Origin of the sequence: Legionella qingyii (genome assembly GCF_003990155.1) — a bacterium.
Lineage (GTDB): Bacteria > Pseudomonadota > Gammaproteobacteria > Legionellales > Legionellaceae > Legionella > Legionella qingyii.
Genome location: NZ_RZGX01000003.1, coordinates 115,343 through 173,013, shown reverse-complemented (window position 1 = coordinate 173,013; position 57,671 = coordinate 115,343). Strand labels below are relative to the sequence as shown.

The following is a 57,671-nucleotide window of genomic DNA, read 5'->3' as shown; positions in this document are numbered from 1 at the left end:
CTTTTCCCCATTAAGGCTGAAACGACTTGTTCCATCAGGCATCACCCCCTGACCTTGTGTTGCTCGAATTGCCTGACAAAGATTAGTTTTCTGGGAAAGACAATAGTCACACTGACGACATTCTGGTGTATACAAAGGAATTACATGATCACCTGGTTTGAGTGAGGTTACTTCTGGGCCAACATCGACAACAATACCAGCACCTTCATGTCCTAAAATAACTGGGAACATACCTTCAGGATCATCGCCAGATAATGTAAATGAATCTGTATGACAAACCCCTGTGGCCTTAATTTCAACAAGTACTTCTCCTTTTTTGGGGCCTTCCAAATCAACTGTTTCTATCACTAACGGCTTCCCAGCCTCATATGCTATTGCTGCCTTGACTTGCATCAAATCTCCCTTTATAGAAAACTCACCTTCAAAGATCGTAATTACTGAATCTATTGAAAAAATGCTCCCTGAATAAGATAATTTAAATGCAGATGACTACTTTAGCAATGAAAATTCAACATAAACTACACTTTAGTACTCATTTATTTCTTTCTAGTGTTATTTTATACTCATAGGTTAAACTAAAATTAAAAAGATTAAATAAAATTCAATTAATAGGTAACAGAGCATGATCATTCATAGTGAATTTAAGCCGCTTTGGTGGCTTACCAATAATCATGGACAGACTCTGTATCGAACTTTAACTCATCGAACAAATACCTCTATTGACTCTTATGAACGTATGGAGTTACCTGATGGTGATTTTATTGATTTAGCCTGGAAAACTAATGGATTAGGCAACAATACTCCTTTAATTATCCTACTTCACGGATTAGGCGGTAATATCAATTCGGCTTATGTTTCGACTTTATTCGATGCATTCAATAAATCAGGTTATCGAGCAGTATTAATGAATTTTCGTGGCGCAAGTGGTGAACCCAATCGTCTACCACGCGCCTACTACGGAGGCGATACCGCAGATTTGGCTTATTTTCTCAATGTACTGAACGTTAGAGAACACTCAACCAAAAAAGCTGTAGTAGGTATTTCATTAGGCGGCAATATACTCCTCAAATGGTTAGGAGAAATCGGCTCTCAATCTCTAATTGACGCAGCTGTTGCGGTTTCTGTACCCTTTCAATTGGAGACGGTGGTTCAAAAGATAAATAAAGGATTTTCTCGTGTGTATCAAGCCAGTTTGTTAGAAAGATTACGTACTGTATTTTTACAAAAATTGGATGTTATCAATTGCCAATTACCACTTTCCAAACAAAAATTGTATTCAATAAAAACCCTGCATGAATTTGACGAGCAAATAACTGCTCCATTACATGGATTTGCTAATGCAAAAGAGTATTATCAAAAATCCAATTCGAGACAGTACTTATCTCAAATCGCCACACCTACTTTAATTATTCATGCATTGGATGATCCTTTTATGACACCGGACGCCGTTCCAAAAGTTGATGAGTTATCTCCAGATATACTTTTAGAATTGAGCAAGCATGGAGGTCATGTAGGATTTATTGCTGAGAAAAAACAATTTTGGTTGGAGCAACGCATCCCTAATTTCTTAATGGATTATTTGGTAACGCCTTCTAATATACCTCAGTTCGCACAAATTAATTTATAACGACAACCGTAAACTCTAGGTATGCTTGGATTACTTAAAAAGAGAAACCAATGTTTTTTTAAACGAGTTAAGTACGGCTAATTTCCCTATATCCACTATTTGCCGCATCACTTTACCACTCCATTGTTTTCGCTCAGCTCTCCAGCCTATAAAAAACGCGGAAATCAGCAGTATCAGGGGTGTTAGGTGATAGCGAGTTATCGCACTGTCTGTAAAATATTTTTGGTGTTCAATCACCTTGCTTTTCTGAGACTTTAGCGTCTTACTCATTAATTCAATTTGCGCTATTATCTGCTTTCTCGAGTTTTTCATGTTCAACACTCTTTTGCGAAAAATATTCTCTTGTTTTTGGAAAGCTCATACTATTTAAGTTAAAGGAAAGGTACTTAAGTAATCCTAGTAATAATCCTCCATTAAGCAGAAAAACAAGAGAAATAGAGACCAGAAGACGATGAGAAGCCAAAAGAACCCAAGATCCTGTAACCAGGAATACAAGATACCCAATTAAGCACATCGCCGTTAACCAGACTGTAATTAACACAACGAACAACATGCATATATTTAACAACAAAGGAAAAACGCTAAGCCCTGCTAATCTTGCTTCAAGGCGAATTAAAGAGCAAACTGTTTTAACAACAGATATTTTTGCAGAAATAAGAGCTTCTAACTGTTTTAAGGCTTCCATTATTTTTTCAGTAATCGAGATAACAAAAAGCCTATTCCTCCAGCAATTAAAATAGAAGTTAATGGATTTTCCTGTACTTTCTTCACTAAATGATCAGAATACTCCTTGACGCTCTCCTCTACGTCATTGACCTTATGTACCCCTTCCTCGTACAATTGATTCGCCTTTCTTTTCCCTTCGTTTAATAATTGGCTTGCAGCTGCCTCAAGATGGTCTTTAGGAGTATACGTTCTATCTTCACCGGAACTTTTCATGTTAATACCCTCCTTAGTAACAACGTTATATAAGAAAATGTAACCCAAAATAATATACTAAATATAGTTATTGAATTAAATAAATCAATAAATTCACCTCTATTTATTATGGCTTATTTTCCAAACTTTTTAAAAAATTATTTTTTTATCAGAACGTTAATTATTGTTCATGGAGTCATCATATTGAACTCAATCAAAAATAATGTACAATAAGTTTTCATTAATAATACTGATAAATAATAACATGATACCCTTAGCCCTTCTCAGCGATTTAGAGCAGTTAGAAGAAACTGCAAAGATTTATTTATATGGTAAAACCCATTATCTGACCGAACCAAAATCCTTTAACTTTTCGTTACTTAAAAGTGTTCAAATTTCAATTCAAGCATTGCCGTTAAACCAAGAAAAAATTAAATTGATGGAACGTTATCAAAAAGTCTTTACACAAATCGCTACTTTTCATCCTAAAATAATTTACTTGTCCGATTTTAATAATGAAATTAACACGTATAAACCCTTGTGTAAGCAACTAGAGTCGCTAGAACAAGAAGCTTTGATTCTTTTTACAAATTACTTTAACGTCGATAAACCCAATTTTGATTGGGAAGGTTTACGCGATATCCGTAGCCAAATTTATAATGTGAAAAATAGCTCAGATAGAACACAACTCATGCACTTATTTGAGCATGGAATATTAACGATAATTTCACAGGTAAGGCCTAAAACTTATTCTGAATTAACTTTTGAATCTGAATTAGAAGAATTGACTCAAATAAGCTCCTCATATCATACAAAATCTCGTTAGTGAATTTTATAGAACTCATGCGAGTTCTATATTTTCTCATCAAGATATGAATAAGCACGCCAAGAATCACATACACAGGACTTAGGAAAACTCCAAGGTCGAGGCAAAAAATGTTTTTAATGAGGGAGTTTAGAATATACTAAATGACCGAAATAAAAACATTTTTTAACGAAGCGATTGGGGTTTTTCGTAAGTCCTGAATAAGTAAATTATTAGCTTGAGGATCGCGATTAATAAACTATATTTTATTTAAGCTATGATTTATTGAAAACATATGAATAAGGAGAGAAGTATGTTGAATCTTGATACTGAAACAATTGGTGACCTTCTTTATAAAACACGGCAATTTCAGGCCAAGGAAGACGTCAGTTTTCCTGATGTCACCGACGAAATGGATTCACTCTATGTGTTAGCTGATTATCAAGATGATCCAGTTTATCAAGAAATAACAGAATTTATCGATAATTTACGACCCGATCAACAGGCAACCTTAGTTGCATTAATGTATTTAGGTCGTGGAGATTACACTCAGGATGAATGGGATGAGGCCTTAAACTTCGCTCAGGATGAATTGACCGATCATACCGGGGAATATCTGCTATCCAGGCCTATGGTCGCTGATGATATCGAACGGGGCTTGAACTTGCTGGGCATTTCCTACCAGGAATAGTACCCAAAAGGGGTTGGTAATGCGATTTATTCATATCGGTACCTCAGGATGGGTATATAAAGGTTGGAAAGAGATTTTCTACCCTAAATCTCTCGCAGAAAAAGATGAATTAGCCTACTATACCAGTATCTTTAATTCAGTAGAGCTAAATAGCAGTTTTTATCGCATACCTACCCCGAAATCCATTACAAAATGGAAAGAAACAACTCCGAATCAATTTATTTTTTCCTGTAAAGCCAGTCGTTATTTAACGCATATAAAAATGCTTAAAGAAGTTCAGGATAGTACTCTTTATTTGTTGCAAGTACTTGCAGGATTAGAAGAAAAACTAGGACCTATTTTGTTTCAACTCCCACCATATTGGCCTCTTAATCTGGAGCGTCTAGAGCAGTTTATTAAAACCCTACCTGAATCATTTCATTACACATTTGAGTTTAGAAATAAAAGTTGGTTATGTCAGGAAGTTTATGATTTACTCGCCAAAAACAATATTGCGCTTTGTTTTTATGATTATAAGGGATATCAGTGTCCAGAAATTATAACCAGTGATTTTATCTATTTACGGTTACATGGACCGCATCTCGAGCCATATACTGGTCATTATGAAGAAAAAGCGCTTTTAAATTATGCTTGTAAATTTGCCAAATGGCACAAACAAGTTAAAAAAATTTTTTGCTATTTAGATAACGATCAGAAAGTGGTCGCCCCTCATGATGCACAAGTATTAGAACGTTTGGTACGATTGACATTTAACAATCCTGAGCAATAATCATAATTTCAATGAGCGCACTCAAAGAATCGAGTCCAAGCGCAAAGATTGTTTTATGTTCCAATAATCTTCCCAAGGATCTTCCTTTAATTTTTCTAATCGTTGAGGTACTGTTTTAATTGTAAATTCACTATCTCGTTTATCTTTACTCAGCTCGTCCCAATGAATAGGTACAGCAACAGGGGCATGAGACCGCGCTCTCGTAGAATAAGGGCTAATTGCCGTTGCTCCTCGTTGATTTCGCAAAAAATCAACGAATATTCTACCGCCTCGCTTAGCCTTACTCATAGTACTAGTATATTGATTTGGATTAATTCGCGCCATAAACTCGGCAAAAACATGTGTAAAATTTTTTACCTCATCCCAATCATATTCGGGCTCAATAGGCACGACCACATGCAATCCTTTGCCCCCTGTTGTTTTTACAAAAGAGGTTAGTTTAAATTCATTCAAGTGCGTTTTAATTTCAAAAGCTGCTTTAACAATTGCTTCCCAAGTTATTGACGGGCCAGGATCTAAGTCAAATACAATAAAATCCGGTTTTTCTATATGGCCAATTAAACTACCCCAAGGATGAATTTCCAAAACATTCATTTGTACTAAACTTAAAAGTCCTTCTATTGTATTTAAATAAACATAGGGTTCTTTCTTATCTTTAGTTTCTATAGGCACCGACTTTAAAACTTTTGGCGTTGAATCAATATAATGACGTTGAAAAAAACAATCATGCCAGTTTTCAGGACAACGAAGTAATGATAACGGCCTATCCTTGATAAATGGCATCATGTAATCACAAACAGATTCGTAATAATTCAATAAGTCCCTTTTGGTAATACCATCTTCGGGATAAACAACTTTATCAGGATGAGTCATTCTTATTTTAAAGGAATGAGCGTTAACTTTTTTCACATTGACCTGTTCCATATTGTTGCTTTTCTTTTCCAATGCGGCCTGGTGTTCACGAAAAACCTCTTCAGGTTTTTTATCCAACCGCAGCCCTTTGAAACTTGGGTGTCGCAAATGCCCCCCTTCAGTCCAATGAGTAAACTCGATCTCTGCCACCAATTTAGGTTGCACCCAAATCACTCCGTGAGATCCAGGAATATCCTCATTAAACGGTTTCTGTTCCACAATAATTTTTTGTAATAAAGAAAAAATTTCCTTAAGCGATGACTCAGTGAAACCAGTTCCCACATTTCCTGTATAAATCAACTCTCCCTGCTCATTATAAACTCCAAGGTACAAGGCACGGAAATAGTTACGAGAACCTGTAGGTATTGAATATCCTCCAATAATAAATTCTTGTCGCAACAAACATTTGATCTTAAGCCATCTTTTACTACGTCCTGATATATAGGGACTATCTATTTGTTTGGAAATTATCCCTTCAAGTCCAAGTTCGCAAGCGCGATGAAAAAGGAAACGCCCTTCACCGATAATATGATCACTAAAGCGCAGTGTTTTATCTTGCCCTTCCAACACATTTTTTAAAATTGCTTTGCGCTTTAATAAAGATAAAGTTCTTAAATCGAATTGATCGTAATACAAAATATCGAATAGATAATAAACAAAAGGAGCGTTAGGGTTTACTTTAATTGTATTTTGTAATAATTGAAAATTCGATTTTCCCTCTTCATCGAGTAAAACGACCTCTCCATCTAAGATAGCTTGAGGCAAAGTCAATTTTTTAAGTGCGTCTACTATGGGTAATAGATCATTGGTCCAATCTTTGTTATTACGTGATTTTAAGCGGATATGTCCATTATGAATCAACGCCATGATTCGATATCCATCAAATTTTATTTCATGAAGCCAATCTGAACCCTCGGGGGCATTATCTATCAATGTAGCTAACTGAGGAGCAACAAAACCAGGGAACGCACTGACGCTTAAGTGCTCGGAACATTCTGGATCACGCTTATTGTGCTGTTTTATTTTATGTCTTTTTTTTTATGCAACGCGCCAGTTTCACTGTAATGATCCCCAATTTCATCAATGGAAAGATTGGTCAGTACACTATCTGGTTCCTCTTCAGTGATGTCATATTCTTCCAATTTTTGGGCAAATTTGTCTTTAAATTTGATTAAAAACCAATGCTCTTCATTCTTAAAACGCACTAAATCCCAGCGTCCCTTTAACTTTTTAGCCTCTAACTCAAAGCGTAAATGTCCAGAGTTAAAAGCTTGTTCAGGATCTGCATCGAGAGGTTTCCAAGTGCCTTTATCCCACAACATAACACTGCCTGCCCCATATTGGCCCTTAGGTATTAGGCCTTCAAAATAACCATACTCGACAGGATGGTCTTCTACATGCATTGCAAGACGTTTTACTGAAGGGTCCAAACATGGGCCTTTGGGAACTGCCCAACTGAGTAAAACCCCATTTAGTTCAAGGCGAAAATCATAGTGGAGATGGCTGGCCGCATGTTTTTGGATTACAAACAAAAGATCGTTTTCAGAAGAAACATTGCCTCTGGGCTCAGGAGTTTTATTAAAGTTTCGTTTTTTACGATAAGACTCAATACTCATGCAACTCTCCTTTTAGCATGATTACTTTAATTTTAAGTAAAATATTAAGAATTTCCACTCGCTTTGCTTGTTCACTTTGAAATGAGCTATCCCTTTAGTACTTTTTACAAATAGTCTACTCTTTAATAAGAAATGTTATTTAAGGATTAAGAGAATGCCTAAATCAATTTGGAAAGGCGAGATTTCTTTTGGCCTTGTTTCGATACCTGTTTCTTTATATTCGATTGAGGAACATGATGAACTTAAATTTCATTTGCTTGATAAGAAGACGAAGTCCAGGGTGCATTATCAACGAATTAGCGAAAAAACCGGCAAGGAAGTGCCTTGGGATCACGTGGTGAAAGGATTTGAGTTTGATAAAGACCGTTATATCATTGTCGATGAAAAGAAATTTGAAAAAGCCAGCCCTGATTTATTTAAAGCGATTAATATCGAAGAATTTGTTGATTTTCAGGAAATTGATAGCCTTTATTTGATGAAGCCTTATTACCTTATACCAGAAAGCAAAAATAAAAAAGCTTATGTCTTATTGAGAGAATCTTTAAAAAAAACAAATAAAGCAGGCGTTGCCAAAGTTATTATTCGCACAAAAGAGTCTATTTGTTTAATCCTCCCCCATCAGTATGCTCTGCTTTTGTATTTAATTCATTTTAAAGATGAACTACGTGACGAAAACGAAATGGAGGTTCCCAAAGAGGATTTTAAAAATTATAAAATTTCTCAGTCAGAAATAAAAATGGCCGTTACGCTGATTGATGAAATGACTGCCAAATGGCAACCTGAAAAATATCATAATGAATATCGAGAGGCATTGCAGAAATGGCTTGATCAACAAATTGCGAAACAACCCGCAATCAAAGCAGAGGAAGAGCCTGAAATTGCAAAGGAAAATTCTGCAGATGTCGTTGATTTTATTTCTCTTTTAAAAGAAAGTATGAAAAAGAGAAAATCAAATGAAAAAGTAAATAAGAAAAAAAGCTCTTAAATCAAGAAAAAATCAGTTTGTTCTATTTCAACTACATACTTGTCAAATTGTGTCACTTCATGCAAAGATAATTCTTGGAACACTTTGAAAAATATTGACAACCGTCCTCTTTTGAAACTCATGCAGAGGGGAAGTGAGAGAATACGAAACACAGCTGATGTACTTGATGTCACTTAAGGATTCGAGCATCGTCCCGATGAGGCTCTGCAGTAGCGTTTCGAAAGAGGTCTATTTTTTTAGTAGCAATCTAGGAGGGACCTAAGATGACGCGATTATTTAAGATTAGTAAAACCATAGGTACAAGAAAGGTAACCCCTATATTTAAAATCTCTCTATCTCAAGCCATACCTTCAGCCTCAAAAAATACATTAACGTCGCTCCATGCCATAAAAAAAAGTGAAGTGACCACTCCTTCTTTGGCGCAGACATCAAACTCATTCTTTTTTACAAAATTAAAAGCAGAGGAGCATAAGCAGTTTACCTCTAAAAAACGGCATCGCTTCGAATACGAAGACAATTACAGTGCTGCACTCAAATTACCTTATTCAAACCACCAATTAGCCACAAAACATCACGATCAAAATGCACTACTTGCTATGTCGAAGGAACATATTATTGAACATGCAAATCGACGTGTTGACTTGTTTTTTTACACGTTAATTGCTTATTATAAAACCGGTATCTTACCAATATTTGGCCATACAACATTGCAGCATGGCAAAGGACGTACTACCCGCAAAAATATAACCATTTCTGAGGCCTGTCATAGCAGCTTTACTCCCTCATTACTTGATAGAACCATTTATCAAAATAATAAAAATGGAGAAAAGCATAAAAGTTTACTGTCTGACACACACCTTATGGAGAATCTGAACTCAACTGTTGAGTTACCCCCATTTGTTAATGATCTGGATGATCTATTAGAATATGCATGTAGAGAACAATGTTTAACTATTCTTCGTGATGTTTCCCTTGCAGCAATAAATCCAATTGAAGGATTAACTGAGTTTCTGCATATGATGAATAAGGTTTTAAACAATCTTAAACAAGACGCTGAAAATAAAAATCAATCGGCTTTATTACAACATTCACTGATGAAGCATAAACCGATTAACCCTAATCTGATTGAACTTGTAATAACTGGAACACTATCAACAACCTATTCCGAGCAAACAAATACTGCTACAGATGCTTACATTCAACTCTTACTGAGAATGACGCCAGAAGAAAAAGCAGCATGCCAAGATGCGGGTAATAAAGAAAAAATATACATCAAAAAAACTATGGAATTACAAAATGAAATTTTACAAACAAAACACAACAAACATCCATCGCCGCAGTAAAGAAAACCATATTTCTTAATCTCTATCAGTGCTTTTAGATATAAATTCAGTTAGCTAAATTTAATAAAGGCACTGGTAATTGCGTATAACTATCACGAAATGATTATAATATTATTTACGAGAGCTATTTTGTCTCACCACTTGCGAGACAATTTATCTCTTATTTATCATCTGATAACAACTGATGCAATTTTTCTTGTAGCAATTTTTTATCAGAAAGTTGAATTTGGTACTCCGCAATCAATGCAGAAGATAAAGTTCTATTTAAGGAAAATTCGATACTTCTTTATCTTTACTCGCGCTCACAGATTTGATGCAATCCCTTTTGCATCTCCTTAATAGTAGGCTTGGTTATCTCGTGAAATTCATTGATTTATCCATTCTCATCCAATTCATAGGCACCATCTAAAAAGAGCATATGGTGAATATTTTTTAGAGACTAATTGTATCATTTTTTATCAATAATTGAATATCGACACTCATTGATTGTACAGAGCAATCAGTTCCAACAATTTAATTCGCTCAATGTACTTTGTGATTTTATTTTTGCATAAATTAAAAATATTTGCTCAGTTAAGATTTTTTTAATATTTATTGTGTAAAGTTCGCCTTTTGGTGAATGAGAGGTTAATCACATGCAAACGAAACTTGAAGACAATAACGTGTTTAAGGAAATATGTTCTACAGAAAATACTTATAATGCATCATTGAAATTTTTGCATTTATCATTGTTGATCCAATTACAATTCGATGAACACACTTTGCTAAGAAAGTTTTACACTCTTATCGAGCAATTAATTGATGTTTCTGATAAGTTAATTCTAAATGTAGAGAATGGTTTAACAAATATAGACAATCCAGAGGCTCGTGAAGTCTTGAAATTGGAGCGTTTAAGTCTATTGAGTCAGTTTTTTGAACTGTATAAATCATACAGTACGCTATTTGATGAATACGCCCTGGCATGTAAATCGAATCCAGAGCAGTTTAAACAGATTAATTTTTATATGACTCAAAATAGCGGTAATAGATTAGGGTTTGAAAGTCATTTAATTATGCCGATTCAACGGGGCCCAAGATATGAATTACTCATTAAAGAAATTCAAAAACATAATATAGGTGATGAATTTAATAAAATTGAGTTTTCTACATTAAAAGATCTGATCAATGATTGCTTAAGTGATTTCAGAAGTAATAAAAAACCAGAGACCAAGAGCGAATCGAAAGATTGTGAAAAGCGTCCATATCGCTTTGGTGATTACACACGTTATTATCTCTTTGGAAATATAGATTCAACAGCGCTCGGTAAAGATAGTGATTTGTCTCATCTTGAACAAGACAACGAAAGGGTTGAGAAATCAGAAACTTTAAACCGAAAGCACATCGAAGAACACGCTGCTTCTTCTGAGGCGCAAGGTTATAGATTTGGTGATTTAACCCGCAGATTGCTATGGGGAACCAACAATCATTCCCAAGTAGAAAACACCACAGTTGCCCCTGGCCAAGTAGAATCAAATCAAGTTAATACAGAGCAAGAAAAAGATTATGGTTTTGAATTAATTTGATGAATAATTGAATGTGTTGGCAACATAATTACCCCCAAATGGAGTTGGGGTTGGTCACTTTAAACTTCCACATCAATAAATTTAATTTGATATGAGTTTTTTTATTGTCATTACTTTTTTAGCGTCTTTTAAAAGAAGTAATAATTGATTCTCTCTTATCGGAGAAAGTTCAAATCCTAATCGTTTGTAAAAGGTCTCGGCCTTCTCATCTATAGCATGAACTAATAAAGCTCTTACACCGCTTTGTTCTGCAATTTGTAAGGTTTTTAATATTGCATCTTTAAGCATCGCCTTCCCAATACCCTTTCCTTGATATGTATGAAGAACAGCTAATCTTGCTAATATGACAACAGGAATACGATATTTGCCCATTCCCTTTTTTATGCATTCAGATGCCTCATCAACATCTACCTGCCCTACTGTAAGACTATAAAAACCAACCACAAGATTATTATCTCCTAATATGTTATTTTTGGCGCAAGCAACCAATTAAGATTTGATTAAATGGCTTTTCTTAGGTCTAGAAATCAAAGTAATCAGATTTAATGAATTTGAATTTCAAATAACCAATGAAGGTGTAAAGATGTTAGAAAAAAAAGAGAGCACTGACACTGAACAACAAAATAGTAAGATGGATCAACTCCCTGTTGAACTCTTGGTTCACTTATTTAGTTTTTTCAATAATAAGGAAAAAAGAGTAGCTAAGGGTGTTTCTCACTCATTTAATGACGTTATTGAAAAATTTTTCACCCATAAAAATAATATATCTTCTACTTACTATGCCCATAGGGATGGCTATGTTTCTTCATTTATTTTATTACCAGGCCACCGTATTGTTTTTTCGGTTGTACTGGAGAAGACTACATGCTCATCAAGTGCAGGGCTGGTATTTTTTAATTGCGAAGACAATCAGATCAAAGAGGTTTCTTTGATTCAGGACTACGAAAATAATGGAAAACTTGCTCATCTTCATGCTTTACCAAATGGTGATTTGGTTGCGTTGTTAGATCAAGCAAATAAACATGAACCACTTTATATCCTGGTTTTAAATGGAAAAACAGGCGAAGAGAAAAATAGAATTCTATTACCGAAAAAACCTGGCAAAGAATCTCCCAGCTTAGAAGAGCTGCAAGTATTATCTTCAAACGAATGTATTGCTGTATGTTATTCGGGAGACTGTTATTTGATCAATATAGATAAGTCAGTTGCTCAAAAAATAACACTCGAGCATGCCAAAAAGCTGAGTAAACATAAATATAGCTTATTCGAAGGCCGACCCGGGCAGGCATTAAATATTTATGAGTTGCCAGATGGTAATAAGTTATCGATTAGGCAGAGATTACCTCATGATACATTAGGTAGTGGGGGAAACTTATCTATTAGTCTCGCTGAAACTTCAAAAAAACTATTTTCAAATGAAGATGATTTTAAAGATGTTATTTATAAAAAATGAACAAATATACACAAGTAAACATGAATGAGCACCAAGAATACCAATAAATTGATCCATTTCGGCCGAAATACATGTTGAGGGAGGCACTCTACAGCTCCTCCCAAAACCGAACTTTGGTTAATGACTAAAGTTTTCGAACATATTTACTATGGAAATTAGAAATTTCCCGGCTATCTCCCTCGTTCACAAACCCATGGATAGTGAAACACAATAATCTGAAATTTATTACTCTGCCGATACCCCGCGGCATGCCTTCGGGGTCCAGAGTTATAGGGCAGATCTTATTGATGCCACGGACGTTGGAATAGAGTAAACCGGATTTTTAATTTAAGGCTATGGATCATTGCTTTTCTGCATTAGAGAAAACCGAAAACTAAATAAGATGAGTTTCCTCTAGCGAAGCCCGAAGGATTTAACTAGAATGAGGTTTAACTGCTGATAAATATAAACTTTTTGCGCAGGTGTTAATTCATGGATATCCACACTGTTGTTGAAAAACAGAGAGCATTTGCTGCTGGCGGACAGGCTAAAAAGATTGATTTTCGTAAACAGCAACTTCAGAAATTAAAAACCATTCTTAAGCAAAATGAGCAACTTCTCTATGAAGCGCTTTATGCAGATATAAAAAAATCTCAATTTGAAACATACTTAACTGAACTTGCCATGATATATCATGAGCTTGATGAAGCAATTAAACGGGTACATAAATGGGCAAAACCCAGGGCAACCAGAACAGAATTGGTGCTTCAACCGGGAAAAAGCTTTATCTTACCCGAACCTTATGGCACGACTCTAATTATTGGTGCCTGGAATTATCCCTATCAATTAACCTTAATTCCGTTAATCTCAGCTATGGCAGCAGGGAATACCAGCATCATCAAACCAAGTGAGTTGCCACAAAATACTTCAGCAGCCCTGGCAAAAATAATAAATCAAAATTTTGATCCAGCTTATCTGTATGTTGCAGAAGGTGGTACTGAAGTAACTCAGGAGCTCCTTAGTTTTCGTTTTGATAAGCTATTTTTTACTGGCAGCACTGCTGTAGGAAAAATTGTAGCTAAAGCAGCTGCGGAACACTTGACTCCCATCACCCTGGAATTAGGTGGAAAAAGCCCTTGCTTGGTTTTTGCTGATGCAGATCTCAAAATTTCAGCCCAGCGTATTGTCTGGGGTAAATTTTTAAATGCAGGCCAGACCTGTATTGCTCCTGATTATCTTTTAGTTGAACAATCGATTTATCAACCTTTACTGGAAGAGCTTAAAAACCAAATCAACAAAATTATTGGCCCCAATCCTCTTGATAGTGAAAGCTACGTACGGATTATCGATCAAAAGCATGTACAGCGTTTAAAAAAACTCATTGACCCACAAAAAATATACACAGGAGGTCAAGTGATTGAAAAGGAAAAATATATTGAACCAACAATTCTTAAGGATGTAAGTTTTGCAGATGAAATTATGAAGGTAGAAATTTTTGGGCCGATTTTACCTGTTATTCCTTTTACCGATCTGCAATCTGTTTTGCATGAAATAAAAATGCGCCCGCGTCCTTTATCACTTTATATTTTTGGGAAAAATTCAGCCCTGCAAACACGAATCTTGCATGAGGTTTCCTTTGGAGGCGGCTGTATTAATGATGTGATTATGCATATTTGTAACATTCCTCTTCCTTTTGGTGGTGTTGGGGAAAGTGGCATGGGCAATTACCATGGCGAAGCTGGGTTTAACACGTTTAGTCATTTCAAAAGTATATTGAAAAGACCTTTTTGGTTTGAGCTCCCCATTAAATACAAGCCCTATAATCAATTGAAACTAAAAATAATCCGCGCGCTCTTGGGATAAAGCAATATCAATAAACGCTCAAGGCAATGACTTATAAGGATTCATCTGTGCTTATATATTAGAATAAATGTAATTAAATAATTGCATTCCCATATTCTCTTAAGGCAAACAACCTAAGGATTGGGTTTTTCAAATAGTTCGTTATCTGCAAGACGCTGTGCTCGTTTAGCAATTGCTTCTTGTAACTCCAAAAAAAAAGGAGAAGGTCCAGGAGAGTGGCTCAATTCGGTTTCGTGTTTCTTACCCCATGACGCATCCAACTCGGATTGAATGTTTAACTGAATATCCAACATTGAATCTAAAGCATGCGTTTTTTGTTGGTAAGAGATTAAAAACGTTCTGCATACTTTCGCAAAACAAAGATTTTCCTCCAAAATCATTGCAGATGCGCTAAGAAAACCAATTATCCGCTCGTCTTTGTGATTTTTTTGGTGCTGTACGACTAGAAATGAAAATTCTTTTAATAAAGAGTAAATAAGTGAATAATCCCTATCTTCCTTCCCTTCTAACCTATATCCATCCACTAAATTTTGTAATAGTATAATGCATTCTTTACTAACTGGCATTCCTTGCTCCAAGTAAATAAACACTTCTTAATTAAAAACTCTGATAGTTAATTTAGCAAGAAAAAAATTGTAATGCTTTTATAATCATTATCTTGTATGTGGCCGATATAAGGTCTATAACTTTAAGGATAAAAAGAGAACAGCTTATGTCAGAAAAGAAACCTAAAGTGAAAACCAATTATTCCAAGGAGTCATCCACTCCACCTACAGTTGAATCTAATCCTTCTATTCTTGCAAGCATCTTCAAAGGATTACCAGGCAATATTTATTGGAAAGATAAAAATGGAGTTTACTTGGGTTGTAATGACAACATGCTGGAAATGACAGGCATGAAATCCATCATTGGGAAAACAGATTTTGAAATGCCATGGGCCGCATCTGCAGAAACGATTCGTAATAATGATTTAAAAGTTATGGCTCTTAATTCCTCATTAGAGTTGGAGGAGGCTGGAACCATAGCGAATGGACAACAAGTAGTTGTATTAACCAGAAAAACTCCTCTCCGAGATGAAAATGGTAATGTTATTGGTATTGTTGGCGTTTCATTAAACATAACCAAACGTAAAAAACAAGAAGCCGATCTCCGATCAAACCAGGAAAAAACACAATCCACCTTGGAAAATATTCTTGCCCACATGCCAGGCCATGTTTATTGGAAAGACAAAAATGGAGTATATTTAGGCTGTAACAACCGACAGGCTCAGAATTTAGGATTTCAATTTGGTTATGAAATTGTAGGAAAAACTGATTTTGATTTGCCTTGGGGTGAGAATCAAGCTGAATTATTTCGCCAAAATGATCTTCATATCATGCAGACCGGTGAAACTGAAATCATTGAAGAAACAGCCCAAATCGATGGTAAAAAAGCCATTGTTTTAAGTCATAAATCACCAATGCGCAATAAAAAAGGGGAAATTACTGGAGTGTTGGGGATTTCTATTAATATCACCGACAGAAAAAAAATTGAAGCAGAGCTCAATATTGCAAAAGAAAAAGCTGAAGCAGCGAGTCTTGCAAAAACAGAATTTCTTGAAAATATGCGTCACGACATCCGTACCCCCCTTACTGGCATTGTAGGATTTGCAGATCTCATCAAATCTGAAGCTCAAAGCCCTCGAATTAAAGAATATGCAGATAATCTGGTTGCATCAAGCCATGCCCTACTCGATTTTATGGATGATGTGCTTGAAGCCATTCATGTAAGTTCTGGCGAAGTCCCCAAAGTGAGAAAAAAATTCGTCTTGCAAAAGGTGGCTCAGCATATTATTGATCTTAACAAAGCCAAAGCATTTGCAAAGCACTTGGATTTTTCGCTGGATTTTGATCCCAATATACCAAAATACCTCATTGGTGATCCCGTTCGTATCCATCGAATTCTACTTGAATTGATTGCCAATTCGCTGAATTTCACAGACGCTGGTTTTGTGAGATTAACAGCCAAATTAGCAAAACAGGAAAACCGGGAAGTCATCATTAAATTCATTGTAGAAGATAGCGGTATAGGTATTCCCAAGGATAAACAACAGGAAATTTTTCTACAATTTAAACGTTTAACTCCCTCCTACAAAGGAATTTATAAAGGAGCTGGCCTAGGGCTTGCTGTAATCAAACAATTTATTGATGAGTTAGATGGGGAAATATATGTTGAGAGTACAGTTGCAAAAGGAACAATTTTTACCTGTATCATTCCCTTAAAAACAGCACTTCTTGAAGATGAAACAGGAATTGATAAAGATTTTATTGACTCTACTATTCCAAGCTTGGGACAAAAAACCCAAGTCACCGATAAACATCCAGAATCATTGGCAAAACCATTCAAACACCGTATCTTACTTGTTGAAGACAATACTATTGCACAAACCATCGCCAAAGAAATGCTTCATCAATGCGGCTGTCAAGTTGATGTAGCAGCCGATGGACAATCGGCGTTACAGCTCTGGAAGAAAAATAAGTATGATTTGATTTTTATGGATATCGGTTTACCCGATATGGATGGGTATCAAGTAACGCACCACATTCGTGTACAAGAAATCGCCAAAAACCATCATACTCCCATCATTGCGCTCACGGCTCATATAGGTGAAGAAAATAAGCAACGGTGCATTGAATCAGGGATAAATGCAGTACTTAGCAAGCCACTCACTCAAAAAAATTGTTGTGATATTTTGAATTCTTTTATTCCGTCTATAGAAAGAAGCACCTCTCCTGAACATGGGATTTTTGATTTACCAACAAAAGAGGAACAACTTTTTCAGATTGCTGAATTTCCAATACTTGATGTTGAAGAAGGAATTAAAACAACGGGTACAGAAGCCACACTTTGCGGAATGCTCAACCTCATGTTGAGTCACTCTTTTGTTGAAGATGTAATACTGCTAAAAAGGGCGCATGAGCAAGGCGACTGGGAAAAAATCCAAAAACTTGCCCATAAAATAAAGGGTGGTGTCGTATATGTTGGTGCCATTCGTTTAAAAATAGCCTGCCAATACTTTGAGTGTTATTGGAAATCAGGTCAACGCGCTTTATTGGAACAGTTATATCAGCAAATCCTGCGCGTCATTGAGGAAACCACCTCTGAAATTAGAAAATGGATAAAAACAAAAGCAGCTTATTAATCAAACGTGCCCGGGTGCAGCGCAGCAGAACCCAGGATTGAGAAGTTTTATCCATACCCCCAAAATCGAATTCTGCTGCACACAAGGCTACAACAATATGAATGAAGTTCAAAAACTGCCAACTACCGACTCATTTTCTGAAACAACTTCTTGAATCACTTTCAAGTTATCTACTGTTGTTTTCGCAGGATATTTTTTAAATCGAAGTGCAACAGGCCTTAAGTAGTTTGGATAATAAGGCTTTATCAAATACTCGTAAGTAGCAGCCATCGCCTTATTTCTTCCACTGGGATAAACTTCGAAATCATAAGCTTTCTCTGTCCACAGACACATCACAGAGCATTCCTCAATCAAATAATCAAGACAGAGGTTAAATGCTCGTTCATGATCGACATCCGCAGCAGAAAATCGGCTCAAGTATCGAGTTAAAAATTCATCGATGTTGGAATGAATTGCATTACGAAATGATTCATTGGAGTGATATTCCTTTTGCACACGCATATGAGTCTTAATGTAATTTTGACTGTTATACCAATCATCCCAGCGCATAATTTCAAAAGGAATGGTTAATTCATTATAAGCCATTTCATTCCGCTTCAACCATTCCTCCCCTTCTTGTACAGCTAACCGATATAATTCATCTGGTGCTGCATAATTCATGATACCGATAGTATGACGTTGGACACTATCATCAACAAGAATGGTACACTGCTTAAATGAGGCGTTAATTAGTTTAATAACCGCTGCAAATTTTTCACCCTCATGAATTGATTGTCCGACACTAATGGGCATAAGACAAGAAGACCGAGGAAAGAGTTTTCGTTCTTCTACTGGGTTTTCTCTAAAGGAAGCCTTAACAATCCTATTATCAATTAAGCTCATGCTCCTCAACCTCCCTTGAATCGCTTGTTACTATAATTTGCATAAAAATAAACCATATTTTATTTAAAAAAATCATTTTGTCTTCTAATTAGACACCAGCAAGGCATCGATCACATAATAATTACTTAATGTTAATATTGTATAATTTGTGTAATATATGTAAATATAAATCCTAAAAGCGAGTGTAAAATGTCTTATAGAATAGATAATTCCGGTGGCGGTGACTGTGGATTTTATGCTTTTGCAATAGGCTTAATCAACACCATTCAAAACGAATACTCCCTCCACGGAAAAAGCAAGACATATGAACGATGGAATACTGAAGGTCTTCATAACGTTAGTTTGCAAGAAATTCTGGAAGTTGATTTAAATCAGTTATATCACTCACCCAGAACTTATAAAAATCAACTTTTATTCATGTTACAGATGTCGTTAAGAAATATCGCCTTTAATGTGTACAAGAATGAACTGTTTAATAGAATCAAAGGAGAAGAAGTATTACAAGACCATCGAGCTAAAATTGAAGCAACCCCCATATTTGGTAAATTTAGAGAATTGGTAGACTTTTATTTACATAATAAAGGTTCTCTCGCTGAAATAAGACAATTTAATGAATTAGCTTTATCTCCTGAAGTTCTAATCTTAGCAGAAAGAACCGCTCAAACATTACAAGTAAAACTCCAAAAACCATCTGCGGATAGCCCAGAACAAATTGAACTCGAGCATGTAAAAAATGTAGTACTGCATGATGTGATGTCTGCAGGCAAAGAAAATCCTGATTCAGTAATTCTAAAAGGAGTAGAAAAAATTAGGGAACAAGGAAGATGGGCAACACATGATGATTTAAAAGAAATCGCAGCGCATCTTGATGTTAATCTTTATGTCGTAGGTAAAGAAAATGGGGTTACTCTTCCTGATCGCCCCACTATTTGTCTAAATAATGAGGGTAATGCACATTGGACTACCAATGTTGAACAATTAGCACCTAAAGAGGAGCATGTTGCTACACCTCCTGTACCTAAGAAACCCCAAGAACAAATAAAAGAAGAAGAATTTTTCTCTAAAAAAGAAGAACAAGTGATTGTTGCAACGGTAAGTACCCAAGGTGAAGAAGATAAAGTTGATCTTTACCGAAAAAATATAAAAGAACTCATTCAGGCGGCATCGACTCAGGGTTTGTTTTCCCAAGTTAAAAATAAGATTGATGTTGATAAGATTGATACAGCAGAAGCTCTTAAAAATGAATGGGGTGAGCAAATAGAATCCGATGCGGATTTTGCTGCACGCTTACAAGAAGCAGAATTAAGACGTGTTCTAGGCTAAAAGTCACTCTTTTTTACTCATGGATGCTTAATCCTCTACTCTCTATATTTATGATTCAACTTGTCATATTGGTCTATCTTAACTATTTTATAAAAATTACCTATCTTATTAAGGTATTTTCCTGATGAGCAACATTCAACGCTTTATCACAGCCCAACAAGGACAAGATATGTATGTTTCATTCCAGCAAGCTTATACTGAACTCGAAGCTGGAAGCAAACAAAGCCACTGGATATGGCATATCTTTCCTCAGTTGAAACAGCTTGGATTCAGTTCAATTGCGCAACATTTTGGTATTGTTGATTTCAAGGAAGCGTGTGCCTATTTGCAAAATGAAGCGCTTTTCCGCAATTATCATGCAATTGCTCAACTAGTAGAACAACAATTAAAAAAAACGATTTCTGTCTTGACACTCATGCATGGAGAGGTTGATACCAAAAAGCTGGTATCAAGCCTCACCTTATTTCGAGAGGCAGCTTCGTTTCTTTTGCATCAAGGCGATACATCTCAGGACTTTGCAGCACTAGTAAGTTGCTGCGAACAAATTCTTAAAGAAACCACAAAACAAGGTTATGCTCCCTGTGAACTAACGCTTGATTTCGTGCGCAAGCAAAAAAATTAATCCTCATGATCAAGATAAATTAAAAATTTCAAGGCTCATTAGATATCTCTTATCGATTAGTTAACTCTGACGATAAGCATCAATTAATAGGATTCATTTTTCTTTAATCATTCTGGTGTATACTATAAATATTGAATCATAAACAATATTCGAGATATTTCTATGCAAGCGAAGTTAAATGATGAAAAAAAAGCTGCGGAAACGCGATATTATGAACTAGTTGCCGCCTTGGAAGCCATGAATAAAGCACAACAGAATTTATTATTTGACATTCAGCCTAATGAAACTTTATTTAAAAAACTGAATGAGCAGGGTCAAGTTGCTCCTCTTTATGTTGAATTTGTATCCAAAAATTCAGGAGCTAAATTTACGATAGAGAATAAATTTTTCCCCCATAGCTGGGTTGTCACAACACCAGAAAATGCAACCAAAGAAGAATTAGACTATGTAAGGGATCTAACCCTGGAAGCCATTGCACATCCTCAAAATGCACCAGAGGGCTACCAACCTAAACTTTTAGCGTTCTTCCCTGATAACACGCCCCCAGAGCAGATTAGAGAGTTCATTAAATCGGCCGAAGAAAAAGGAATAGAAGTTAATTTATTTATTGGAAAAAAATCAGAGTATGACAAAATCTCTCAGGAGCACTCACAAAAAACAAGAGAAGCTATTGAATCAGGGAATCGGGATAAGCTTCCTGGATGGGATGGGTATATGAAGATGATTAGCCGGAGTGATGGAGGAAAAAAAGGTCAAGAAATGCTAAGGGAACTTCACGCAGAACCGACAAGCTCCTTAAGCAACAATTGACAATTTACTATTTCTTATTTATCAATTTTAGCTGTGGTTCCTGACACAAACACTATAATATGATCAAGAGATTCAACTTTGATTAGTTCAGTACTGCTAGCTGTTATAAAATTGAAGGATTGCCGTTAAACATTTAACATACCTTTTTTATGGATTGGCTTGATTTGATTCCTTATATTCATCGTAGTTCCTACTTAAAATTACCTTCTAATTTTTATGAGGTGATTGAGCCAACGCCGATTACAGATCCCTATTTAGTTAAGTTTAATCATGAATTAGCTTCCTATCTTTGTGCGCCACATTCCTCTTCAGCTCCCGAACAAGACATCATCTCTTTTTATGCAGGAAACACAGTCCCCGCGCACCTTAAAAGCATCGCATTAGCTTATGCAGGACATCAGTTTGGATACTATGTTCCTCTTTTGGGAGATGGTCGCGCCGTATTACTTGGTGAAATACATTGTGAAGATGGAACACGATGGGATATTCAGCTCAAAGGGTCTGGAAAAACAATGTTTTCACGCACAGGTGATGGGAGAGCGCCACTTTCTGCGGTATTAAGAGAATATCTGATCAGTGAAGCAATGCATGGATTAAATATTCCAACCACGCGTTGTTTGGCTGCGATTGCAAGTAAAGAAAAAATCTATCGCCAAAATGGTCCAGTACCCATGGGGGTTGTAACACGGGTTGCATCAAGTAGTTTAAGGGTAGGCTCTTTTGAATATGCTGCGGCTCAAAAAGATGATCAGTTACTTAGATCTTTAGCTAACTATGCTCTTGAACGACACTATCCTGAACTTTTAACCAGTGCAAACCCCTATCTTGAATTATTTAAAAAAGTTGTTGATCGCCAAGCCTATCTTATTGCTGAATGGATGGGAGTAGGTTTTATTCATGGAGTCATGAATACTGATAATATGACTATATCTGGCGAAACAATTGATTATGGTCCCTGTGCTTTTATGGATGAATTTGACTTTGGTACGGTATTTAGCTCTATTGATCTTGCGGGTCGTTATGCATTTGGAAATCAAGCCTCCATAGCAAAATGGAATTTGGCGCAATTTAGTCTAGCTTTACTGCCATTATTTAAAAATGAGAAAGCACTGCAACAAATGCAAGAAGCACTTAACTTATTCACAGAGCGCTTCTCCCTATATTGGAATAAAAAAATAAGAGAAAAGTTAGGTCTTTTCGATGAAAATGTGCAACCGGTGGAACTTATTAAACAGTTCTTCGGTATGTTACAACAATATAAACCCGATTTTACAAATACTTTTCGTCTGCTGAGTCACGCCATTGATTGTGAGCGCTATCAGAACGATTTAATAAAAGCATTAGGGAATCAACCCAACAGCAAACTGTGGGTTTCTGATTGGTTGAATTGTATCAAACAACAAAAAATTGAGATCAATGAAATAAAAAACAAGATGAATCGGGTAAATCCCGCCTATATTCCCAGAAACCACTTAATTGAAAATGCAATCCGCGATTTTGTTGAAAACAACGACAGCACTCTTATGGATAGCCTTTTATCAGTCTTGAAAAATCCATTTCATCAACAAGAAGGGACAGAAAACTTACAATGTTTACCATTGCCTCATGAGCGAGTTCATCAAACCTTCTGCGGCACTTAAGTAGCCCGGGTGCACCCAAGCTACACAAGAACAATTTAAAGTACTTTTTGATAAAGAATTTCTTTTAATAAAGCACCATCCTCGTAAAACTCCTCTAATTTGGTTGAGTTCGTGGCTTCAAAACCCAAAGCATCATAGAATTTTCGCGCTTGAATATTGTCTTCAAATACCCATAAAAGTATTTTTTTATATCCCTGGTTTGCTAGCTCAGAAATTGCCGCCATGCATAATTGGGTACCCAATCCCATACGCCAGTAATCGGGATGCAAATAAATCGCACTGATTTGGCCCATTGAACCATCTGCACTAAAATCACGGAAAGGGCAAATACTCGCAAAACCAATAATTTGATTATGAATTTCCATGACCAATACTTTTACTTCTTGTTCTATCAAGTCATGCCACTGCCGAGTTCGCTCACTTAGAGACAAATTTTGTAATATAATTTCTGGAATGAAATCTCGATACATCTTTTGCCAGGAATAGATATGAATTTGTGCTATAGCCTCGGCATCGTCTAATGTCGCGGTTCTGATATTGGGCGTTACATTTTTAATCATAATAAAAAACCTTAAAGACGCGATTAATTTCTATTAGCCAATAAATTATTCACGTTTTTTAAAATTCAACTTTAGCTAACCTAATATGTGATATGCTATGTTAGAATGGAAAAATTGTCACTAAAAAGGATTTAGTCATGCCTATAATCAAAAAGAAAGAACAAATTTTCATCGGTGCTTTAGCCTTATTTATCTCATCAATAGCCAATGCAGAAAAAGTCACTAGCGATGTCTCTACCACAAATGGAACATCGATAGGAAAAGTCGTTTTTGAAGATGGCAAGTATGGGTTACTTATCACCCCGCAACTGACTGGACTTCCTGCTGGCATTCACGGTTTTCATATCCATGAACATCCTGATTGTGGTGATCATGCCAAAAATGCTGGTACGCACCTAGATCCAGCGAACACCCAAAAGCATCTTGGCCCATATGGCCAAGGTCATTTAGGTGATTTACCTGTATTGATTGTTGATAGTAATGGAGAAGCTAATGTGCCCACATTAGCACCTCGTTTAACAACTAAAGATATTAAAGGACACTCCATTATGGTTCATGCAGGCGGAGATAATTACAGCGATAATCCTCCTTTAGGAGGTGGTGGTGAGCGTATAGCATGTGGAAAAATCCCTTCTTAGTTACAAGAAAATAACGTTTATCATCCGGATTCAGATATACTCTAATCCGGATTAGCCCCGTCTAGTTAGTTTTTTTAATTAAAGTATTTCCTTTTTTTTTATTAATTGGCATGATACGCGCCAAAATAATAATAAGGAAATGTGATGTCCGTTTTTTTTTCAGAAGTCAAATCAAGTTGGAATGATTATTCTCACCTGAGAACCAAATACACCAATTTAATTCCTATACCGAATCCATCCTATTTTCAACCAATTCATGATATAACTCACTTTACTAACTTACTTGTGCGCCCTATCCACAGCCCCCTTTGGTTAGGTGTCAATGCGTTATTGCTCTTTTTGAAAAGCTTCATTTATTTAGCCGCTACTGCATTATTACTGGTACCTGCTTTATTGCTAGCAGTTTTTGCACCCAAATCAAGGCTTAGCCCAAATACTTGCTCTTCATTTCAAAAAGCTGCGGCAAATACGGTTGTTGATGCAACCATGGGCATTATTGCAACCTGTGCAACCCTCGCCTCTATTGTTTTTAATCCAATCTATCTACTAACTCGATGTCTAAGTACTGTGGTAAAGCACTTAAGTGATGTCACTGAATCGTGTTGTGGATTTCCTATTGCACGGTTTAATTAGGTCAGGACTTACGAAAACCTCCAAGGTCGAGGCAAAATTTAATAGAAATCACTATGAAGCGAACGCGAAATCCGAGTCTAATTGAATATTGGGTTCCCTTTCGCTTCATCGAAACAACAGATTTATTTCCTAAACCAATTGATTGTATTTTCCAATTAATTCAGTCTGCTCAATAATATGATTCTGCATGGCAGTCTCTATTTCTTTTTTTGTCGCATGCTCGCCAAGAGTTAATGAGGTATCTAAGGCATAGAGCTTGAAGAAATAGCGATGAGTACCACTGGGGGGGCAAGGTCCTCCATAGCCTGATTTACCCCAACTATTTCGGGCGCTGATTGCTTTCGATGGAACACCGATTCCCGATTTTAGCTCATGACTATCAGCAGGTAGATTAAATAAAATCCAATGTACCCACAATCCCATTGGAGCATCAGGATCATCCATAATTAAAACAAAAGATTGGGTATTTTTAGGTGCATTGTTCCATACTAGTGGTGGTGAATGACCAGCACCATTACACGTATATTCTCTAGGAATAAATCCATTATGAGCAAATGCAGGGCTTTTAAGTATCATTGCACACTCCTTATGCTGAAACATTTAATTGCAATTTATACCATATTTAAGCAAATCGCAAACTAATTGTCACTTTTCCTTGTCATCCCATTATAAAATTCTCGTGATGATGGTTTGCAAAGGTCACCTTATCAAGCTTTTCCAAAACTTTTGTAAGAGTTCCTTCTAGTTTTAATTTTCCACCATTGGCTGCAACTACTAAGCCAACAGCAGATAATATCGCTGCATATTGCTTCACTGTTTGCTCAGATTGTGCTGCTGAAATTTTAATGATATGTAAATTAGATAATAAACTTATTAGACTGCAACGTTCCCCTAATAGTAAGCTTAGTTGTTCTTCAACTTGAGACTCAAGTTTTTGTTCCTTATCCTCTGCCCTATTTTTATCCAGATCACGAAGAAAAGAATGCGCATTATATTCTTTAAACGACCATCGTTTGGGTTGTTTCGTAGTTACCTCATCATGAGCTTTATCAATCAAGTCTGTAGTAATTGAATTATTGTCATGAGAAGGATGTTGTACAAAGGTAGTTCTATATTGATCCGCATCCCAATCCCACTCTGAACCAGAAGTAATTATAGGTCCTTCATCATAAAAAACAGAGTCTGACTCTTTTAATCTATCCTTGTTTTTAGAAGCACCTTCAAAATCCTGATAAATGAGTGGCTTATCATTACATTGTACTAAAGGAGATTTAATAAACTGCATTTGAACTCTTCGCTGTCTCTGGTTGATATCAGCAGTTTTATATAATTGATCCGGCCTCACTGGCGAATAAATTGTTCCAGTTCGTGCATCAATAGCCAACGATGCTCCAGCAAATGATGATTTTAGAACATCGGCATTTTCAATATGGATATGGTATTTCGTGAGCAACTCTATCAGCTCGATACACATTGAATGAGAATTCGAGTCGCCGCCGGCCAGGTGAGCAATTGAGTTTTCAGAAACAGGTTGCAGTAATTCCGATAAAGATTCAATAGGGGTCATAGTATCAATGTGTGCGAGAATTGCCATTTTATTTGTAGCATCATAGAGTGCTAAGATGAGGCATGTATTAGCACCATATGTACCTAAAATTGGTTGTTCTGATGTTGCTGTTGTAATTGCATACTCATGTTGTAGCACTGTAATTGTTTCAGTTAGTTTGAAATCAACAGGAACAGCTCCTTTTAGTAATCGATGTACTGAATTTAATTTCTTTTCACGTTGATATACAGCCATTATTTCTTGTTGTTCATTTTCACTGAGTGATATTTCCATACCTATTTCTCTTAGTGAATTAACTAAAGGCGAGGAGAGTTCTAATGGAAGCCGCAAAAGAAGAACAGCTAACTCTTTTGGCGAATAATTAGAAGAAATAGACGTGAATCCTTCATCGGTTTTATTATCAAAAGATAAGACTTCCATTTTATCTAAGTTGCCATCATTTAAAATAAATTCCGAAGTAATTGGTTTTCCACTATAACTGATTGCTGGCCCCCTATATCTAAATTCTGGAAAATAAGTCGCTATTTTCGCCACATCAATCTTTAAAGGAGTAGTCAATCGCGCTTCTATAGGATACATTTTAGCTTACCTCCTGATTAACGATTGATAATATAATGCCATCACATTGACCCAAATTTAAACTTGGAGAATTTTTGTTGCTCAAAAGCCATGAGGCGAAATAAAAATTAAGCTTTATTCGCTATATCCTCTGGCTTGTGATTAATTCACATATCAACGTATCAAAAATAGTTTTTACAAGGGGTAAAATTATACTTTAAAAACGCATTTCAATGTTATTATTACAATAAGGATGTTTTTTTCTTAATCAACGCGGTGCCTTATATAAAATGAATGAGATCAATGTAGAACAATTAAAAAATCTACTGAATGAAGCAACAAAGAGTATTAAATCGTCAGAAAGTCTTCTCGATGAATTGCTTAAAGCGCCTGAAGAAGAATCATCCTCCATAGAAGATACAATTTGTTCCATACAATTAGTTCTTCAATATCGCTTAGGTAATCAAGATACTCTGGCTTTACTTCTGAGCATTGATCAGAACTTACTTTATCTTTTAGATATTCAGCCCCGGCACTCATCTAAAATGAACATGGATCGGCTTGCCTATGCTTTAGGTAATGAAGATTTGAAGCAAGTCATTCATATGCTTTCGTTACTCGTTAGCTCTCTATTAAAAATCACAAACCGTTATCAGAAAGATCATTTAAGTTTTGAATTAAAAGCGTATCAACGTAAACACATCAAGCAAAACATTTTAATTAAAGGAATGCAAAAACTGATTCTACAACAAGATCATTTTTTAAGTTTGATGCGTAACCTTCAAGAAAATGTGACGCTTCTTTTAGAGCATCAATCCGTTGGCCCCGTTTTTGATCATATAGCTGCGCTCAGAGGACCAATTTCTCAATTCTATCAAGCAACATTACATGGTCTTGGGGTAGCTAAAGAGCTTTATGAAAAAATTAATAAGAACGAGCTACTGAATCAAAAAGTGGAGCTTCTTTTAAAACAAGCAGAAGAAGTGCTCAAAATCATGCCCTCGATTTATAAGCCGCAGCCGCATTATACCTTGACCCCGCCCAGCAATACGTTAACTCAACCAAGCAACACCCTAACGCAACTAAGGCCCCTATCTGCCGAACAATTAGAGCAACGTGCAGCAGCCAAGCGATTACGCCCCTTTTTCAATTAAAGATTACGTCGTAACCTGGGTGAAGGTGCAAACCGGAATCTGGGACTCTGTGCAATGAAAACCCGGGTTCCGCTGCACTTCTCCCGGGCTATACGCTTAAGTCTATAGTGTGAATGGTTACAAATACATCCCCTCTTTCCTAGAAACACTGTATTAAGTTAGGGAAAAGCTGTCGGCGGGAACTATTTATGGCAAGACGTAGTGCTAATTTAGGAGTAGATTCCCGCCTTCGCGGGAATGACAAAAATCCTTAACTTAATGGCAGTGTCCTCTAGAGAGAGGAAAGGACTGAATCAAAAATAACAACCAACACCATCATACCCAATGATGTGACATGACTTGTAAGCGCTTTGTTCAAGTCGATAACTTACGGAACCATAATAAGCAATAATGTTTCCATTTTTAGTTTGCTTTATATGAGGTTTTTGAAAGTTCTCTACCGCCTCACACGTAGCACGGTTTTGTATCCAAACTCCTCCATCTGAAACAATGCGCTTTTTACTTGGAGTTAGGGTATTCTTTCCACAATCCTTAATTGCCAAATGCTCTACTTTGGGAGCAGAAAAGAGAAGATCATAACCGGCTGCTGCCGCTTTAACAGCATTTTCAGCATCCAAAATACCATGTCCACAAGGTTTTTTACCCACACACGATTTATTCGCATCATCACTGGCTCCAAAATCATGTGTTGTTGTATACAATAATTGTTCTATTTGTTCAGGACTAAGTACTTTCTCACTTGCTGCAAAAATTAATCCGGCAACACCGGCAACATGAGGAGTAGCCATGCTGGTTCCTTGATAAAAATCAAAGCCAGAGCCATTATAACCACCTCCTGGATTCACTGTAGATAAAATTCCTCCCCAAATACCATAACGCTTGTCTCCGCCGGGAGCAGCCAAAGTAACACTTGGACCATAATTCGAAAAATAGGATCTAAGGCCTTCAGGTCCAGTAGAAGCGACTTTAATCGTTCCATTACAAATCGCAGGCGCATTAAAATGCTCCCAAAGGTTATCATTTCCGGCCGCGACAGCCAATACCGCACCTTTTTTGCGGGCAAAAAAGACTGCTTCTTGCAATGCCTGATCACAATAATCTATTTCATCTTTAGGGCCTCTATCTACGCCAAAACTCATATTCAATATTTTTGCAGGGTGAATGTTATGTGGTATTCCAGGAACATCACCACCTACGGCCCAATAAATGGCATTAATGACGTAGCTTTCATAAAACATCCCATTAGCAGCAGGAATTTTTAAAGGAAGAATTTTTAAATCCTCACCCATTCCACTCATGACGCTGCCATACCCCGCAATCGTCCCAGCAACATGAGTTCCATGATAAGATCGCGTTTCATCAATCAAGTTATTGTTGTTTCCAGCAAAATTCCAGCCCCATAAGTTGCCTGAACTGTCCTTGACCAGGTTATTAATTAAACTGTCATTCAAAGCAATTCCAGTATCTAAAACTGCAACGACTATTGGTTTTTTAGAAATACCCGTGGTATAGGCCCAGGCTCCATCTCTGAATCCAGGCTTGGACTCCAACATAATTCCTGCCGGACGCGAGAATTCATCCCACTGACTTTCATGTGATAATATATCGCCCGTACCCAAAATCTCTGGATCAGGAACGGGTTTAAAATAACTAACTCTATCTTTAACTGCATATAAAACTTGAGGATTTTTGCGCAAACGCTCTAAAACGAAGGATGTAGTATCCTCATCATCGCCTTTAACTAATGTGCTGTTTTTTGAGTCTAAAATTAATAAAAAAGCACCATTTGCCATAGGATTTAATTCTTTTATGGGTAATTGGGCTATCTGCTTTATTTGTGACTTTATAGATGAAACACTGGTTATTTGTTCTTTATATTTGATTATCACTCGCACTGTATCTTCACCAGATGAAGCAAAAATACCCTGTGTAATAGATAAAAGACTTAAACCTAAAATCCCTGATTTAAACATGCAACAATCTCCTTATAAAATACATGCAAATTCAGTATGCTATAAGAAACAAGGCAAAACAAGGATTAAACATACCCCAAACTGTTACTCTCCTATACTTAATGTATTAAACTTAAAAATAGATTGTTGAACTTCTTGGTACGCTTTATATACTGCATGTATCCCTTCATTTCTATTATAACAACTGCTCATGTCCCTACGATATTTTTTTATAAAACTGCCATTGGTTGTAAACGAAAAGTGCAATCCTTGCTTGGAATAATAACTAAGGACTTACGAAAAACTCTAAGGTCGAGGCAAAAAATGATTTTAATGAGGGAGTTTAGATAGACTAAATGACCGAAGTAAAAAACATTTTTTAATGAAGAGATTGGGAGTTTTCGTAAGTCCTGTAACTGTTGGTAATAGCCCTTCACCCCCTGTTCATGTTTACTCGAACGATGGGATTTGAGTGCGGGTGGTGAGAACATTTTTGCTAAGCAAGCACAGCATACAGCAATAGCACTAAATTGAAATTATTCTCTCAGAGCCTACGTTCCGCGACGTGTTCGCAGAAACCAAGCAATATAAGCTTCATAGCTGGATCCCGCGAACACGTCGCGGAACCTAGGACAGGAAGAAAATATAGAAAAATATTCTTAACTTAGTGCCATTAATGCATACATCAAGAGTGCCAAATAAATCCGTTCCCAGATAGAGACTAAGTACTTACTAAATCAATACCGATATTGCTCTGGCTTATAAGGACCACTGATCGCCACGCCTAAATAGTCCGCTTGTTCTTTCGTGAGTTGGGTTAATTTCGCTCCGATTCTCCCTAAATGTAAACGAGCTACTTTTTCATCCAATAACTTGGGAAGAACATAAACTTGTCGGTCATATTGAGCAGCATTTTTAAATAATTCAATTTGCGCCAAAATTTGGTTGGAAAAAGAGGCTGACATCACAAAACTTGGATGGCCAGTAGCGCATCCTAAATTAACCAATCGTCCCTGAGCCAAAAGAATCAAGCGTTTTCCATCTGGAAAAATGACATGATCAACTTGTGGCTTGATATTTTCCCATTGATATTTCTTTAAACTCTGGACATCAATTTCAGAGTCAAAATGACCAATATTGCATAAAATAGCCTGATGACGCATACGTTTCATGTGATCGTGAGTCACTACGTGGTAATTACCCGTTGCGGTCACTACAATGTCTACCTGTTCAGCTACATCATCTAGAGTCACAACACGGTATCCTTCCATTGCAGCTTGCAGCGCGCAAATAGGATCAATTTCTGCAATTAAAACAATCGCACCTTGTCCTCGTAATGCTTGAGCACATCCCTTACCTACATCACCATAACCTAAAATTAAAGCGACCTTTCCTGCGATCATTACATCAGTCGCACGTTTTATTCCATCCAATAAGGATTCGCGGCAACCGTACATGTTATCAAATTTGGATTTAGTTACTGAATCATTCACATTAATGGCAGGGATTTTTAAATCACCTTTTCTAGCCATTTCATATAGTCGTGCAACACCTGTGGTTGTTTCTTCAGAAACTCCTTTAATTCCAGGTAAGAGCTCCGGGAATTTTTGGTGGACCATTTGCGTCAAATCACCACCATCATCCAGCAATAAGTTAGGGGTCCAATGATTCGGTCCAGTAAGCGTTTGCTCCACGCACCACCAATATTCTTCTTCAGTTTCACCTTTCCAGGCAAAGACAGGAATACCTTTTGCAGCAATAGCGGCAGCAGCATGGTCCTGGGTAGAAAATATATTACAAGAAGACCAACGAACTTCAGCACCTAACGCAATCAACGTTTCAATCAGCACTGCAGTTTGAATTGTCATATGCAAACAACCTGCAACACGAGCACCTTTTAATGGTTTGGTGGCAGCAAACTCTTCACGCAAAGCCATTAATCCCGGCATTTCTGTCTCGGCAATCGCAATTTCTTTGCGCCCCCAAGAAGCCAGTGACATATCTGCTACTTTATAATCTTTTGTCATATTGCTCCCTGCCTCTACTTTATTGACTAGTTCCATTAGATCTCCTTATAAAGCTTTGCTTAACTCCGCCACCTTATCCAAACGTTCCCAGGGAAAGTTCTCACGTCCATAGTGGCCATAAGTCGCTGTTTGCTTGTAAATCGGACGAAGCAAATCATGATATTCGATGATGCCTTGTGGCGTTAAATCAAAATGAGAATTAATTAATTCAATAATTTCGCCATCAGATAAACGCCCCGTTCCGAACGTTTCAACAAAAATTGACGTGGGTTCGGCAACACCAATTGCGTAAGAAATTTGTAACTCACACTTATCAGCCAATCCAGCCGCTACTATATTTTTTGCAACATGTCGTGCTGCATAAGCTGCAGAACGATCTACTTTAGAGGGATCTTTACCAGAAAAACCCCCCCCCCCATGTCGCGCCATACCACCATAAGTATCTACGATAATTTTACGGCCAGTTAGTCCACAATCCCCCAAGGGACCGCCAATAACAAAACGACCTGTTGGGTTAATGAAATAACGCGTTTTATGGGTCAGCCATTCGCGAGGTAACGTGGTTTTAATAATTTCCTCACGTACTGCTTCGACTAAATCATTATATTCAATTTCAGCTGCATGTTGTGTTGAAAAAACAACTGTGTCAACCTCAACAGGTATACCCCTTTCATATTTTAAGGTTATTTGACATTTCGCATCAGGTCGCAACCAGGGTAACGTTCCTGATTTACGTAAATGAGCTTGTTTTTCCATCAAACGATGTGCGTAAGCAATTGGAGCTGGCATGTAAACATCGGTTTCACGGCTGGCATAACCAAACATTAAACCCTGATCTCCGGCACCAAGCATTTTCGTTTCTTTATTATCAACCCCCTGAGCAATATCAGGAGATTGTTTACCTATGGCAGAAAGTACTGCACAAGATTCCCAATCGAAACCCATTTGTGAGCTGTTATAACCTATATCTTTAACTACTTGTCGCGTTACGGCTTCCACGTCCACCCATGCTTTAGTAGTAATTTCTCCACCAACTAACACCATACCTGTTTTGACGAATACCTCACAAGCAACACGCGCAGCAGGATCTTGCATTAAAATAGCATCTAAAATTGCATCAGAAATCTGATCTGCTATTTTGTCAGGATGTCCTTCAGAAACCGATTCAGAAGTAAAAACATGACTATCATTCATTAGTTAATCCTCTAATTAATATTGCTATATCCTATTTCATCAATTGTATAAATTCATTAAATATTATTTCTATATCATGCGGTCCTGGACTTGCTTCTGGATGACCTTGAAAGCCCAATGCCGGTTTTTCCTTATGTCTGATGCCCTGAAGGGTATTGTCAAATAAAGAACGATGAGTTATGGAAAGACAATCGGGTAAGCTCTCTTCATCCACTGCAAAACCATGGTTCTGACTGGTTATAAAAACACGTTTTTTCCCTGCAGTTTCAATTACCGGATGATTGGCACCGTGATGACCAAATTTCATTTTCTTGGTTATTCCACCACAAGCTAAAGCCAAGATTTGAAAACCCAGACAAATGCCAAATAAGGGAATATTATGCTCTAAAAACTCTTGGGTTGCCCGAATTGCATAGTCACACGCCTGCGGATCTCCGGGGCCATTAGATAAAAAGACTCCATCAGGATTCATTGCTAAAACTTCTGCAGCCGAAGTTTTTGCCGGAACTAAAGTTAAATGACACCCTTTGTCATGTAAAATACGTAAAATATTATGCTTTACCCCAAAATCATAAGCGACTACGTGGAATTTTTGGGGTTGAGAACCTGTCCCCCACTCACCTTGGCCATCATGCCAACGTTCTATGGTTTTTCTAGAAACTTCCAGAGCCAAATCAACTCCCTGAAGTCCAGAGAAGGATTTTGCTTTTGATAAAACCACTTCAGGATTCCCTACATCAGTACTGATGCAAGCACCCAAAGCCCCGTGTTCTCGTAAACGCAAAGTCAAATCACGAGTATCAATTCCAGCAATTGCAACCACACCATTTTTTTTGAGCCAATCAGGAAGAGATTGTTCAGCACGATAATTACTATGAATTATTGAAGAATTACGGAGTACCAAACCTGCAGCCCAAACTTTATTTGACTCCATATCATCATGAGTGCATCCAGTATTTCCGACATGGGCTGTAGTCAAGGTAATTATTTGCCGAGTATAAGAAGGGTCTGTGAGCATTTCTTGATAACCCGTCATAGAGGTATTAAAAACCAACTCTCCGACACAATCTCCTGTTGCTCCTACCGAAATCCCCTCATAAATAGTTCCATCGGCTAATACTAAAATTGCTGGTTGGTTTATCATGGCTCTTCTCTATTAGTCTGGTTATGCAATGTGTCATTTTTAGTAGCCTTAACGCATCTGTAGCCTGGATGAGCGAAGCGTAACCCGGGCTACGCGTCGCTCACCCAGGCTACAATGACTCTTTTTTATACAGAGTCATGACGTTTATATCCCTTGGTCAGCAAGCTCAAAAAATGCACATTTAGATAAATGTGAGCATTGTAACTTACTTAGTTCAAAATTTCATGTCTTCAAAGAATTTTTTCACACCTGCAAACCAAGAATTTGAGCGGGGAGAATGATTTCCTTTGGCATTTTCCAGTGATTCCTGGAATTTAGTTAGTAATTCTTTTTGTTCTCGTGATAAATTCACAGGAGTTTCTACCACTACTTTACATAATAAATCACCCTGACCATGACCACGTACGGACTTCATCCCCTTACCTCTTAAACGGAACACTTTGCCGGTTTGCGTTTCTTCAGGGATCTTTAAAGTAACTCGTCCTTCAAGGGTTGGTACTTCAATAGAACCACCCATTGCAGCGATTATAAAACTTATAGGTACTTCACAATGTAAATCATTTTCATGACGTTCAAATATAGTATGTTTTTTTACGTTGATTTGTACGTAAAGATCGCCAGGGCCTCCACCATGCATGCCAGCCTCACCTTCTCCGCTTAAACGAACGCGATCACCGTTATCTACGCCAGCGGGAATTTTAACCGTGAGTTTTTTGCTTTCACGTACCCGACCTTGACCATGACAATCTGGGCAAGGATCAGAAATAATTTTTCCTTCACCGTGACAGCTTGGGCAGGTTTGCTGAATAGAGAAAAAGCCTTGTTGAATTCTGACTTGTCCCATGCCATTACAGGTTTCACACGTTTTGGGTTGAGTTCCCTTTTTAGCGCCACTACCGCTACAGGTAGAACAAGCCCCATGTCTTGGAACTGTAATTTGCACTTCTTTACCTAAAGCAGCTTCTTCAAGCGTTAATTGCACATTAAATTGCAAATCAGCGCCGCGTTGACCACGAGATTGTCGTCCAGCACCTCGTCCGCCCGAGAAGATATTTTCAAAAATATCCTCAAAGACATCGCCAAAACCTCCGAAGCCACCAAAACCTCCTTGTCCACCTCGCATGGACGGATCAACACCTGCGTGACCAAATTGGTCATAGGCAGCACGTTTTTGTGGGTCAGAGAGAACGCTGTAAGCATTTTGAATTTCTTTAAATTTCTCTTCTGCAGCAGAATCACCAGCGTTGCGATCTGGGTGATATTTCATTGCCAACCTGCGATATGCTTTTTTAATTTCAGCATCACTTGCAGTTCGACTTACTTCTAAAAGTTCATAATAATCCTGCCGTTCCATAACTACTCACAATATTTAAAAATAAAAAATACGGACCATATAGTCTGAGTATAGCAAAGCGGAACCCGGGATTAAGGCGTACATTTCCAGAATCCCAGGTTCCGCTTTGTTGCACCCAGGCTACAAAGCACCTAGGCTACTAAGTGACGATTACATCAATTATTTCTTATCGTCTTTAACCTCTTCAAACTCAGCATCCACAACTCCTTCATCAGTTTTAGCTGACTCGTGAGATTGCGCATGTTCTTGCTGAGGCGCTTCACCAGATCCTGCTTGCCCTTCAGATGCCTTTTTAGCATAAACCCGTTCAGCCATTTTAGCAGAAGCATCGTTTAACACTTTTAATTTCTCTTCAATTTGTGCTTTGTCAGTGCCCTGAATTGCTTCTTTTAATTCAGCGATTGCTGTTTCTATGCCTTTTTTCTCATCTTCAGAAAGTTCAGCCGCCAAATCTTTCATTGATTTCTCACAGCTATGAATCAAGCTGTCGGCCTGATTACGTAACTCTGCCATTTCCTTAAATTTCTTATCTTCTTCCGCATGCGATTTGGCGTCTTTGATCATTGCCTCCACTTCTTCGTCACTCAAGCCACTAGATGCTTTAATAACAATGGATTGCGCCTTACCAGTAGCTTTATCTTTAGCAGAAACATTAAGGATACCATTCGCATCAATATCAAAAGTTACTTCAATTTGTGGTACACCACGTGGAGCAGGAGGAATATCACCTAAATCGAATCTACCCAGAGATTTGTTAGCTGAAGCTTGCTCTCTTTCTCCTTGCAGCACATGCACAGTAACTGCTGTTTGATTATCATCGGCAGTAGAGAACACCTGATTGGCTTTAGTAGGAATTGTGGTATTTTTATCGATGAGTTTTGTCATCACACCACCCATAGTTTCAATGCCTAAAGATAAAGGAGTTACGTCAAGCAACAGAATATCTTTTACTTCACCAGATAAAACTGCAGCTTGTATAGCAGCACCTACAGCAACGGCTTCATCGGGGTTAACGTCTTTGCGTGGCTCTTTACCAAAAAACTCTTCTACGGTTTTTTGTACTAAAGGCATACGTGTTTGACCACCAACCAAAATGACTTCGTTAATTTGTGACACAGTCAATCCAGCATCTTTCAATGCGATTTTGCAAGGCTCTACTGTACGCTCAACAAGTTTCTCAACCAAAGACTCCAGTTTAGCGCGAGTTAATTTAATGTTCAGGTGTTTTGGTCCAGAAGCATCTGCTGTAATGTAAGGTAGATTAACATCCGTTTGTTGTGCTGAAGAAAGTTCAATTTTTGCTTTTTCAGCAGCATCTTTCAATCGTTGTAATGCCAATGCATCATTGTGTAAATCAATACCTGTATCTTTTTTGAATTCAGAAGCCAGATACTCAATCAAAGCCAAGTCAAAGTCTTCACCTCCCAAGAATGTATCACCATTTGTTGCGAGCACTTCAAACTGATGTTCTCCATCGACTTCTGCAATTTCAATGATCGAGATATCAAAAGTACCACCACCAAGGTCATATACAGCAATGATTGAATCACCGCGCTTTTTGTCCATACCATAAGCAAGAGCTGCAGCGGTAGGTTCGTTAATGATACGTTTTACTTCAAGGCCGGCAATACGGCCAGCATCTTTGGTTGCTTGACGTTGGGAATCATTGAAATAAGCAGGTACAGTAATCACAGCTTCTTTCACTTCTTCACCAAGGTAATCTTCTGCAGTTTTCTTCATTTTACGTAACACTTCAGCAGAAACTTGTGGTGGAGCTTTGTCCTGATCTTTCACACGAACCCAAGCATCTCCATTGTCTGCTTTAACGATCTTGTAAGGAACCATCTTGATGTCTTTTTGAACAACCGCGTCATCAAAACGACGACCGATCAATCGTTTAATCGCAAATAAAGTATTATCTGGGTTAGTTACTGCTTGACGTTTTGCAGCTTGTCCAACCAATACCTCACCATCATCAGTAAAAGCAACGATGGAAGGCGTCGTGCGGTGACCTTCACTATTTTCAATTACCTTAGGCTTATCACCTTCCATAACAGCAACACATGAGTTGGTGGTACCTAAGTCGATTCCTATAATTTTAGCCATTCTATTCTTGCTCCAAAGTAGTAGTTTTCTAATGCAATGATTTTTATATGGGGCATAACTAACCAATTTCAACCCATAAATCTCACATTTTTATTTTTTTGACACAACCACACGTGCCGGTCTAATCACTCGATCACTTAGTTTGTATCCCTTTTGGAATACTGCTAATACCGTGTTGGGTTCCGCATCGGGTACCACTTGCATCGACATCGCTTCATGAATCTGTGGATCAAAAGGCAAACCAATGGGATCAATTTGCTGAATCTCAAATTTTTTCAATACATCCATAAAAAGCTTCAGAGTTAATTCCAAGCCTTCATGCATTGCTGCATCTTCTGCTTTAACAGCCAGTTGTAAGGCTTGCTCTAAACTATCGATTACCGGTAATAAATCAGTAATTATCTTCTCAACACCATAGCGATGAGCATTAGTTACTTCGCGTTCAGCACGGCGACGAACATTTTCCAATTCAGCTTGAGCACGAACCGCTTTTTCCCAATTTTCATGAGATTGCTGTTCTGCAAGAGTCAGCTTTTCACTCAACTCAATGTAACTTGGGTGATCTAAAGATGGCTCCCGATGCTCTGTTTCTTCAGGTAAGTCTACGGCTTCTTCAGAATTTTCAATGTCTTTCGATTCATGCTCTTCTTTAAATTGATGCCAATTTTTATCTTGTTTTCTACTCATGCAATTTCTCCTCTCCACAGCTTAGCAATGTGAAAATCAGAGATGGGGGCACCTAATAAGATTTCAAGGGCTATGAAATTTTTATTGCAGCAAATTAATATAAATCACTGCAACACAAACTAAAAATGTATTTTTCAAAAGACGCACGCGCTAATTTTACTAATAAATAATCAGGGAGCGATTGAATGAATGATTGAGGATTTTGGTATTCAACGAAACAAATTGAATTTGGTTTGGACTAAATTCCAATTATATAGAAGAAACCAAATGCCAAAAGATCCTAAAAAATCGAAAAACTTAAAGCGCGCTATGGCAACAGACGTTGTCAGGCGCTTTCATCATTATAAATATTCTCCTTATAAGCATAGCCCCTTCTTCCCTTTGCCTTCAGTGTCCCTAAAGTTTTATGCATATAAGTAATATGGATAAAAGCTTTATCATTTAAGGCCCAGTTCGCTTGCAGTATGTGTTCATTTATTCCATACTTAGACTCAAAAAAGTTACATAGGTTTTTTTATGCAAAAATGGTCGCCTACCTCTTGGCTCCAGTACTCGTATTTACAAGCTGCAACTTATTCCGATAAAGAACAGTTAAATAAAATTGTAGAACAACTGAGCCTTTTACCTCCTCTGGTTACCAGTAGTGAAGTAAAGAATTTGAAAAAAGAAATTGCACGAGCTGGACGTGGAGAAGCTTTTATTCTCCAAGGTGGAGACTGCGCTGAATCATTTAATGATTGTCGTTCGGAAGTTATTAGCAATAAACTAAAAATCATTTTACAGATGAGCTTGATTTTATTGCATGGCTTACGAAAACCCATTATTCGTGTTGGACGAATTGCTGGGCAATATGCAAAACCCCGTTCTTCAGATTATGAAACGATAGAAGGAGTCACTTTACCCAGCTATCGAGGTGATTTGGTTAACTCCCCTGAGTTTACTCGGGAGGCACGGGAGCCCAACCCTAAATTATTATTGCAAGCGTACAACTGCTCAGCAATCACTTTAAATTTCATTCGTAGCTTACTCGACAGTGGTTTTGCAAGCCTAAATCACCCTCAGCAATGGGATTTGGGTTTTGTTGAACATTCAAAACAAAAAGATGAGTATCAAACTCTGGTTAAATCAATTGCCGATACTTTGGACTTTTTAGATACCGTTAGTGGAATACAAGCCAGTAACTTGGCTAAAGTGGATTTTTATACTTCTCATGAAGCCCTGCATTTGCATTATGAGCAAGCATTGACTCGTCAAATGGAAGATGGTTTATGGTATAACCTCTCTACTCACCTACCCTGGATTGGTATGCGCACAGCACAAGCTGACAGCGCACATTTGGAGTTTTTACGCGGCGTTGAAAATCCCATTGGGATCAAAATTGGACCTTCAGCTACTCCCGAATGGTTAGAAGAAGTATTGCATCGAGCAAACCCTCAGCGTGAAGAGGGACGACTTTTGTTGTTCACTCGACTAGGAGCGCGCCATATAGATAAACTGCTTCCCCCACTTATTGAAGCCGTGAGAAAAACAAAAATTCCAGTGACCTGGTCTTGTGATCCCATGCACGGAAATACAGAGACAACAGTGGATGGCATTAAGACTCGCCACTTTGACAACATACTTTTAGAGCTCAAACAAGCTTTGGAAATTCATCGCACTATGGGCAGTTATCTAGGGGGGGTTCATTTTGAACTTACTGGTGATAACGTTACAGAGTGTATTGGAGGCGCTCGCGGGTTATCAGCAGATGATCTGAAAAAAGCTTATCATAGCCTGGTTGACCCCCGACTCAATTATGAACAATCATTAGAAATGGCCATTCAATTGAGTAGACAGTTTGGAAATGAATAGTTCTTTGTTTGTCATGGGAAGTTTCGTTTTTTCACATCGTTCTTTATAGAAATTAAATAGCAACTGTTTTGGCTCTAAATTCAAGATAGTTGCTCCAGTAATAGTCCAAAGAGCATCTCGAGAGTTACCCTAAGTTAAACTCCTTCAAGAAATATATCGAGATCAAGCGACGAGCGCCTGCCAAGGTCATTCGCATGTTCTGAGAGAAAGGCGTCAGCAGCTCGACGCCCTTCATCACGTAACATGAGCAAAAAGTCCCATTCTGCATTGAGCTTGGATGAATAGCCGAGCTCGATCATGATGTCGCTGCTCACTCGATGTATCCGCATGCCAGCCCATTTTGCTCCTTCGGAATTATCTGGATGCGCCAATTGCCGTAATAAAGCAATCATGCGAAGCTCCTTAAGCAACACAGCATTGAACGAAACTTCATTCAGACGGTTTAGAATGCCTCGTGCAGACTGAGGAATATCTGGCCGTGTTACGGGATTGATTTGAACTAAAATCGTATCATGTGATTTACATTCCCGTACCAGCGGTGTAATTGTGGGATTCCCTGAGTATCCTCCATCCCAGTAATGCTCTCCATTGATTTCGACCGCCTTAAAAAGTGTAGGTAGACATGCGGACGCAAGAAGCACATCCGGAGTGATTTCGTCATTGCGAAATACTCTTCCTCTGCCGCTGCTAACGTTTGTCGCAGTAATAAATAATTTGATTGGACTACGGGACAATCGCTTAAAGTCGATAGTTTCCATTAAAATAGTGTGAAGTGGATTAACTCCGAATGGGTCAAGATCATAGGGTGAAAACAATCGAGATAAGATATCCATGGTGATAAAAAAAGGAGAATAATCAAGCGACCACTGGCCCAGAATAATATCAAGAGGACTGCGTTGTAAGAGACTAAATCGCGCCGCTTCAGAGACGCTCTTCCAGAACAATTCAAGCAAGTCGCGTGCTCCCTGAGGACCATCTTTGGTGTACCCATCGGCAAGGACCGCTGCATTCATAGCACCAGCAGATGTACCCGAAATGCCATCGATTCGTAACTTCTTTTCTTCTAATATACGATCCAACACGCCCCATGTAAATGCACCATGAGCACCACCACCTTGCAGTGCTAAATCGATAAGAACATCATCAATTATTTTTTGAGAATACGTTATGGTGTGTGACATCCGTTTCATTGAATATGTATAGAGAAGAGTCCATATTTTTAACATAGAGGATAAATCAAGAAAATTCAAATCCAAAAAATTAAAAAGAGCCTGGAAGGAGTTTAATTGTGTTGGTAACTTGGCTGCTTGCAGCCGGAAAGAATGAAAGATAATAGTACTTTGCGAGCTACCAGGCTTCCGTCACAGGCTGCATATTCATTAACACTCTTAGTTTGATTTTTTCAAATATCGTGCGACAATCGGCGCATAATTAATTCATTATGAAAAATATGAGGCCGAATTGATAACTAACAAGCAAGACCCAAATTCGCAAGCGCATCCCCCTACAGTTCTTCATGAAGAAAACTTATTAAAAATCGATAACTTATTGCAAACAAATGTAAGAATTGGTAAAGAAAGCCATACTGTTCAAGAATGGTTAAACACGCCAAATTGTTCTTTGCGAGCGGGATTTCAAGCTGCAGCCATTGCTGCGTTTATAGAAGATCAATTGTTTTTTTTGGAACATTTAAATCAGTATCTTACTCATCTAAAAAAATACATGGAATTTAGCAAAACCCAAGAAAAAATACTTGATGCAGATGACGAGCTCCAGAGATTTCTGCAAGAAAAAAATCAACCTCAAGCAGAACAAGCACTCCAACAAGCATTATCTCTTCTTAATGAGATTTGGACAGAATGTATTAATGAACAAGGCAGCTTTCATCTAAATATATCATTGTCCAGTATTTGGAACGCGCACTCGGGATTTGAAAGTGCTGCAAAAGAAGGTAAGAAAATAATTGAACAAATTTCCGTTGAATTGCAATTATTAAATCATCTAAAAGTAAGGAAACGATTAATCGACATACCTAAAATCTACCTTGAATTATTCAACCAGCCAGAGACAACTCCAGATAAATTAATGCTGGATACAATAAACAATGCAAATCTCATTATAGCCAGAATTCTTCCTGGTATCCTCGGCGATGAAGGAATTCAGCAAACCAAGGCAGGAGAGAAAGCGTTCAATGAAGCCTTAACAAAATGGGGGAAAGTAAACTCATTAACACCTCCTGAACCTTGGGGACCAAGGCAGGCACTTTTAGCAAAAAAAATGAAGAATGTTGGTAATCTCATTTGTGCATGGGCCGAAGAACATTCACATGCAGGCAAATCAAAAAAATCACAGGTCAGCAATTCATTCAATGTTGCTCCTCTATTATCACCTCGATATCAAGGTAATCCGATAATATCAAAAGAGCGAGAGGATAACTCTTTATTAACATCATCAGGAACTAAGGCCAATGAATCCATTTCAAACAAATCTAAAAATAGAAAATCATTAAATCTTACTTTTTTAATGTCACATAATCATCAGGATAAATCTAAAAAATTAAAAGAGAATGAGAATAGTTCTTCATCATTGTTTTCACATTATCCTGAAGCAAAATCAGTTTCTGTCCAGTCCCGTCCCTCTTTTTCACTTTTTTCGATTTTCTCTCATAAGTCGGACAACTACACTTTCCCTACTCAAGAAGAATTAGAACATGCTGATCAAATAAGAAAATTAACGCTTCCTCCAACCCAATCAGATATAATTTTATATCATCATCTCATTGAGAAAGTGAATGCTCTTAAAGACAAAAAATATCAGAAACTAAAAAGAGCGGTAGAGGAAGAACACTCTCTTTCGTTCCACAAAGAGCCTCATGTGATGATTGATTTGTCAGAGGATTGTGCTACATCGAGTTTAAGTCAATGTTTAACACAATAATTATATTGCCCTAAGTTCAGGCCAGATCTAAAACTCATTCTGGATTCAATAATCAGGAAATCAAGCACCCTATTAAATTTAATAGGGCGCGATAAACTGGCAGTCAACTTAACAATACACGATTTCAGTCAAACTAATTTATGTAGACAATAGAGATAAATTATCAACAGCCCTAGATTTTTTTCAAAATTTAGTTAAAGGAATTTTTTAATCTGAAATTTGTTCCGTATTAAGATACATTATCATCAAAGGAGTAAAACATGAGGGCAAGGAAGTTGCCAAAACTGTTGCAAGGATTCACATTAGTCATATGCCTATCTCCTCTGACAATTTATGCAGCCCAACAAAAGCTTCTATGGGGGAAAGTGGAAGATCATGCATCATTATTAAAAAATTTTCACCTGAAACATAACGCACCAAGTTCACCGGATCTGCAGTTACCTACAAATTTATCCATTCAAAAAAATACGATTAATACCTTACAATTAATCGGGGGGAACGTTGATACCTCTGAAGTAAGTCATGTACGTTATAATCAGTATTATGATGGTTTACCTGTTTTTGGCGCCCAAGTTATTTATCATATCTCCTCGAACGCTAATACAACTGTAACGGGCCTATTAGTTGATGATATTGTTCAAGATGTTCCTAATATAGATAGTAAAATTTCAATTGCACAAGCTGAAACGATAGCAACTGCCGGAAATTCTGTTGCTACTCGTGTCAATACGAAAAAAATTATTTATTTTGATAAAAATAGTTCAAGCAAAGCGATTCTTGCTTATCATATTTCTTATGTGAAGAAGACCTCCCGGGGGCCGTCAATATCCTCTTACATTATTGATGCGAACAAAGGAACCGTGCTACAGGAATGGGACGCACTACCTAAATCTGCGTTAGGCCAAGGCCCGGGTGGAGTCACATTTAATAATTTACCTTATCGCTCAGGAAGATATCAATTCGGTAACTTAGAGACTGGTACCAATGCCTTAGGTAAATTTGATATTTTGTTCCAAAACAATACATGTTCTATTTCTAATAATCTATTTCGGGTAATCAATTTAAAAAACCAGGAAGCAGCTCAATTGCCTTTTGAGTTGCCAATCTCAACTGCTAGTGAAATTGCCTACCAACTTATACCTTTTGTTTATGCTTGTTCATCACCAAACTATGCCAATTTGACCGATGATGGATTTGCGCCGGTGAATGATGGCTTATCTCCGATTAATGATGTTACCTATTTCGTGAAACAAACCTTCAATATGCTTACAAATCAATATAAGGTTCCATCGCCAATTGGCACGCAGTTACCGTTGCGGGTATATACTCACTTAGCTGATTTTGATAATGCGTTTGCTTGTGGTCCACATTGCATGCAAGAAGGCGGGATTGTCGGACCGCAACAACTGGTATTTGGTAATGGGCAAACGCGGTTTTCACCACTTACAGAAGCAGATGTAGTGGCCCATGAACTTGGCCATTTGGTTACCGATCATTTTTCAACATTGATATATTTTCAGCAATCCGGAGGGATTAACGAAGCATTTTCTGATATCACTGGCATGACTGTTAACAATTATTTACGTACCACTCTTGGCTTTACTTGGTATTGGAACGGTAATGATTGGACTATCGGTGCAAATATTTCTAAAACTGGTAAGCCATTACGCTATATGAATAACCCACCATTGGATGGTCGTTCTATTGATAATGCCGCTAATTTCATCCCAGGTATGAATGTTCACTATTCAAGTGGTGTTTTTAATAAAGCGTTTTATTTATTAAGTACCACGCCTGGTTGGACAATTAGTAAAGCGTACCGAATTATTTTGGATGCCAACATGCATTATTGGATTCCCGGGACTGATTTCGCATATGGGGCCTGTGGCGTTATTCAAGCTGCTTATAATAGAGGCTATCCTTATCAAGATGTTATTATTGCGTTTAGTCGCGTTGGCGTCACCTGCTTAGTCGGTCAAAGTGCCATAATGGCAACAAATAATTAACATTAAGGGATTAGTCATGAAAGCACTACTATTAGGATTGGGTTTAGGGATAGTACCAGCATGCACACTAGCCAATGGTTTAGTTAATAATTCAGATCAATTCAGTGGCTTTTATTTGGGCGGTGCCTTAGGTGGTCTTAGAATATCAAGCGATCAAAGCTTGGAATTCAATCGTAAAAAAGTTGCCAATGTCAGCAAATATAACGCTCATCTGAATACAAGCAATACCAGGTTGCTTGGCCAGATAACTGCAGGGTATGGAAAAGCGTTTCATGTATTTTATATCGGCGGTGAACTGATTGCTGAAATTACGGATGCTGAAGTCAAGAGGCATACACCTAATTTAAAATGGAACATTAAACAAAAAAGTGCATTTGGCGGTCGAGTAAAATCAGGCATCGCATTAGAGAAATGGTTGCTATATGGTTTAGCAGGAATTGAAACGGTTAGAATTGAACACCAAATCGATTTTATCAGAGGTGGAACTTATAGCAGTGGCACCATGTTTTTGGATCCAATTAATACTAATAGAAATACTACTGTCTGGCAATTGGGATTAGGCGTTGATTATAGCTTAAATAGACATTGGGTCGCTCAATTAGAATATGCTCACAATTTATACAGAAATCATACAAATGCTAATATTGATCATCGAGTTATTACCTTTAACAATCCCAAAGGCATATATAGTTCTTCTTTAAGTGGCAATGAAATCACTGTAGGTGTTAAGTATCTCTTCTGTTAAATAAATATTTAAAGAAATAACCATCCAGAGATCTGTCTCTACTTATAGCCTGAGCGCAGCGAAACCCAGGCTACAATTTGATATCACTGTTGATGATAGTAAGGGCTAAACTCATGAACAGCCTCTATCATCACCGCAACATGCTCCGGCGGCACGTCAGGAGTAATGCCGTGGCCAAGATTAAACACATGTCCGGATCCTGCACCGAAAGATGCCAACACCTTCTTTACCTCTTCTCGAATACATTGTTTGGAAGTCAACAATACGCTGGGATCAAGATTGCCCTGCAATGCAACTTGATTACCGACTCTACGGCGTGCATCACCCAAGTCACATGTCCAATCGATTCCCAAAGCATCACACCCCGTTATTAGCATTTTTTCCAACCATTGACCACCGCCTTTGGTAAACAAAATAACCGGTATGTTAGGGTAATTCGCTTTAATTTGATGCACAATCTGCTGCATGTACCCTAAGGAAAATTTTTGATAATTCTCTGGTGTTAAAATTCCACCCCAAGTATCAAACAGCATGACTGAATTAACACCCGCCTTGATTTGTTCCATAAGATAATTTGCGACAGATGCTGCTAACTTTTGCAGCAACATGTGAGCCGCATCACTTTCGGTGTAAATTAAATGCAAAATACGCTTAAAGTCTCTGGTACTTCTGCCTTCAACCATATAACACGCTAAAGTCCATGGGCTTCCTGCAAAACCAATCAAAGGAAGCTCTCTTGGCATTTCTCGCCGGATTAGTCGTACCGCATCCATTACATAGGCTAAAGAATCTGTTTCAGGGACTTCCAAATTGGCAATTGCCTGTGTATCGTGCAAAGGCCGCTGAAAACAAGGTCCCTCACCCTCGGAAAAATACAAACCTAATCCCATCGCATCAGGAATTGTCAAAATATCAGAAAATAAAATAGCAGCATCTAAAGCATAACGACGCAAAGGTTGTAATGTAACCTCACATGCAAGATCGGGATTTTTGCACAGGCTTAAAAAGTCACCCGCCTGTTCTCTAGTCTTTCGATATTCAGGTAAATAACGCCCAGCCTGACGCATCATCCAAACAGGAGTTCGTTCTACGGGTTGTCGTCTTAAAGCACGTAGAAACAAAGATTGATCCAAATCATACATCATGTTATCTCAACATCATCAAAATACCCTAATGCTAACATATTTAAGCAATATCCACTCGTACTAATACAATAATTGTTTATGAATTGACTCTAGAATAAATTTAGAAACATAATCTGCATCAATTTTATAAAATTAGAGTTTATTATGGGATTAATAAAAAATTCATCACAATCAATAGGATCAGGATATCCTAAAAGCACAGGTAGATTAAAAATTGTGCTTGGAAACTCTGAACAATCTCCCAAAAAAGTTGCTTTAATGGGCGACTCCACTTTAGATAATGGATATTGGGTCAATAAAAATAAACCTTATGATCAGAAAACCCAGACAGTAACGCATCAAACAGCAGTTGCTCTCGCTCATAATGATTCATCTGACTCCTACGAGATAGGAAATTTTGCCGTTGATGGTGCTACGACAGAAGATCTAATGAAATATTGTTCCTTAGATAAAGTTCTGCCAAGAGATATGGATCATAATGGCTCTTATGTACATCAATTGAATGCGGTTACCCAATGGAAACCTGACGTTGCGGTATTAAGTGTGGGTGGTAATAATTACCGAGAGGCTCTAGCAATTACCTTGATGAAGGAAATGAATCATCCTCAACTCCTTTTAAGAATTACACCAGAGCAGGCCAAACCAGCCATTAACATAGCGTTTGCTCAAGTAAAAGCAAAGATACTAAAAGATTACAAAAAAATTATTGATGAGCTAATTGAGAATAACCCTCAACTTAGTCGTGTCGTCCTATTATCTCAATATTATCCCTCAATTACAAAATTAACCCCTTATTTTATTTACACTGGATTTTCTCATTTAGCGCGTGCTGAAGGAAAAGGACGCGCTCCTTTCACTGTAGTTGAAGAAACCATGAATGAACTATATCGAGAAATCCTGAATTATGTAGCAACGAAACAAAAAGAGATTGTTTTTGTTGATATGACTTCGTCATTAAACCCTTTAGGTGGAAAGCATGCCTGGCAAATTGAACCTAATGAGCAAGGCTCTGTGATCATGGGACAATTAATTGCCGAGGCAGTTGAATATAGTTTCCCAAAGCATCAAACCGAACAAGATAAAAATCCCATCGCCAGAATTTATATGGACTCTGATGAAAAACAGATTCAATCACAAATTTTAAAGAAAGAAGATATAGAACAATTTAGTGTCAAAAAGATAGGACAATTTATAAGTGAAAGTCGATATCGTCATTTACGTTTATTGTTTTCCCCTTCATCCAGCTTAGCTGTGCGTTTTGAAAGTGCTTATCATGCAATTACAGGCAAACAATTTGATGATGAATATACCGGTTTTCCTGCTTTGGGTTTATTGGACCTGACTTTAGCCCCCGTGATGGCTACTTATTTATGGCGTGTTGCAGTGGATGAAAACGTTCATACTTCATTTAGGGTAATGGCAGGTAGTGTTGCCGGACCTATTTTATTTAGTAAAATGATTCTTGGCTTATCTTTGATGTTAGTACTCGCATTACCTATACTTGGATACGACAAAACAGTGGGCACCCTATTCAATAAATCTGATGCTACTCAAAATCAGGTAGAACATTCTGAAAGTAATGAATTAAAAGTATAAATGATGTGTAGAATTATTCCTGGGAAGCCTCCAGGTTACAGATTCGTTTTCATCCGAGCGACACAACTCTATACATAACAATAACTATTTAGATAAAATCATCAGTAAATTACTTTGGGTAGGCGGAAATAACCTTGGATACCTTAAATATCAAAGCTCTTAATGTAAGTACCAAAATTGGCGTTTATGCATGGGAACAACGCATTAATCAACAATTATTAATTGATATCAGTATTGATACTGATTTCAGTGCGTGTCAGGAAGATTTGACTAAGACCATAGATTATGAAGCTCTTTGTGACAGTGTAACTCATTATGTTGAATCAAAATCATTTCAACTCATTGAATCAGTTGCCAATGAAGTTGCAGATTTAATCAAGAAACAATTTAAAGTCACTCAAATTACTATAGGGGTTAGTAAGCCTCACGCAATCAAGAATGCAGCAAACATTCAGGTAGTTGTGCGTCGTTAAGCAAATTCTAGCTTTAGACTTTACCCTACCCTGGGTTAAATGTTAACAGCGATCTTATCAACCGCTGGTAACCATACCGTTTAGACGTTCATTTTTTGCCAAAGTCATTTGCGCCTGTTGGGCAAGTGCGCGATTAGAATAAGGACCCACTACTACCCGGAACCAATTACCTTTTGTGGGATGACTTACAGGGATGATATAAACACTAAAGCCTTTAAGTATCAATGTACCCTTCATTTGCTCGGCATCTTTGCGCGCCTTAAAAGAAGCCACCTGTACTAAATATTTCCCTTTATCTGAAGTAGCAGGTTTTGCTATGGCTGCATTGTTAGCAGCAACAGGTGCTTTAGAAACATTAGGTTTTATTGGTGCTGCTGCATTGGCAACATTGACTGCTGTTGCCTTAACAGCTGAACTAGCTGTAGTTGGTGCGGTTGGGGTAGCCACAGTTGCTGCAGGTTGAACTGAAGCTGCAGAATTAGCATTTGTTTGGGAGTTTGGAACTTTCTCATTAGTTAGTAGTGTATAAAACTCAAATTTTGGTTTAGGTGGAATCGCGGCATGTTGTGCCCCGGGCTTAGGAGCTTCTTTTTTAATTTCATGATGCGCCAAAACCTGGGAATTTACCCATTGACTTACGGTTTCTATATCAAAAAAAGAAGCGGTCAAATACCCTAATAAAAAAGTAAGCGTAATCACTAAAAACTGATGCGGTCCAGCACTGCGCGACCGCGAAGAACGCCTATTTCCATATTCTTTTGCCATCACATACTCTCAGGAGCTGATACGCCCAATAATTCCAAACCATTCTTTAATATCTGACGTACTGCCTCTAGCAGACAAAGACGAGCACATCGCAATTGCTCTTGCTCACACAAAAGCGGAACAGCATTATAATAGCTATGCAAGCCATTGGCTACTTCACGTAAATAATAAGCCACTTGATGAGGCTCACAATGCTCAGCCGCCAATTCTACAATTTCTGGATACCGGCTAATTAAAGAAATCAAATGAGTTTCATGAGATTGATCTAATAAATCGATATGGTTTAACCCAATTGCCTTGTCCCAAAGCAAGCCTCGTTCCTTTAATTGTCTTAATACAGAGCATATTCTTGCATGAGCATACTGAATATAATAAATCGGATTATCACTGGATTCTGATTTTGCCAAATCCAAATCAAAATCCATATGTTGTTCTGACTTGCGTGCTACATAAAAGAAGCGCGCCGCATCGTTCCCTACCTCGTTGCGTAATTCTCTTAAAGTGACAAAAGAACCACTACGTGTCGACATTTGCACCCGCTCAGAACCACGATATAAAATAGCAAATTGAACGAGTAACACATCTAGTGCACTTTCATCATGCCCCAAAGCTTTAACAACAGCTCGCAATCGAGTGATATAGCCATGATGATCTGCACCAAAAATATCAATTACCCGATCATAACCTCTATCATACTTATTCCAATGATAAGCGACATCCGAAGCAAAATAGGTAGTATGGCCGTTAGCACGCACGAGGACTCGATCCTTTTCATCACCAAAATCAGTCGCCCTAAACCAAAGCGCCCCCTCCTTTTCAAAGGTATGACCACTATCCTTAAGCGCCTGAATACCTTTTTGAATGGACCCATCTTCAAATAAGGATTGTTCGGAGAACCAACTATCGTATTTCACACCAAAATCAGCAAGATCATCTTTGATATCATCAAGCACTGTATTCAATGCGTGTTGATGAAATAGGGTAAAAACATCCAAACTTAAAAGTTGTTTTGCACGAGCAACTAAAGCATCGATATAAAGTTCTTTGTCTCCACCATGAGGCTCATCAAGAGGTAACCCTTCAACTACACTAGCCCATGGATGTACGTATTCTTTACCGTGTTCTGCCCAAAATTCCTGCGCAATTTCGGAAACATAACCACCTTTATAAGCATTGGCAGGAATGATAACAGGCTCACCAGCAAGCTCGAGATAACGTAACCACACACTGGCAGCAAGAATATTCATTTGCCGTCCAGCATCGTTAACATAATATTCCAAAGTTACATCATAGCCAGCCGCCTTTAAAACATTTCCCAAAGTAGCCCCAAAGGCAGCACCTCTTCCATGCCCTACATGCAAAGGACCGGTTGGGTTAGCAGAAACAAATTCGATCAGTACTTTTTGATTTTGACCAATAGTACTCCGGCCAAATTGCTCGCCCTTTTCCAATATTTCACCAATAACTTGGGAGCGAGAACTGCTGCGTATGAAGAAATTAATAAACCCTGCCCCAGCGATTTCCACTTTATCCACAGAAGGATCAGCCGGAATAGCTTGAACTAATAGCTCTGCTATTTTACGAGGTGCCTGACGACATGGTTTAGCTAAAATCAAAGCCAAATTACTGGCATAATCACCATGAGCAGAATCTTTTGAACGGTCTACCTTTATATCAATATCCAAATCAGTAGGTACCTCACCTGCCTTTTGTAATGATATTAAAGCGTGTTTTAAAAGCTGCTCTACAGTATGTTTCATGCTACTTGGTATTCCATCAAAAAATGATGCTATTATGCGCTTTTTTGTACCATATGAAAAGGTTTTATATACCTTATGAATCACAATTTGCTCTCTTAATAAAAAACAGTAAATTGTTCCTGTATGAACTATGAGTTACACTTAAATACCCACTCTTTTCAAATATCATTAATACTGTGTTATCTAACTCGTGTGAATCACTAAGCGGTATCGGACCAACACTTGCGGCAAAACTTGCAAAATGTGGTATCCATTCTGTGCGTGATTTACTGTTCCATTTACCTTATCGCTATCAAGACCGAACTCGAATAACGCCCATTCAAGATTTACGCGTTAATGAGTGGTGTGTGATTGCTGGTCGGGTATGTAAAACAGAAATTAAAGCCGGTAAGCGTGCAATGCTGCATTGTTATGTAGAAGATAAAACCGGAATAATAAGACTACAGTTTTTCCATTTTAATAAAAATCAAATCAATAATCTAAAGAACAGTGCAATGATTCATGCCTTTGGTGAAGTTCGTGAATTCAACAATACCTTGACTATGACTCATCCTGAATATCAGTTGCTCGATGATGAAAATGAATGCCAAGTCAATGAAACACTCACACCTATTTACCCAAGCACGCAAGGCCTAAGTCAATCACGATTAAGACAGCTGGTGAACGTCGCCTTAAACAGTTGCAAGCAAGAGCTTCAACAATTGGAATGGATGAGCGAGGAACAATTACAAGCAAATTCCTTTTTCCCATTAGGAGATGCAATTCAATTATTACATAATCCTCCACCAGATATCTCCGTGCAATCCCTAGAAGAAGGCCATCATCCTGCTCTGAAAAGGTTGGTTTTTGATGAATTGTTAGCACAACGCCTTAGCATGCAATTCGCCAGAGCGGCACGTAATAGGTTACATGCTGTCGCATTACCTACAGATCAAAAATTGATACAACGTTTTTTAGAGTCTCTTCCATTTACACTCACCAAAGCACAGCATCGAGTCGCCCATGAAATTAGCCAGGATCTAATGCAAACGAAACCCATGTTACGCTTGGTACAAGGGGACGTGGGTGCAGGAAAAACAATCATTGCGGCCCTTGCTGCATTACAAGCGATTGCCAATGAACAACAAGTCGCCTTCATGGCCCCTACTGATCTACTAAGCGAGCAACACGCCAATAATTTGATCCGTTGGTTGGAGCCTTTGGGAATCAAAATATTAAGACTTAGTGGGAAAATGAAGCTAAGTGAACGAAGAATGGTATTTGCTGCATTAGCTGATCACAGTTGCCAGCTCATTATTGGCACTCATGCCTTATTTCAAGAAGCGGTGCAATTTGCTCGCTTAGGTCTAGTTATTATTGATGAACAACATCGATTTGGAGTGGAGCAAAGATTACTTTTGCAACAAAAAGGACAACAAGAGGAACTCATTCCTCATCAATTATTAATGACCGCCACACCTATCCCACGAACACTCTCCATGACCCACTTTTCCCACTTGGATATCTCAATTATCGATGAATTGCCTCCAGGACGCATGCCCATTGCAACCGCGGTATTAAGCCAGAACAAGCGGGAAACAGTCATTGAACGATTAGAAGTAGCTATAGCCAATGGTCGGCAAGTTTATTGGGTATGTACGCTCATTGAAGAATCTGAAAAATTACAATGCATGGCTGCTACTGAAACAGCACATGCCTTACAAGAACAACTTCCTGAAGCACGCGTAGGCCTTGTCCATGGACGAATGAAACCTTTGGAAAAAGAAGCAACTATGGCTGCATTTAAAAGTGGTGAAATTAACTTACTGGTTGCTACAACAGTTATTGAAGTCGGAGTAGATGTCCCTAATGCCAGTCTTATGATTATCGAAAACGCTGAACGTTTGGGTTTATCGCAACTCCATCAATTACGCGGCCGAGTAGGACGTGGAAGTACTCAATCTCATTGTATTTTGCTTTATCAAGCACCCCTCTCAGCACAAGGTGCTGAGCGATTAAAAATAATGCGCGCAACCAATGATGGATTTATTATTGCTGAAAAAGATATGGAGTTAAGGGGTACAGGCGAAGTACTAGGAACTCGGCAAAGTGGTTATCGGCAATTTAAAATTGCTGATGTGCAACGGGATCGTAATTTACTTCCACTTTTGCCCGCCATAGCAACAAAACTTTTAGAAGAATCGCCCCAAACTGCCCGCAATATTACCCAACGATGGTTAGGTAATTTTGAACAATTTTTACAGGGATAAAAAAATTTTTAGAAATATCCAAGTCAAGACTGTTTTTTATTTTTTTCTTTGTTAATATGGTTGGGCTAGTTTTCAATTCCCCCAAACATGCATTGTGGATAACTTCATCAAATTACCCTCATCTTTCAAATATAAACTTCTTAGATTGCTCAAAATATCCCTTACTCAACAAGTACTATCAAAGCTTAATTTGATATTTTTCAAAAATCATTTATCCACAAAATCTGTGGATAATCCTGTGAACATGATGTAAAACACCTTGTAAAACCAGCTTGATTTGCAGTTGTCTCAGAACGCTCCGAAGCGCTCTCCGAGCTTTAGGTTAAGAAATCACTCAGGCCTGCTGCGAAGTATGATCAAAGTAAGATCAAAACTATAGCTATCTTAATAAGGAATAAAAATTCCCAATCTTTTGATAAACAAAGTAATAGCCTTTTGAGGACATACGTATTCGTTATTAGCTCATACTGAAAACCTTGAGCAAAACTGTTTTCAGAAGAACTGAATCGAAAACTAAATAAAGGGACAGTATTTATGGAGAACTTTTACCAACATAAAAACTCCTATCCTCATCTACATACTCTTTTTGTACTCTGTTAACAAACTCAGTAATAAGTTTATCGCATGATCCTTTTCGTTCTCCGCCTTCAATGTTGGCATCAAAAAAGCGGCAAGAAGAGCCTTTATCTCTCCCTATATATACTTCATGTGATATCTCTTTAGTAACAGGGTATGTAACTAAAACATGTTTGCTTTGTTCTAATATCGTTTTAAATTTCTCTGCAGTTAAATCTTTTTTACGAATCTCTTCATCGGTATGTGGAATATTATTTTGATGAAATGCGAAATGATCAGCGTCCTTATTCCCGTCATTTTCAGCTTCTAACTCCATGTTTTCTTCTTTAATAGCTTCTGCAAGAAATTTTTTATCATCTTTTAGATAATTGTCTGGACTTTCTCCCCGCAAAATAATGTTCAAGTAGACATTTGACATTGGCCTGCACATACCAACTGTTTTTCCATCATCATTGGTTGCCAAATTATATTTTTTTAAAACATCATGTTGTGTGGTAAATGAAGTTGTATTTTTAGATGAAAATTTAAACATATCCTTCCTAAAATAGGTAAATTACAGAATTAGGATAAAACCAATTATAGCTGATTAATTAGGTTTTATTGCAAAAAAAATTAAAACTTTACTAACATTTCAGGTGTCTCAGACAGATACCATAGGTTTAATGACAGCTATCAAGACTTTCGGATAAATGACATTTGGATGAGCAACAGCCTATAGATCTACCTAAATTTTGATAGTAACTCCATGACGATGAATTAGGAAACAAAGCAGAAATCCAGTAGAATTTTGGTTCTACCGGATTTCTTTTATGATTATCATTTTTTTGAATTTTGTTTTGAACTCAAAAGGTAGTCCGCTGTGGTTCCAATTTCAAAACCCTCTTCATGAGCAAAATACGGATTTCTCGCTGCTTTGGCTCCTCCCAACATAGTGTGTGCCAGCCATCCAGCCTTGGCATAAACAATCTTTCTTTGATCAGCATTAGCTCCTTTTTGTAGTTCCGCCTCGGCTTCTTCATGAAAAGACTGTGCTATTTTAGTTTCATTTTTTAGCGTTTTAAACTCCTTGCGTCCTCTTTCCAGTATATTCTTGGGTTTAAAATCATCTATTTGCGTTCCTCTTTCAAAATGCTCGACATGTTTTTTCTCTAAATCAATACCCTCTTTATCCAGATGTTGGTTAACGGCTTGCACGTGAGATGGGGTTTTTTCATGTAACATTTTTCGCTCTGGAAATTTGTACTCATAGTTTGGATCTGCCTTTCCCACCAAGCCCTCTTTTACAACCTTATAAGTCACATTTAAAAGATTTTCATTGTTGCCTTTTTTCATTTCATAACACCTTAATTTTAACCTTGAAATTTAATTTTAAATCAAATTGATTAAGGTATTATTAAGGTGATTAATTTCAGACCTTATTTTTTGTTTGGCAAGGACTCAGTCAAGTTAAATTTTTGTTCCACAAGCAAGAGCTCTTGTCGAATTTTAGATACAAAGACTCAATGCTGCGGCATCGTGCCAAACTTCTTTAGTGTCCCGAAATTGGGTTCGTTGTTGTGGCGCCCAGTTGGTGTGCCGCCCGACGGTTACAGTGAGGCGGTTTCTTGTTTTTCCCATGAGGGCAAGTACTGTCTGTGGCCCGTTGGTGATTTGAATCGAATGAAGCACTCCTCGAGTGGGGCCCTCCACCCGAATATTGAGTCCATTATGTGACTGATATTTTGTACCCGTGCTCATCTGCTGGATCGACTTGCTTCTTAGAACCAATTGATCCTTGCATACAAATAACCTAACCCATTGAAAATAATGAATTAGCTCATTCTTAACAAAGTGAATAAAGTTTTTCCATATTCTTCAACAGGCCGCACCATATTTTATAGTTTGCTTCACCCTGCCGAGCGCTTAAATTTTAACCAAATTATGTACATTCCTCAAAGTTAAAATTTTTTAAAAAAATACTCAAGTCAAGACTGTTTTTTATTTTTTTCTTTGTTAAGATATCCAAGAAAATTTTCCTATTCCTATAAACACCTCTTGTGGATAACTCACTTCTTCGTTTCATTAAATCAAATAAGCTAACATCTACTGACTTCTCAAAATCCCTTGTTTTATAAGGATTATAACTCATTTTAGTTATTCTGTTCTCTTAAATTATTTATCCACAAAATCTGTGGATAATCCTGTGAACATGATGTAAAACACCTTGTAAAATCAGCTTGATTGGCACTTGTTTCATAACGTTCCAAAGTGCTCTCCGAGATTTAGATTAAGAAATCCTTCCATATTTTTGTAATTTGCTTCACCCTAAAAAATGACTAAATCTTAACCAAGGCAAGTGCGTTACTCACAGTTAAAACTTTTTAAAAAAAATACTTAAGTCAAGACTGTTTTTTATTTTTTTCTTTGTTAAGATATCCAAGAAAATTTTCCCATTTCTACAAACACCTCTTGTGGATAACTCTTCTCTTCATATCAGTAAATAAAAAATCACACTTATATATAAGTTCAAGAAATTCTTATTCTACAAAGCTTATTCAGCATTTATTTATTATTGGACTAAAATCGATTTATCCACAAAATCTGTGGATAATCCTGTGTATAGGATGCGTAATATCTTGTGAAATCAACTTATTTGTGTGCATCTTGGATGCGCAGCAGTAGTTCAGAACAATTCAATTTAATATAACTTTTAATATAAAAAAATTCTTAACCATGTTTAAATAGACCTCAAAAAAGATAGACGAAACTAAATCTGGAATCTGGGTGAACCCCAAGGCCTCATTTTCGTTTTAGTTTGGTTATATTAACTTAAATAAACACCATATGGCTCATAACGATCGATACTTACAAGCAAAAAGAGTAACCCTTTTGGGAGCTATTTCAAACGCCCTGCTTGGTCTCATTAAACTCATTGGCGGATATTTTTTCCACTCTCATGCACTAGTTGCAGATGGGGTTCATTCCTTATCTGATCTCATAACAGATGCAATGGTTTTATTTGCCTCTAAATACG

50 protein-coding genes (2 of these 50 running past the window's edge) are annotated in these 57,671 nt (G+C 37.6%); 25 read left to right on the top strand and 25 right to left on the bottom strand.

Going from position 1 to position 57,671, the window contains the following annotated elements; genetic code table 11:
• Positions 1-393: the beginning of an S-(hydroxymethyl)glutathione dehydrogenase/class III alcohol dehydrogenase gene (locus tag ELY20_RS03190; protein WP_110143092.1), read on the bottom strand. 723 nt of this gene lie to the left of the window's left edge; only the first 393 of its 1,116 coding nucleotides appear in the window; the start codon lies at positions 391-393; its stop codon lies off the left edge, out of view.
• Positions 394-622: 229 nt separating this feature from the next.
• Here ELY20_RS03190 and ELY20_RS03185 point away from each other — a divergent pair, with 229 nt between their 5' ends.
• Positions 623-1,627, top strand: a complete 1,005-nt coding sequence (locus ELY20_RS03185) for a hydrolase (RefSeq protein ID WP_110143093.1) — start codon at positions 623-625, stop codon at positions 1,625-1,627.
• Positions 1,628-1,657: 30 nt separating this feature from the next.
• Here ELY20_RS03185 and ELY20_RS03180 read toward each other — a convergent pair whose 3' ends face one another.
• From ELY20_RS03180 to ELY20_RS03170, 3 genes are read right to left on the bottom strand one after another with little or no spacing between them, the layout of a single operon-like run.
• Positions 1,658-1,939 (bottom strand): hypothetical protein, encoded by a 282-nt coding sequence (locus ELY20_RS03180; protein ID WP_110143094.1) that lies wholly within the window; start codon positions 1,937-1,939, stop codon positions 1,658-1,660.
• Positions 1,902-2,312 carry a hypothetical protein gene (locus ELY20_RS03175; protein ID WP_110143095.1) on the bottom strand — a complete coding sequence of 137 codons (411 nt, stop codon included), beginning with the start codon at positions 2,310-2,312 and terminating at the stop codon, positions 1,902-1,904. Before ELY20_RS03175 ends, ELY20_RS03180 begins: the two co-directional genes overlap by 38 nt.
• Positions 2,312-2,566 carry a DUF883 family protein gene (locus ELY20_RS03170; protein ID WP_110143096.1) on the bottom strand — a complete coding sequence of 85 codons (255 nt, stop codon included), beginning with the start codon at positions 2,564-2,566 and terminating at the stop codon, positions 2,312-2,314. The genes ELY20_RS03175 and ELY20_RS03170 overlap by 1 nt, the downstream gene beginning before the upstream one ends.
• A gap of 244 nt (positions 2,567-2,810) precedes the next feature.
• On the opposite strand from ELY20_RS03170, the gene ELY20_RS03165 reads away from it, so the two are divergent.
• The 3 genes from ELY20_RS03165 (at position 2,811) to ELY20_RS03150 (ending at position 4,810) form a co-directional block, all read left to right on the top strand.
• Positions 2,811-3,371 (top strand): hypothetical protein, encoded by a 561-nt coding sequence (locus ELY20_RS03165; RefSeq protein ID WP_126955375.1) that lies wholly within the window; start codon positions 2,811-2,813, stop codon positions 3,369-3,371.
• Between the two features lie 292 nt (positions 3,372-3,663).
• Complete coding sequence (locus ELY20_RS03155; protein ID WP_110143098.1) at positions 3,664-4,041, top strand: DUF3775 domain-containing protein; 378 nt, start codon at positions 3,664-3,666, stop codon at positions 4,039-4,041.
• A 19-nt stretch (positions 4,042-4,060) separates the two neighbouring features.
• Positions 4,061-4,810, top strand: coding sequence for a DUF72 domain-containing protein (locus ELY20_RS03150; protein WP_110143099.1), 750 nt, complete (start codon positions 4,061-4,063; stop codon positions 4,808-4,810).
• A 21-nt stretch (positions 4,811-4,831) separates the two neighbouring features.
• Here ELY20_RS03150 and ligD read toward each other — a convergent pair whose 3' ends face one another.
• Together ligD and ELY20_RS16840 are read right to left on the bottom strand one after the other, a co-directional pair.
• The gene (gene ligD / locus ELY20_RS03145) at positions 4,832-6,655 is read right to left on the bottom strand and encodes a DNA ligase D (protein ID WP_199739187.1); all 1,824 of its coding nucleotides are present in this window, start codon (positions 6,653-6,655) and stop codon (positions 4,832-4,834) included.
• Positions 6,656-6,741: 86 nt separating this feature from the next.
• A complete protein-coding gene (locus tag ELY20_RS16840) occupies positions 6,742-7,338 on the bottom strand; it encodes a DNA polymerase ligase N-terminal domain-containing protein (RefSeq protein ID WP_199739188.1) in 597 nt (198 codons plus the stop codon).
• Positions 7,339-7,492: 154 nt separating this feature from the next.
• Here ELY20_RS16840 and ku point away from each other — a divergent pair, with 154 nt between their 5' ends.
• The 3 genes from ku to ELY20_RS03130 all read left to right on the top strand — a co-directional run bounded on the left by ku (position 7,493) and on the right by ELY20_RS03130 (position 11,228).
• The gene (gene ku / locus ELY20_RS03140) at positions 7,493-8,323 is read left to right on the top strand and encodes a non-homologous end joining protein Ku (RefSeq protein WP_110143100.1); all 831 of its coding nucleotides are present in this window, start codon (positions 7,493-7,495) and stop codon (positions 8,321-8,323) included.
• 263 nt (positions 8,324-8,586) lie between these two features.
• Entirely contained in the window at positions 8,587-9,666 is a 1,080-nt protein-coding gene (locus ELY20_RS03135; protein WP_110143101.1) for a hypothetical protein, read from the top strand.
• Between the two features lie 635 nt (positions 9,667-10,301).
• Positions 10,302-11,228 carry a RhoGEF domain-containing protein gene (locus ELY20_RS03130; RefSeq protein WP_126955376.1) on the top strand — a complete coding sequence of 309 codons (927 nt, stop codon included), beginning with the start codon at positions 10,302-10,304 and terminating at the stop codon, positions 11,226-11,228.
• A gap of 81 nt (positions 11,229-11,309) precedes the next feature.
• Here ELY20_RS03130 and ELY20_RS03125 read toward each other — a convergent pair whose 3' ends face one another.
• A complete protein-coding gene (locus tag ELY20_RS03125; protein ID WP_233590478.1) occupies positions 11,310-11,672 on the bottom strand; it encodes a GNAT family N-acetyltransferase in 363 nt (120 codons plus the stop codon).
• A gap of 139 nt (positions 11,673-11,811) precedes the next feature.
• On the opposite strand from ELY20_RS03125, the gene ELY20_RS03120 reads away from it, so the two are divergent.
• Both ELY20_RS03120 and ELY20_RS03115 read left to right on the top strand, forming a co-directional pair.
• Positions 11,812-12,681 carry a hypothetical protein gene (locus ELY20_RS03120; RefSeq protein WP_110143105.1) on the top strand — a complete coding sequence of 290 codons (870 nt, stop codon included), beginning with the start codon at positions 11,812-11,814 and terminating at the stop codon, positions 12,679-12,681.
• Between the two features lie 471 nt (positions 12,682-13,152).
• Positions 13,153-14,523 carry an aldehyde dehydrogenase gene (locus ELY20_RS03115; protein ID WP_110143106.1) on the top strand — a complete coding sequence of 457 codons (1,371 nt, stop codon included), beginning with the start codon at positions 13,153-13,155 and terminating at the stop codon, positions 14,521-14,523.
• A gap of 113 nt (positions 14,524-14,636) precedes the next feature.
• Here ELY20_RS03115 and ELY20_RS03110 read toward each other — a convergent pair whose 3' ends face one another.
• On the bottom strand, positions 14,637-15,089 hold the full coding sequence (locus tag ELY20_RS03110; RefSeq protein WP_110143107.1) for a hypothetical protein: 453 nt from the start codon (positions 15,087-15,089) through the stop codon (positions 14,637-14,639).
• A 146-nt stretch (positions 15,090-15,235) separates the two neighbouring features.
• Here ELY20_RS03110 and ELY20_RS03105 point away from each other — a divergent pair, with 146 nt between their 5' ends.
• A complete protein-coding gene (locus ELY20_RS03105) occupies positions 15,236-17,704 on the top strand; it encodes a PAS domain-containing sensor histidine kinase (protein WP_110143108.1) in 2,469 nt (822 codons plus the stop codon).
• A gap of 108 nt (positions 17,705-17,812) precedes the next feature.
• Here ELY20_RS03105 and ELY20_RS03100 read toward each other — a convergent pair whose 3' ends face one another.
• Positions 17,813-18,586: a tRNA-dependent cyclodipeptide synthase gene (locus ELY20_RS03100; protein WP_110143109.1), complete on the bottom strand. Its 774-nt coding sequence runs from the start codon at positions 18,584-18,586 to the stop codon at positions 17,813-17,815.
• Positions 18,587-18,775: 189 nt separating this feature from the next.
• On the opposite strand from ELY20_RS03100, the gene ELY20_RS03095 reads away from it, so the two are divergent.
• The 4 genes from ELY20_RS03095 to ELY20_RS03080 all read left to right on the top strand — a co-directional run bounded on the left by ELY20_RS03095 (position 18,776) and on the right by ELY20_RS03080 (position 22,981).
• The gene (locus ELY20_RS03095; protein ID WP_110143110.1) at positions 18,776-19,909 is read left to right on the top strand and encodes a hypothetical protein; all 1,134 of its coding nucleotides are present in this window, start codon (positions 18,776-18,778) and stop codon (positions 19,907-19,909) included.
• Between the two features lie 124 nt (positions 19,910-20,033).
• Positions 20,034-20,531 carry a DUF1810 family protein gene (locus ELY20_RS03090; RefSeq protein WP_110143111.1) on the top strand — a complete coding sequence of 166 codons (498 nt, stop codon included), beginning with the start codon at positions 20,034-20,036 and terminating at the stop codon, positions 20,529-20,531.
• A 162-nt stretch (positions 20,532-20,693) separates the two neighbouring features.
• Positions 20,694-21,341, top strand: a complete 648-nt coding sequence (locus tag ELY20_RS03085) for a hypothetical protein (RefSeq protein ID WP_110143112.1) — start codon at positions 20,694-20,696, stop codon at positions 21,339-21,341.
• A 149-nt stretch (positions 21,342-21,490) separates the two neighbouring features.
• Positions 21,491-22,981 carry a protein adenylyltransferase SelO gene (locus ELY20_RS03080; protein WP_110143113.1) on the top strand — a complete coding sequence of 497 codons (1,491 nt, stop codon included), beginning with the start codon at positions 21,491-21,493 and terminating at the stop codon, positions 22,979-22,981.
• A gap of 35 nt (positions 22,982-23,016) precedes the next feature.
• Here the strand turns inward: ELY20_RS03080 and ELY20_RS03075 are convergent, their stop codons facing one another.
• Positions 23,017-23,541 carry a GNAT family N-acetyltransferase gene (locus tag ELY20_RS03075; RefSeq protein WP_110143114.1) on the bottom strand — a complete coding sequence of 175 codons (525 nt, stop codon included), beginning with the start codon at positions 23,539-23,541 and terminating at the stop codon, positions 23,017-23,019.
• 137 nt (positions 23,542-23,678) lie between these two features.
• Here ELY20_RS03075 and ELY20_RS03070 point away from each other — a divergent pair, with 137 nt between their 5' ends.
• Together ELY20_RS03070 and ELY20_RS03065 are read left to right on the top strand one after the other, a co-directional pair.
• Entirely contained in the window at positions 23,679-24,179 is a 501-nt protein-coding gene (locus ELY20_RS03070) for a superoxide dismutase family protein (protein ID WP_126955377.1), read from the top strand.
• A 144-nt stretch (positions 24,180-24,323) separates the two neighbouring features.
• Positions 24,324-24,812 (top strand): hypothetical protein, encoded by a 489-nt coding sequence (locus tag ELY20_RS03065; RefSeq protein ID WP_110143116.1) that lies wholly within the window; start codon positions 24,324-24,326, stop codon positions 24,810-24,812.
• 129 nt (positions 24,813-24,941) lie between these two features.
• Here the strand turns inward: ELY20_RS03065 and ELY20_RS03060 are convergent, their stop codons facing one another.
• Positions 24,942-25,388: a YbhB/YbcL family Raf kinase inhibitor-like protein gene (locus ELY20_RS03060; protein WP_110143117.1), complete on the bottom strand. Its 447-nt coding sequence runs from the start codon at positions 25,386-25,388 to the stop codon at positions 24,942-24,944.
• 82 nt (positions 25,389-25,470) lie between these two features.
• The gene (locus tag ELY20_RS03055) at positions 25,471-26,958 is read right to left on the bottom strand and encodes a hypothetical protein (RefSeq protein WP_110143118.1); all 1,488 of its coding nucleotides are present in this window, start codon (positions 26,956-26,958) and stop codon (positions 25,471-25,473) included.
• 269 nt (positions 26,959-27,227) lie between these two features.
• Here ELY20_RS03055 and ELY20_RS03050 point away from each other — a divergent pair, with 269 nt between their 5' ends.
• The gene (locus ELY20_RS03050; RefSeq protein WP_110143119.1) at positions 27,228-28,091 is read left to right on the top strand and encodes a hypothetical protein; all 864 of its coding nucleotides are present in this window, start codon (positions 27,228-27,230) and stop codon (positions 28,089-28,091) included.
• Positions 28,092-28,384: 293 nt separating this feature from the next.
• Here ELY20_RS03050 and ELY20_RS03045 read toward each other — a convergent pair whose 3' ends face one another.
• The 7 genes from ELY20_RS03045 to grpE all read right to left on the bottom strand — a co-directional run bounded on the left by ELY20_RS03045 (position 28,385) and on the right by grpE (position 38,555).
• Positions 28,385-30,064: a S8 family serine peptidase gene (locus ELY20_RS03045; protein WP_110143120.1), complete on the bottom strand. Its 1,680-nt coding sequence runs from the start codon at positions 30,062-30,064 to the stop codon at positions 28,385-28,387.
• 716 nt (positions 30,065-30,780) lie between these two features.
• Positions 30,781-32,106 (bottom strand): adenosylhomocysteinase, encoded by a 1,326-nt coding sequence (gene ahcY / locus ELY20_RS03035; protein WP_110143122.1) that lies wholly within the window; start codon positions 32,104-32,106, stop codon positions 30,781-30,783.
• Between the two features lie 9 nt (positions 32,107-32,115).
• Positions 32,116-33,264: a methionine adenosyltransferase gene (gene metK, locus ELY20_RS03030; RefSeq protein ID WP_127059466.1), complete on the bottom strand. Its 1,149-nt coding sequence runs from the start codon at positions 33,262-33,264 to the stop codon at positions 32,116-32,118.
• Positions 33,265-33,295: 31 nt separating this feature from the next.
• A complete protein-coding gene (gene carA / locus ELY20_RS03025) occupies positions 33,296-34,408 on the bottom strand; it encodes a glutamine-hydrolyzing carbamoyl-phosphate synthase small subunit (RefSeq protein WP_110143123.1) in 1,113 nt (370 codons plus the stop codon).
• Positions 34,409-34,622: 214 nt separating this feature from the next.
• On the bottom strand, positions 34,623-35,762 hold the full coding sequence (dnaJ, locus tag ELY20_RS03020; RefSeq protein ID WP_110143124.1) for a molecular chaperone DnaJ: 1,140 nt from the start codon (positions 35,760-35,762) through the stop codon (positions 34,623-34,625).
• Positions 35,763-35,921: 159 nt separating this feature from the next.
• The gene (dnaK, locus tag ELY20_RS03015) at positions 35,922-37,868 is read right to left on the bottom strand and encodes a molecular chaperone DnaK (protein ID WP_110143125.1); all 1,947 of its coding nucleotides are present in this window, start codon (positions 37,866-37,868) and stop codon (positions 35,922-35,924) included.
• A 90-nt stretch (positions 37,869-37,958) separates the two neighbouring features.
• On the bottom strand, positions 37,959-38,555 hold the full coding sequence (grpE, locus tag ELY20_RS03010) for a nucleotide exchange factor GrpE (RefSeq protein ID WP_110143126.1): 597 nt from the start codon (positions 38,553-38,555) through the stop codon (positions 37,959-37,961).
• A 516-nt stretch (positions 38,556-39,071) separates the two neighbouring features.
• Between grpE and ELY20_RS03005 the strand changes: the two genes are divergently transcribed.
• Positions 39,072-40,406, top strand: coding sequence for a 3-deoxy-7-phosphoheptulonate synthase class II (locus tag ELY20_RS03005; protein ID WP_110143128.1), 1,335 nt, complete (start codon positions 39,072-39,074; stop codon positions 40,404-40,406).
• Between the two features lie 134 nt (positions 40,407-40,540).
• Here ELY20_RS03005 and ELY20_RS03000 read toward each other — a convergent pair whose 3' ends face one another.
• Positions 40,541-41,587, bottom strand: coding sequence for a patatin-like phospholipase family protein (locus tag ELY20_RS03000; RefSeq protein ID WP_110143129.1), 1,047 nt, complete (start codon positions 41,585-41,587; stop codon positions 40,541-40,543).
• A 280-nt stretch (positions 41,588-41,867) separates the two neighbouring features.
• On the opposite strand from ELY20_RS03000, the gene ELY20_RS02995 reads away from it, so the two are divergent.
• From ELY20_RS02995 to ELY20_RS02985, 3 genes are all read left to right on the top strand, one after another.
• Entirely contained in the window at positions 41,868-43,343 is a 1,476-nt protein-coding gene (locus tag ELY20_RS02995; protein WP_110143130.1) for a hypothetical protein, read from the top strand.
• 260 nt (positions 43,344-43,603) lie between these two features.
• Positions 43,604-45,349 carry a M4 family metallopeptidase gene (locus tag ELY20_RS02990; protein WP_110143131.1) on the top strand — a complete coding sequence of 582 codons (1,746 nt, stop codon included), beginning with the start codon at positions 43,604-43,606 and terminating at the stop codon, positions 45,347-45,349.
• A 16-nt stretch (positions 45,350-45,365) separates the two neighbouring features.
• The gene (locus ELY20_RS02985; protein ID WP_110143132.1) at positions 45,366-46,094 is read left to right on the top strand and encodes an outer membrane protein; all 729 of its coding nucleotides are present in this window, start codon (positions 45,366-45,368) and stop codon (positions 46,092-46,094) included.
• An 83-nt stretch (positions 46,095-46,177) separates the two neighbouring features.
• Here the strand turns inward: ELY20_RS02985 and hemE are convergent, their stop codons facing one another.
• Positions 46,178-47,236 (bottom strand): uroporphyrinogen decarboxylase, encoded by a 1,059-nt coding sequence (gene hemE, locus ELY20_RS02980; RefSeq protein WP_165831617.1) that lies wholly within the window; start codon positions 47,234-47,236, stop codon positions 46,178-46,180.
• Between the two features lie 147 nt (positions 47,237-47,383).
• Here hemE and ELY20_RS02975 point away from each other — a divergent pair, with 147 nt between their 5' ends.
• Positions 47,384-48,835: an SGNH/GDSL hydrolase family protein gene (locus ELY20_RS02975; protein WP_110143134.1), complete on the top strand. Its 1,452-nt coding sequence runs from the start codon at positions 47,384-47,386 to the stop codon at positions 48,833-48,835.
• A 134-nt stretch (positions 48,836-48,969) separates the two neighbouring features.
• Positions 48,970-49,308: a dihydroneopterin aldolase gene (gene folB, locus ELY20_RS02970; protein WP_110143135.1), complete on the top strand. Its 339-nt coding sequence runs from the start codon at positions 48,970-48,972 to the stop codon at positions 49,306-49,308.
• 57 nt (positions 49,309-49,365) lie between these two features.
• Here folB and ELY20_RS02965 read toward each other — a convergent pair whose 3' ends face one another.
• Together ELY20_RS02965 and argS are read right to left on the bottom strand one after the other, a co-directional pair.
• Positions 49,366-50,073 carry an SPOR domain-containing protein gene (locus ELY20_RS02965; protein WP_110143136.1) on the bottom strand — a complete coding sequence of 236 codons (708 nt, stop codon included), beginning with the start codon at positions 50,071-50,073 and terminating at the stop codon, positions 49,366-49,368.
• Positions 50,073-51,833, bottom strand: a complete 1,761-nt coding sequence (argS, locus tag ELY20_RS02960) for an arginine--tRNA ligase (RefSeq protein WP_110143239.1) — start codon at positions 51,831-51,833, stop codon at positions 50,073-50,075. The genes ELY20_RS02965 and argS overlap by 1 nt, the downstream gene beginning before the upstream one ends.
• 176 nt (positions 51,834-52,009) lie before the next feature.
• On the opposite strand from argS, the gene recG reads away from it, so the two are divergent.
• Positions 52,010-54,082 (top strand): ATP-dependent DNA helicase RecG, encoded by a 2,073-nt coding sequence (gene recG / locus ELY20_RS02955; protein WP_110143137.1) that lies wholly within the window; start codon positions 52,010-52,012, stop codon positions 54,080-54,082.
• A gap of 532 nt (positions 54,083-54,614) precedes the next feature.
• On the opposite strand, the gene ELY20_RS02950 is transcribed toward recG, so the two are convergent.
• Together ELY20_RS02950 and ELY20_RS02945 are read right to left on the bottom strand one after the other, a co-directional pair.
• Positions 54,615-55,190, bottom strand: coding sequence for a hypothetical protein (locus tag ELY20_RS02950; protein WP_110143138.1), 576 nt, complete (start codon positions 55,188-55,190; stop codon positions 54,615-54,617).
• A gap of 284 nt (positions 55,191-55,474) precedes the next feature.
• The gene (locus tag ELY20_RS02945; RefSeq protein WP_110143139.1) at positions 55,475-55,990 is read right to left on the bottom strand and encodes a hypothetical protein; all 516 of its coding nucleotides are present in this window, start codon (positions 55,988-55,990) and stop codon (positions 55,475-55,477) included.
• Between the two features lie 1,491 nt (positions 55,991-57,481).
• On the opposite strand from ELY20_RS02945, the gene ELY20_RS02940 reads away from it, so the two are divergent.
• Positions 57,482-57,671, top strand: the 5' end (the start) of a protein-coding gene (locus tag ELY20_RS02940; protein ID WP_110143141.1) for a cation diffusion facilitator family transporter. Its footprint extends 947 nt past the window's final position; 190 of the gene's 1,137 nt are visible here — the first part of the coding sequence; its start codon is at positions 57,482-57,484; its stop codon lies off the right edge, out of view.

Coding starts and splice junctions, on each gene's coding strand:
- ELY20_RS03000 (WP_110143129.1), bottom strand. CDS start 41,587: ATGTCACACACCATAACGTATTCTCAAAAAATAATTGATGATGTTCTT.
- ELY20_RS03105 (WP_110143108.1), top strand. CDS start 15,236: ATGTCAGAAAAGAAACCTAAAGTGAAAACCAATTATTCCAAGGAGTCA.
- ELY20_RS03120 (WP_110143105.1), top strand. CDS start 11,812: ATGTTAGAAAAAAAAGAGAGCACTGACACTGAACAACAAAATAGTAAG.
- ELY20_RS03095 (WP_110143110.1), top strand. CDS start 18,776: ATGTCTTATAGAATAGATAATTCCGGTGGCGGTGACTGTGGATTTTAT.
- ELY20_RS03050 (WP_110143119.1), top strand. CDS start 27,228: ATGAATGAGATCAATGTAGAACAATTAAAAAATCTACTGAATGAAGCA.
- ELY20_RS03065 (WP_110143116.1), top strand. CDS start 24,324: ATGTCCGTTTTTTTTTCAGAAGTCAAATCAAGTTGGAATGATTATTCT.
- dnaK (WP_110143125.1), bottom strand. CDS start 37,868: ATGGCTAAAATTATAGGAATCGACTTAGGTACCACCAACTCATGTGTT.
- ELY20_RS03110 (WP_110143107.1), bottom strand. CDS start 15,089: ATGCCAGTTAGTAAAGAATGCATTATACTATTACAAAATTTAGTGGAT.
- ELY20_RS16840 (WP_199739188.1), bottom strand. CDS start 7,338: ATGAGTATTGAGTCTTATCGTAAAAAACGAAACTTTAATAAAACTCCT.
- ELY20_RS02950 (WP_110143138.1), bottom strand. CDS start 55,190: ATGTTTAAATTTTCATCTAAAAATACAACTTCATTTACCACACAACAT.
- ELY20_RS02985 (WP_110143132.1), top strand. CDS start 45,366: ATGAAAGCACTACTATTAGGATTGGGTTTAGGGATAGTACCAGCATGC.
- ELY20_RS03100 (WP_110143109.1), bottom strand. CDS start 18,586: ATGAGCTTAATTGATAATAGGATTGTTAAGGCTTCCTTTAGAGAAAAC.
- carA (WP_110143123.1), bottom strand. CDS start 34,408: ATGATAAACCAACCAGCAATTTTAGTATTAGCCGATGGAACTATTTAT.
- metK (WP_127059466.1), bottom strand. CDS start 33,264: ATGAATGATAGTCATGTTTTTACTTCTGAATCGGTTTCTGAAGGACAT.
- argS (WP_110143239.1), bottom strand. CDS start 51,833: ATGAAACATACTGTAGAGCAGCTTTTAAAACACGCTTTAATATCATTA.
- ELY20_RS02965 (WP_110143136.1), bottom strand. CDS start 50,073: ATGGCAAAAGAATATGGAAATAGGCGTTCTTCGCGGTCGCGCAGTGCT.
- ELY20_RS02990 (WP_110143131.1), top strand. CDS start 43,604: ATGAGGGCAAGGAAGTTGCCAAAACTGTTGCAAGGATTCACATTAGTC.
- ELY20_RS03080 (WP_110143113.1), top strand. CDS start 21,491: ATGGATTGGCTTGATTTGATTCCTTATATTCATCGTAGTTCCTACTTA.
- ELY20_RS03135 (WP_110143101.1), top strand. CDS start 8,587: ATGACGCGATTATTTAAGATTAGTAAAACCATAGGTACAAGAAAGGTA.
- ELY20_RS03185 (WP_110143093.1), top strand. CDS start 623: ATGATCATTCATAGTGAATTTAAGCCGCTTTGGTGGCTTACCAATAAT.
- hemE (WP_165831617.1), bottom strand. CDS start 47,236: ATGTATGATTTGGATCAATCTTTGTTTCTACGTGCTTTAAGACGACAA.
- ELY20_RS03005 (WP_110143128.1), top strand. CDS start 39,072: ATGCAAAAATGGTCGCCTACCTCTTGGCTCCAGTACTCGTATTTACAA.
- ELY20_RS03115 (WP_110143106.1), top strand. CDS start 13,153: ATGGATATCCACACTGTTGTTGAAAAACAGAGAGCATTTGCTGCTGGC.
- ahcY (WP_110143122.1), bottom strand. CDS start 32,106: ATGGAACTAGTCAATAAAGTAGAGGCAGGGAGCAATATGACAAAAGAT.
- dnaJ (WP_110143124.1), bottom strand. CDS start 35,762: ATGGAACGGCAGGATTATTATGAACTTTTAGAAGTAAGTCGAACTGCA.
- ELY20_RS03075 (WP_110143114.1), bottom strand. CDS start 23,541: ATGATTAAAAATGTAACGCCCAATATCAGAACCGCGACATTAGACGAT.
- ELY20_RS03150 (WP_110143099.1), top strand. CDS start 4,061: ATGCGATTTATTCATATCGGTACCTCAGGATGGGTATATAAAGGTTGG.
- ELY20_RS02975 (WP_110143134.1), top strand. CDS start 47,384: ATGGGATTAATAAAAAATTCATCACAATCAATAGGATCAGGATATCCT.
- grpE (WP_110143126.1), bottom strand. CDS start 38,555: ATGAGTAGAAAACAAGATAAAAATTGGCATCAATTTAAAGAAGAGCAT.
- ELY20_RS03055 (WP_110143118.1), bottom strand. CDS start 26,958: ATGTATCCTATAGAAGCGCGATTGACTACTCCTTTAAAGATTGATGTG.
- ku (WP_110143100.1), top strand. CDS start 7,493: ATGCCTAAATCAATTTGGAAAGGCGAGATTTCTTTTGGCCTTGTTTCG.
- ELY20_RS03170 (WP_110143096.1), bottom strand. CDS start 2,566: ATGAAAAGTTCCGGTGAAGATAGAACGTATACTCCTAAAGACCATCTT.
- ELY20_RS03085 (WP_110143112.1), top strand. CDS start 20,694: ATGCAAGCGAAGTTAAATGATGAAAAAAAAGCTGCGGAAACGCGATAT.
- ELY20_RS03130 (WP_126955376.1), top strand. CDS start 10,302: ATGCAAACGAAACTTGAAGACAATAACGTGTTTAAGGAAATATGTTCT.
- ELY20_RS03060 (WP_110143117.1), bottom strand. CDS start 25,388: ATGATACTTAAAAGCCCTGCATTTGCTCATAATGGATTTATTCCTAGA.
- ELY20_RS03175 (WP_110143095.1), bottom strand. CDS start 2,312: ATGGAAGCCTTAAAACAGTTAGAAGCTCTTATTTCTGCAAAAATATCT.
- ELY20_RS03155 (WP_110143098.1), top strand. CDS start 3,664: ATGTTGAATCTTGATACTGAAACAATTGGTGACCTTCTTTATAAAACA.
- ELY20_RS03090 (WP_110143111.1), top strand. CDS start 20,034: ATGAGCAACATTCAACGCTTTATCACAGCCCAACAAGGACAAGATATG.
- ELY20_RS02945 (WP_110143139.1), bottom strand. CDS start 55,990: ATGAAAAAAGGCAACAATGAAAATCTTTTAAATGTGACTTATAAGGTT.
- ELY20_RS03045 (WP_110143120.1), bottom strand. CDS start 30,064: ATGTTTAAATCAGGGATTTTAGGTTTAAGTCTTTTATCTATTACACAG.
- ELY20_RS03180 (WP_110143094.1), bottom strand. CDS start 1,939: ATGAAAAACTCGAGAAAGCAGATAATAGCGCAAATTGAATTAATGAGT.
- ELY20_RS03070 (WP_126955377.1), top strand. CDS start 23,679: ATGCCTATAATCAAAAAGAAAGAACAAATTTTCATCGGTGCTTTAGCC.
- ELY20_RS03165 (WP_126955375.1), top strand. CDS start 2,811: ATGATACCCTTAGCCCTTCTCAGCGATTTAGAGCAGTTAGAAGAAACT.